This window comes from Devosia sp., from assembly GCF_028290625.1.
In the GTDB taxonomy this organism is placed as follows: domain Bacteria; phylum Pseudomonadota; class Alphaproteobacteria; order Rhizobiales; family Devosiaceae; genus Devosia.
On the sequence record NZ_JAQGJM010000030.1, the window covers coordinates 1 to 57,671 of the forward strand.

Sequence of the window (57,671 nt, forward strand, 5' to 3'; positions counted from 1 at the left end):
TGAGTGGCAGAGCCCCGTAGTGGGCCCGGACGGTGATCCCCGGCCTCCCGAGTGCAGGGCTGCGAACCCCGCCCGCAGGCGCCGCATCCTGCTCCGCTACCAGAACGCCTCATGACAGCGCCCCCTCGCGAACAAGACGGAGTGGCTTATAGTCCTATGTAGGATTTAAGTCAATAGCGAAAATTGGAATTTGCAGGATGGGTTTCGCGAAGGGCTCAACCCATCCTGCGATGGTCCGATGCGATATGATGCCGCGTATCGATGACCGTTGCGTCACCGGCGGCGAATTGACTTTGAACTTCAATCCATGGTGCCATGCAATATCAAATGGGCCACGGGGGATTTGTCATGAAGTTGATCGGAATTTCGGCTGCCGCGATGATCGCGGCGCTGACCGCGACGCCGGTGCTTGCAGCCGACACCAAGGTGACCATCGCCATCTCCGGCTGGACCGGCTTCGCGCCGCTGACGCTGGCCAAGGAGGCCGGCATTTTTGCCAAGAACGGTCTCGACGTCACCATCAAGAAGGTGCCGCAGGCCAGCCGCCATCTCGCTATCGCCTCGGGCGACGTGCAGTGTGCTGCGACGACCGTGGAAACCTGGGTGGTGTGGAACGCCAACGGCGTCACCACGACGCAGTTGTTCCAACTCGACAAGTCCTACGGCGCCGACGGCATGGTGGTGCGCTCCGGCACTGCTGGTATCAAGGACATCAAGGGCAAGACCGTCGCTGCTTCTGCGCCAGGGACCTCGCCGTATTTCGCGCTGGCCTGGATGCTGAAGAAGAACGGCATGTCGGTGAAGGACGTCACTGTGGTCAACATGGAGCCGGGCGCCGCGGCGCAGGCTTTCATCGCGGGCCAGAACGACGCGGCCATGACCTATGAGCCGTATCTCTCCGCGGTGCGCGAGAAGCCGGAATCCGGCAAGATCATCGCCACCACGCTGGACTATCCGATGGTGATGGACACCTTTGGCTGCACGCCGAAATTCATTGCAGAGAATCCGGACGCGGTGAAGGCGCTGACCAAAAGCTATTTTGACGCCGTCGACATGATCAAGGCCGACCAGGCGAAATCCTACGAGATCATGGGCGCGGACGTGAAGCAGACCGGCGAGAAGTTCGGCGCCTCGGCGCAATACCTGCGCTGGCAGGGCAGGGAGGAGAACAAAAAATTCTTCGCCGGCGACTTCCAGGCGTTTTCCAAGGAAGCCGCCGACCTGCTGCTGGAAATCGGCGTGATCAAGGAAATCCCGGATCTCACAAAGATCGTCGATACGCGCTTTATTCAGTGACGCTCCACGATCGCCTTCGTCATTGCGAGGAGCAGTTGCGACGAAGCAATCCAGTCTTCGCTTGTAGCTTTCTGGATTGCTTCGCTTCGCTCGCAATGACGACCATTGGCAACGTCACATGAAACCGCTCGCCCCGATCTCATCTTCCGCGCGGATCACGCTGGGCATCGCGTTCTTCGTGCTGTTCGTGGCGGCGTGGTCCTATGCCACATTCGGCGGCTTCGTCTCGAAAACCTTCCTGGCCAATCCGCTGACCATGCTGAACGACGGCTGGGACCTGCTGACAAAGCAGGGTTTCCTCACCGACATCGGCATGACCATCTGGCGGGTGATCGGCGGCTTCGTGCTGGCGGCGGTGTTCGCGGTGCCGATCGGCATCCTGATGGGCGCTTACAAGCCGGTGGAGGCGTTCCTCGAGCCGTTCGTGTCGTTCGCGCGCTATCTGCCGGCCTCCGCCTTCATTCCGCTGCTGATCCTGTGGGCCGGCATCGGCGAGCTGCAGAAATTGCTGGTGATCTTCATCGGCTCGGTGTTCCAGCTGATCCTGATGGTGGCCGTCACCGTCGGCAGCGTGCGCCGCGACTTGGTGGAGGCGTCATTGACGCTGGGCGCGCGTGATGCCGGCGTGCTCAAGCGGGTGCTGGTGCCGGCGGCAGCGCCGGGTATCGCGGAAATCCTGCGGCTGGTGCTGGGCTGGGCCTGGACTTACGTGATCGTCGCCGAACTGATCGGCTCGTCGTCGGGCATCGGCCACATGATCATCGACAGCCAGGCGCTGCTGGCCACCGGGCAGATCATCTTCGGCATCATCGTCATCGGCGTGATCGGGCTGATCTCCGACTATGCGTTCAAGGCTTTGAACCGGGCGCTGTTCCCGTGGAGCATCCTGTGAGCAAGCTGGTCATCGAGAACGTCTCCCGGGTTTTTCCGGCGGTGCGCGGCGGCGCGCCGACGCGGGCGCTGGAGCCGACCAGCCTGTCGGTCGCCGACAACGACTTCGTCACCATTCTGGGCCCGTCGGGCTGCGGGAAATCCACGCTGCTGCGGATGATCGCCGGGTTGGACACGCCGACCACGGGCACCCTGATGCTCGACGGCAAGCCGATCACCGGGCCGGGCGCCGATCGCGGCATGGTGTTCCAGTCCTACACACTGTTTCCCTGGCTGACGGTGTCGGAAAACATTTCGTTCGGTCTGCGCGAACGTGGCATGGCTCCGCGCGAATGCGCAGCTATTGCCGGTGCGTGGCTGGAGAAGGTTGGCCTGACCAGCTTTGCCAACCATTTTCCCAAGCAGTTGTCCGGCGGCATGCAACAGCGGACCGCCATCGCCCGCGCGCTGGCCAACGATCCAAAAATCCTGCTGCTCGACGAACCCTTTGGCGCGCTGGACAACCAGACCCGCGGGCTGATGCAGGAATTGCTGCTCGGCATCTGGGAGCGCGAGCGCAAGACGGTGATCTTCGTCACGCACGATATCGAGGAGGCGGCGTTTCTGGCCTCCCGCGTCGTGGTGATGACGGCGCGGCCGGGGCGCATCAAGGCCGACATCGCCGTCGACCTGCCGCATCCGCGGCTGTACACGCTGAAAACCAGCCCGGAATTCGCGGTACTGAAAGCGCGGCTGACCGAAGAGATTCGCGCCGAGGCGGTGCTCGCGGCGGAAGCGCATTAGAGTTTGAGTCGTTCCAGGCTCAGGATCGCTCTTGCCGAAGTGCTCTCATAAGTTGTATTTAATTATAAAACAACCTTATCCGCGCGGTCATGGCATCTTTTCAAGATGACATCCGCGAGGCTTCGCGTTTTCAGGGCGGCTCACAGAATGTTGTTTGCGCAGGGGGCGCCGATGATCGACGCAGACCGCACCGATGCCGTTCGACAAAGCGGCGCGGGACATTTCGTGGCGCCATTCCGGCAGGTCTGAGGCAGCATTGCGCGTCTTGCGCCCCTTGTTGCGCTGCGCTAAGCCTCGAACAATTCCAATGTCTTCGAATCTGCGGGGCGACGCCGCAGCGAAAAGGGATCGCCGATGAACGGCATCTTGCAGAATTATCTTCCACTTGTGGTCTTTATCGGCATCGCGACCGTGATCGGCGCGGCGCTACTGATCGCCCCCTTTATCGTCGCCTACCAGAGTCCGGACCCGGAAAAGCTGTCCGCTTATGAATGCGGATTCAACGCTTTCGACGATGCCCGCATGAAGTTCGATGTGCGGTTCTACCTGGTCGCCATCCTGTTCATTATCTTCGATCTCGAAGTCGCCTTCCTGTTCCCGTGGGCGGTCGCATTCGGCAAGCTGGGCGTCACCGGCTTCTGGTCGATGATCGTGTTTCTCGGCGTCCTCACCATCGGCTTCGCCTATGAATGGAAGAAAGGCGCACTCGAATGGGATTGAGCCCCATGACCACCTCCATGCAGCCGTCGCAGCCGCTGGTCGCCAACCCTTTGGTAGCAAAGGCGCCGACCGGCATCATCGATCCGAACACCGGCAAGCCCGTGGGCGCCAACGACCCTTATTTCCTCGAGGTCAATCATGAGCTGTCCGACAAGGGTTTCTTCATCACCGCCACCGACGACCTGATCACCTGGGCGCGGACGGGCTCGCTGATGTGGATGACTTTCGGTCTGGCCTGCTGTGCCGTCGAAATGATGCAGGTGTCGATGCCGCGCTACGATGTGGAGCGCTTCGGTTTCGCGCCGCGCGCCTCGCCGCGGCAGTCCGACGTGATGATCGTGGCGGGAACGCTGACCAACAAGATGGCCCCGGCGCTGCGCAAGGTCTACGATCAGATGCCGGAGCCGCGCTACGTCATCTCCATGGGCTCCTGCGCCAATGGCGGCGGCTATTATCACTATTCCTATTCGGTGGTGCGCGGCTGCGACCGCATCGTGCCCATCGACATTTACGTGCCGGGCTGCCCGCCGACTGCTGAAGCGCTGCTGTACGGTGTGCTGCTGCTGCAGAAGAAGATTCGTCGTACCGGAACGATTGAGCGTTAAACGATGCGCATGACCGGCATCCCGTTTGAGACCACCGACTGGTCGGTCGTCGCGCCGACGCTGCATCCCGGCGACGCCGGGGTTGCGACCTGGCGGACGCGGCAGTTCGGCGACATCCGGGTCCGGATGGTGGATTACTCGCCGGGTTATGTTGCGGACCATTGGTGCGACAAGGGCCATGTGATTTTCTGCGTTGACGGCGAATTGAACACCGACCTCGCCGATGGGCGAAAATTTACGCTAACGCCGGGCATGAGCTACCAGGTTGCCGACGGCAGCGATTCCCATCGTTCGCATACCGCGAAGGGTGCCCGACTTTTTATCGTGGATTGATCGAGATGGACGAGAAGCTGCAAAAGCTCGGAGAGACGATCGTCGCAGCGCTCCCGGGTGCGGCGACCGCACATTCGGTGGCGTTCGGCGATCTCACCGTGATGGTTGAGGCGGCGAAGATCGTCGACGTGGTGCGCTTCCTGCGCGACGATCCCGGCTGCCGCTTCGTCAACTTCATCGACGTCACCGCGGTGGACTATCCCGGTCGTGAAAAGCGTTTCGAGGTGGTCTATCACCTGTTGTCGCCGACCCTGAATGCCCGGATCCGACTGAAGGCCGAAGCGTCCGAGGCCACCCAGGTGCCGTCGATCATCACCGTGTTTCCCGGGGCCGACTGGTTCGAGCGCGAGTGTTACGATCTCTACGGCGTGATTTTCACAGGGCATCCCGATATGCGCCGGCTGTTGACCGATTATGGTTTTGACGGCCATCCGCTGCGCAAGGACTTTCCACTCTCCGGCTTCGTCGAGGTCCGCTACGACGACCAGGAGAAGCGCGTCGTTTACGAGCCTGTCCGGCTCAACCAGGAATTCCGCAAGTTCGACTTTCTGTCACCCTGGGAAGGCGCGGACTATCTGCTGCCGGGCGACGAAAAGGCGGGAAGCTAGACCATGACCGAACAACCCGCCCTCCGCAATTTTACGATCAACTTCGGCCCGCAGCATCCGGCGGCGCACGGCGTGCTGCGGCTGGTGCTGGAGCTTGACGGCGAAGTGGTCGAGCGCGTCGATCCGCATATCGGCCTGCTGCATCGCGGCACCGAGAAGCTGATCGAGCAGAAGACCTATCTGCAGGCGATTCCCTATTTCGACCGGCTCGATTACGTCGCGCCGATGAATCAGGAGCACGCGTTCTGCCTCGCAGCCGAAAAGCTGCTGGGCATCACCGTGCCGCGCCGCGCGCAACTGATCCGCGTGCTGTATTGCGAGATCGGCCGCATCCTGTCGCACATGCTCAACGTCACCACCCAGGCCATGGACGTCGGCGCGCTGACGCCGCCGCTGTGGGGCTTCGAGCAGCGCGAAAAGCTGATGGTGTTCTACGAGCGCGCTTCGGGCGCCCGCATGCATGCCTCGTATTTCCGCCCGGGCGGCGTCCACCAGGACCTGCCGCAGGCACTGGTCGACGATATCGACACTTTCTGCACGACCTTCCCCAAGGCGCTGGCCGACATCGACAGCCTGCTGACCAACAACCGCATCTTCAAGCAGCGCAACGTCGATATCGGCGTGGTCGACCTGGACGATGCGTGGAACTGGGGTTTTTCGGGCGTCATGGTGCGCGGTTCGGGCGCTGCCTGGGACCTGCGCAAGAGCCAGCCCTACGAATGCTATGACGAGATGGAATTCGACATTCCGATCGGCAAGAACGGCGATTGCTATGATCGCTACCTGATCCGCATGGAAGAGATGCGCCAGTCCACGCGCATCATGAAGCAGTGCGTCGACAAGCTGAACGCCCCCGACGGCAAGGGCCCTGTGTCCTCGCTCGACGGCAAGGTCGTGCCGCCCAGTCGCAGCGAGATGAAGCGCTCGATGGAAGGGCTGATCCACCACTTCAAGCTCTATACCGAGGGCTACAAGGTGCCGGCCGGCGAAGTTTACGCCTGCGTCGAAGCCCCTAAGGGCGAGTTCGGCGTCTATCTGGTGTCCGATGGCACCAACAAGCCCTATCGCTGCAAGATTCGTGCGCCGGGCTTTGCGCATCTGCAAGCCATGGATTTCCTGTGCCGCGGCCATATGCTGGCTGACGTCTCGGCCATCCTGGGGTCCCTTGATATCGTGTTCGGAGAGGTTGACCGCTAATGGTTTCGCGTCGCCTTGCAGACGATTCGGTTCAGCCGGCATCGTTCGCGTTTAGCAATGACAACGCCAAGTGGGCGGAATGGAAGATCGGTCTGTACCCAGCCGGTCGGCAGCAGTCCGCCGTTATTCCGCTGTTGATGCGCGCCCAGGATCAGGACGGCTGGATCAGCCGCGCCACCATCGAGACCATCGCCGACATGCTCGGCATGGCCTATATCCGCGTGCTGGAAGTGGCGACGTTCTATACGCAGTTCCAGCTCAAGCCGGTTGGCACGCGCGCCCATATCCAGGTGTGCGGCACGACGCCATGCATGCTGCGCGGGGCAGGTGACCTGATCGAGATTTGCCAGCACAAAATCCACCACGACCCGCATACGACCAATGCCGAAGGCACGATGAGCTGGGAAGAGGTCGAGTGCCTGGGCGCCTGCGTGAACGCGCCCATGGTGGCGATTTTCCACGACACCTATGAAGACCTGACCGCCGAAACGTTCGAGACGCTGGTCGATGCCTTCGCCGCCGGCAAGGGCGACACCATCAAGCCGGGTCCCCAGATCGACCGCGTGACTTCGGCTGCCGCCGGTGGCCGCACCACGCTGCTGGAAGCTCCAACCGCCACACGCGAAAAGTTCATTCCGCCGGTTCCGCCAGAGGCGCCAGCCGCTGCTGCGGTAGCACCAGCCGCTGCTGCCCCGGCTCCCGCCGCTACGCAGGCACCCACGACTGCCGCCAAGCCCAAGGACGTGAGCGAAGAATCCGCTCCGGCCCTCAAGGGACCCGCGCCCCAGGGCAAGGTTTCCCAAGCCAAGGCCGAGGGCGAGCGCAAGGCCGCCAATGCTTCGGCCAAGGCCAATGGCGAGCCCAATGCCGCGATGCGTCCCACCGCAACTGGCGCTGAATCACCGGCCGGCAAGATTGACGGCGGCAAAGCTCCGGGCAAGAAGACCAAGTCGGCTCCCGCCGAGGGCGCGACGCCAGCCGGTACCGCTGCTGCCCCCGCGGTCGTGGCACCTGCCGCGCCCGCAACGCAGGTCAACCCTGTTGCAGAAAAGGGCGGCGAGGCGCCGCTGTTCGTGGCGCCCGCTGGGGCTCCGGATGATCTAAAGCTGATCTCGGGCGTCGGCCCGGTGCTCGAAGGCCGGCTCAATGGTCTTGGCATCACCAAGTGGAGCCAGGTCGCCGCTTTCGGTCCCGACGATATCACCAAGGTTGAGGCAAGCCTGAACTTCAAGGGTCGGGTGACCCGCGATAACTGGCTGGCTCAGGCTGCTGCGCTCGCCAAGGGCGGCGAAGCTGAATATGTCCGCGTCTTCGGCAAGAAGCCGCGGTAGGAGTGAACGATGCTCGCTGATAAAGACCGCATTTTCACCAATCTCTATGGCCAGGGCGACTGGGGCCTTGCTGGCGCGCGTTCGCGCGGCGCCTGGGCCGGCACCAAGGAGTTCATCGACTCCGGGCGCGACTGGATCACCAACGAGGTCAAGGCTTCGGGCCTTCGCGGCCGCGGCGGGGCAGGGTTCCCGACCGCGCTCAAGTGGACCTTCATGCCCAAGGTCAATGATGGCCGCCCGCATTATCTGCTGGTCAATGCCGACGAGTCCGAGCCGGGCACCTGCAAGGACCGCGAAATCCTGCGCCACGATCCGCACCATCTGGTCGAGGGTTGCCTGTTGGCCGCTCGCGCCATGGATGCGCACCTGGCTTTCATCTATGTACGCGGTGAATTCATCCGCGAGCGCCAGCACCTGGAACGCGCCGTCGAGGAGGCCTATGAGGCCAAGCTGATCGGCAAGGACAATATCCACGGCTGGGACCTGGACATCATCGTCCATCACGGCGCCGGCGCTTACATCTGCGGCGAAGAGACCGCGCTGATGGAGAGCCTAGAGGGCAAGAAGGGCCAACCGCGCCTCAAGCCACCATTCCCGGCCGGCATGGGCGTCTATGGCAACCCGACGACCGTCAACAACGTCGAGTCGATTGCCGTCGTCCCGGAAATCCTGCGCCGCTCCGGCGCCTGGTTCGCCAGCTTCGGCCGCCCGAACAATACCGGCACCAAGTTGATGTGCGTGTCGGGCCACGTGAACACGCCCGCCACCTTCGAAGAGGAGATGGGCATCCCGTTCGACGTGATGATCGAAAAGCATTGCGGCGGCATTCGCGGCGGCTGGGATAACCTGCTGGCCGTGATCCCCGGCGGCGCCTCGGTGCCGTGCGTGCCCGGCGAAAAGATTCGCCACGCGCTGATGGATTTTGATGGCCTGCGCGAAGTCGGCTCTTCGCTCGGCACTGCGGCCGTGATCGTCATGGACAAGCAGACCGACATCATCAAGGCAATCTGGCGCCTTTCGGCTTTCTACAAGCATGAGAGCTGCGGGCAGTGCACGCCGTGCCGCGAAGGCACCGGCTGGATGATGCGCGTGATGGAACGCATGGTCGAAGGTCGCGCCCAGAAGCGCGAAATCGACATGCTGTTCGAGGTCACAAAGCAGATCGAAGGCCACACCATCTGTGCGCTGGGCGATGCCGCGGCCTGGCCGATCCAGGGCCTGATCAAGAATTTCCGCCCCGTCATCGAAGCGCGGATCGATCAATATACCTGGTCCTCGACCAGCGACGGCGCCGTGCCGTCGATCGCGGCGGAGTAGCGGTGATGGATATCCTCGATCAGACTGATCGGTTGAACGTCACTGGCAGCGTGCTTGCCCGCTCGGCTTTCGTGGGGACCAATCTGTCGGAGAGCCGCTTCGATGGGTGCAACTTGAGCCACGTTCATATCGAGATGGTCAATATTACCCACGCGTCGGTTCTGAACGTCGACATGAGCGGGATGGCGTTCAAGGATGTGAACGCCTCCGGCGCGACATTTGAAGACGCCAATATGTCCAACGTGAAAATCAAAGACGTCAATCTCAGCAATGTCGAGATTACCGACGCCAATTTGTCGGGCATGCGCATCCAGGGCGTGCTTGTGAGCGATCTTTTCGCTGCCTACGACCGGCAGAAGGGGGCCTGAAGCATGGCCAATATCAAAGTCGACGGCACGCTTGTCGAGGTCCCGGACTACTACACGCTGATGCAGGCGGCTGAGGCTGCGGGCGCAGAGATTCCGCGCTTCTGCTACCACGAGCGCCTGTCGGTCGCCGGCAATTGCCGCATGTGTCTGGTCGAGGTCAAAGGTGGCCCGCCCAAGCCGACGGCGTCCTGCGCCATGTCGGTCAAGGACCTGCGGCCCGGCCCGAATGGCGAGCCACCCGAAATGTTCACCAACTCGCCGATGGTCAAGAAGGCCCGCGAAGGCGTGATGGAATTCTTGCTGATCAACCACCCACTGGATTGCCCGATCTGCGACCAGGGCGGCGAGTGCGACTTGCAGGACCAGGCCATGGCCTATGGCGTGGACAAGAACCGCTTCGCCGAGAACAAGCGCGCCGTCGAGGACAAGTACATTGGCCCGCTGGTCAAGACCTCGATGAACCGCTGCATTCACTGCACACGCTGCGTTCGCTTCACCACCGAAGTTGCCGGCATCGCCGAGATGGGTCTGCTGGGTCGCGGCGAAGATGCCGAGATCACGACCTATCTAGAAAAGGCGCTGACCAGCGAACTGCAGGGCAATGTCATTGATCTGTGCCCGGTTGGCGCGCTGACCTCCAAGCCCTACGCTTTCAATGCCCGCCCGTGGGAGCTGAACAAGACCGAATCCATCGACGTGATGGACGCCGTCGGCTCCAACATCCGCGTCGATAGCCGTGGCAATGAAGTGATGCGCGTGCTGCCGCGCATCAACGAAGCCATCAACGAAGAGTGGATTTCCGACAAGACCCGCTTCATCTGGGACGGCCTCAAGAGCCAGCGCCTGGACCGCCCCTATGTGCGCAAGGCCGGCAAGCTGCAGGCCGCGAGCTGGGACGAGGCACTCGCCGCCGTCGCCGCGCGCATGAAGAAGGCCGGTAACAAGGTCGGCGCCATTGCCGGTGACCTGGCTGCGGTCGAAGAAATGTATGCGCTCAAGGCTTTGCTGGCCTCGGTGGGCTCGGGCATGACCGACGTTCGCCCGGCCATGTCGGGCATCGATCCATCGATGCCGCGCTCGGCCTACCTGTTCAACCCGACCATTGCCGGCATCGAGCAGGCCGACGCCATTCTCATCATCGGCGCCAATCCGCGCAAGGAAGCGGCGCTGATCAATGCCCGTATCCGCAAGACTTGGCGCGCCAAGGGCCTGCCGATTGCTGTCATCGGTGAGCGGGCCGACCTGACCTACAGCTATTCCTATCTCGGCGAAGGCTTCGAAACCCTGGCCGAGCTGGCTGCGGGCAAGGGCGAATTTGCCGAAGTCCTGGCCAAGGCCAAGAACCCGCTGATCATCGTCGGTGAGGGCGCTGTCTCGCATGCCAAGCTGGGCAAGCAGGTTGGCCGCGACACCATCGCACTGGCCGCCAAGCTGGCGACTGGCACGGAAGTGGCCGAAGGTTGGAACGGCTTTGCGCTGCTGCACAATGCGGCCAGCCGCATTGGTGGCATCGATATCGGCTTCGTGCCCCATGATGGCGGCGTCTGCTCGGCCGATCAGATCGCGCTGGCCGGCAAGGGCGAACTCGACGTGCTGTTCCTGCTCGGGGCCGACGAATACGACACCTCTGCCATGGGCAAGGCCTTCGTCGTCTATATCGGCAGCCACGGCGATGCCGGCGCACACCGCGCCGACGTCATCCTGCCGGGCGCGACCTATACCGAAAAGTCCGGCACTTATGTGAATACCGAGGGCCGCGTGCAGATGACCAACCGCGCCGTTTTCCCACCGGGCGACGGCAAGGAAGACTGGGCGATCATCCGGGCGCTGTCCGGCGCCATCGGTAAGCCGCTGCCGTTCAACTCGCTGACGCAGCTTCGCGCCGCGATCTACGCCGAATTCCCGCACCTTGCGCGGATCGATCAGATCGCCCCGGGCGCTGTGGCAGACGTTGCCAAGCTGGCCAAGGCCGGCATCAAGACCAAGTCGGCTCCGTATGGTTCGGCCGTTGCCGAATTTTATCTGAGCAATCCGATCGCGCGTGCCTCGGCCGTCATGGGCGAATGCGCCGCCATGGCTGCCGGCCTGCGGCAAGCGGCGGAGTAGGGGAGCACAATGGACTTCGTACTCTCCGCCCTCGATTACCTGCTCGGCATCCCCTTCCTCGGTTGGGGCATGCAGATCGGTTTCGTCTATAAGGCCCTGGCTCTGCTGGTTGGCCTGCTAATTTTCACCGCCTTCATCCTGCTCGCCGATCGCAAGATCTGGGCGGCCGTGCAGATCCGCCGTGGCCCCAACGTGGTCGGCCCGTTCGGCCTGCTGCAGAGCTTTGCCGACTTGCTCAAGTTCGCGCTCAAGGAAGCCATCATCCCGGCCGGCGCCGACAAGCTGCTGTTCCTGTTCGCTCCGCTGCTGACCGCCACGCTGGCGCTTGCTGGCTGGGCCGTCATCCCCGTCAACGACGGCTGGGCGATGGGCAACCTGAACATCGGCATTCTCTATGTTCTCGGCATCTCCTCGCTGGGCGTCTATGGCGTCATCATCGGCGGCTGGGCCTCGAACTCGAAGTATCCGTTCCTCGGCTCGCTCCGCTCCGCTGCGCAGATGGTGTCCTACGAAGTCTCCATCGGCCTCGTCATCATCACGGTGCTGCTCTGCGTCGGCTCGCTGAACCTCAATGACATCGTGCTGGCGCAGCGCGACATGGGCCTGGCCCATATGATCGGCCTGCCGCAGTTGACGTTCCTCAACTGGTTCTGGTTGCCGCTGTTCCCGATGTTCGTGGTGTTCTACATCTCGGCCCTGGCGGAAACCAACCGCCCGCCATTCGATCTGGCGGAAGGCGAATCCGAGCTCGTCGCCGGCTTCATGACCGAGTATTCCTCGACCCCGTACCTGCTGTTCATGCTGGGCGAGTACATTTCGATCCTGCTGATGTGCGCCATGACCACCATCCTGTTCCTGGGTGGCTGGACCAGCCCGATCGACCTGCCGCCCTTCACCTGGGTGCCCGGCCTGATCTGGTTCTTCCTCAAGGTCAGCGCGGTGTTCTTCATGTTCGCCATGGCCAAGGCCATCGTTCCGCGCTACCGCTATGACCAGTTAATGCGCATCGGCTGGAAGCTGTTCCTGCCGCTGTCGCTGGTGTGCGTCGTGGTTGTCGCTTTCATTCTTCAGCTCACCGGCTGGGGCTGGCACGGAGGGATTGCCTGATGCAATTCGTCAACACGCTGCTGCTGCGCGAGTTCGTCTCGACCTTCTTCATGGCGATGCGGTACTTCTTTGCGCCCAAGCCGACCATCAATTATCCCTTCGAAAAAGGGCATGTGTCTCCGCGTTTCCGCGGTGAGCATGCGCTGCGCCGCTATCCCAATGGGGAAGAGCGTTGCATCGCCTGCAAGTTGTGCGAGGCGATCTGCCCGGCCCAGGCCATCACCATCGAGGCCGGTCCTCGTCAGAACGACGGCACGCGCCGCACGGTGCGCTACGACATCGACATGGTGAAGTGCATCTATTGCGGCTTCTGCCAGGAAGCCTGCCCGGTCGACGCCATCGTCGAGGGCCCGAATTTCGAATTTGCCACCGAGACCCGCGAAGAGCTGTATTTCTCGAAAGAGAAGCTGCTCGAGAACGGCGACCGGTGGGAGCGCGCCATCGCGGCCAATCTCAGCGCCGACGCGCCGTACCGTTGAAAGGAAGAGCATGACCCTTCCACTGTTCTTCTTCTATTTGTTCTCGATCATCGCGGTCGCTTCGGCGTTCATGGTGATCTCGGCGCGCAATCCGGTGCACGCCGTACTGTTCCTCATCCTGGTGTTCGTCAACGCTGCCGGGCTGTTCATGCTGGCGGGTGCCGAATTCCTCGCGCTGATCCTGATCGTGGTTTATGTCGGCGCCGTGGCGGTGCTGTTCCTGTTCGTCGTCATGATGCTCGACGTCGACTTCGCGCAACTGCGCCAGGGCCTGCTGCAATATGCCCCAATCGGCGTCGTGGTTGGGCTGGTACTGTTGCTGGAGCTGCTGCTGGTCGCAGGCAGCTTCGTGGTATCGCCGGATGTGGCGAGCACGGCGGCGCTGCCGATCGATGGCGCCATCGACAATACACGGGCGCTGGGGCAGGTGCTCTATACGCGCTACGTCTTCCTGTTCCAGGGGGCGGCCGCGGTGCTGCTGGTCGCCATGATCGGGGCCATCGTGTTGACGCTGCGGCACAAGCCGAACGTCAAGCGGCAGGACCCCAATGTTCAGGTGGGTCGCAAGGTTTCCGAAACGCTGGAAGTCGTCAAAGTCAAAAGCGGTCAAGGGTTATAGGGGTCGAACATGGGCGCAGGTATCGGGCTCAGTCACTACCTGACTGTAGCGGCAATTCTGTTCACGCTGGGCGTGTTCGGCATTTTCCTCAATCGCAAGAACGTCATCGTCATTCTGATGTCGGTGGAATTGATCCTTCTCGCGGTCAATCTCAATTTCGTGGCGTTCTCCGCCCAGCTCAACGATCTGCAGGGGCAGGTCTTCGCGCTGCTGATCCTCACCGTGGCTGCCGCCGAGGCCGCCATCGGCCTCGCGATCCTGGTTATTTTCTACCGCAACCGCGGCTCGATCGCGGTTGAAGACGTCAACATGATGAAGGGCTAAGAACCACCGCTATGATCCAGGCGATTGTTTTCCTGCCCCTCATAGGCGCCCTTATTGCAGGGCTGCTCGGGCGCACCATCGGGCATCGGCCCAGCGAATACCTGACCACGGGGCTGCTGATCATCGCAGCCGTGCTGAGCTGGATCGTGTTCCTGCCAATCGCCTTCGGCGGCGGCCTCTCAGGCGCTGAAGTGGCCGAAGGCTCCCACGAAGCGGCCGTGCTCAAGGTCGAAGTCATGCGCTGGATCCAGGTCGGCGACATGGACCTGCGCTGGATTTTACGCGTCGATACGCTGACCGCCATCATGTTGGTCGTGGTCAACACTGTCTCGAGCCTCGTGCACGTCTATTCCATCGGCTACATGGCCGACGATCCGCACCGCTCGCGCTTCTTCGCGTACCTGTCGCTGTTCACCTTCGCCATGCTGATGCTGGTGACGGCGGACAATTTCCTGCAGATGTTCTTCGGCTGGGAAGGCGTGGGCCTCGCGTCCTATCTGCTGATCGGCTTCTGGTACACCCGTCCCTCGGCCACTGCAGCGGCAATGAAGGCATTTATTGTCAACCGCGTCGGTGACTTCGGCTTCGCGCTGGGCATTTTCGGCGCCTTCATGGTGCTGGGCCATATCGACTTCGACGGCGCATTCCATGCTGTGGCGGCGCTTGATCCAGCGGCAATGCCGGTCATGCACTTCCTGTCATGGGATTTGGATGCCATGACCGTGGTCTGCCTGCTGCTGTTCATGGGCGCCATGGGCAAGTCGGCGCAGTTTCTGCTGCACACCTGGCTGCCGGACGCCATGGAAGGCCCGACCCCGGTGTCGGCGCTGATCCATGCCGCAACCATGGTGACCGCCGGCGTGTTCATGGTCGCGCGGCTGTCGCCGCTGTTCCAGACCTCGCCGACTGCCATGACCTTCGTGCTGATCATCGGTGCCATCACCGCGTTCTTCGCGGCGACGGTTGGCCTGGTGCAGAACGACATCAAGCGCGTGATCGCCTATTCGACCTGCTCGCAGCTCGGCTACATGTTCGTGGCGCTCGGGGCAGGGGCCTACTCGGCCGGCGTGTTCCACCTGTTCACCCACGCCTTCTTCAAGGCGCTGCTGTTCCTGGGGGCCGGCGCGGTGATCCACGCCATGCACCACGAACAGGACATGCGCAACATGGGCGGCCTGCGCAAGAAGATCCCGATGACCTATTACATGATGGTCATCGGCACGCTGGCGCTGACCGGCGTCGGCATCCCGGGTACGGAAATCGGCTTTGCCGGCTTCTTCTCCAAGGATTCGATCATCGAGTCGGCCTATGCGGTCGGCGGCAATGCGGGCACCTTCGCCTTCTGGTCGCTGGTCATCGGCGCGCTGTTCACCAGCTTCTACTCCTGGCGCCTGATCCACCTGACCTTCCACGGCACGCCGCGCGATGCCCAGCATGGTCATGCCCATGTCGATGCGCACGATGGCTCAAGCCATGACGAGCCGATCGCCGATGACCATGGTCACGACGACCATGCGCATGACGATCACGGCCACGCCCACGGCTCAGCCTATGACAATGCGCACGAAGCGCCCAATGTCATGATGGTGCCCCTATACGTCCTGGCTGCCGGTGCGATCCTGGCAGGCGTGGTGTTCTACGGCATGTTCTTCCACGATGTGGAGCATATCGAACACTTCTTTGCCGGCTCGCTGGTCGTCAACGAAGAGTTCATGGAAGCCGCCCATGCCGTGCCGCTCTGGGTCAAGTGGTCCTCGACCATTGCCATGCTGATCGGCTTCGTCACCGCCTGGTACATGTATATCCGCTCGCCCGACATGCCCAGGCGCCTGGCCGAGACCAATCCGGGCCTCTACCAGTTCCTCTTGAACAAGTGGTACTTCGACGAGCTCTACAACGTCATTTTCGTCAAGCCTGCGCTATGGGTTGGACGGGCGTTCTGGAAGGGCTTCGATGACCAGCTGGTCGACCAGACGCTCACCGAGGGCCTCGCCCGCCGGGTGCAGAATGTCACCTCCTGGGTCACCAAGCTGCAGTCGGGCTACCTCTATCATTATGCCTTCGCCATGCTGATCGGCATCGCGGCTCTCCTGACCTGGGCCATCGCGGCCGGGGGACTGATCTGATGACCTTCGCCAATACCATCCTGACGATCCTGACTTTCCTGCCCATTCTGGGGGCGGCAATCATCCTGATCACGCCCAAGGGCTCGCTTGAGGCTATCCGCTGGACGGCCTTCATCACCACGGTGGTGACCCTGGTGCTGTCGCTGTGGATGTGGAGCCAGTTCAATCCAAGCGACGCGGGCTTCCAGTTCGTCGTCAACTATGCCTGGATCGGCGACACCATCGGCTACCGTGTCGGGGTCGACGGCATTTCGGTGCTGTTCGTGGTGCTCTCGGCCCTGCTGATGCCCTTCGCCATTCTCACCTCGTGGGAGTCGGTCGAAAAGCGCGTCAAGGAATACATGATCGTCTTCCTGATCCTGGAAACCCTGATGATCGGCGTGTTCACCACGCTCGATCTGGCGATGTTCTACGTGTTCTTCGAAGGCACGCTGCTGCCGATGTTCCTGATCATCGGCATCTGGGGCGGCTCGGCTCGCATCCAGGCCAGCTACAAGTTCTTCTTTTATACCTTCACCGGCTCGGTGCTGATGCTGCTGGCCATCATGGCCATGTACTGGGATGCCGGCACCACCGACATCGCCAAGTTGCTGACGCACGATTTCCCCGAAAGCATGCAGCCCTGGCTGTGGTGGGCGTTCTTCGCCTCGCTCGCCGTCAAGATGCCGATGTGGCCATTCCATCGCTGGCTGCCCGAAGCCCACGTGCAGGCGCCGACCGCCGGCTCGGTGATCCTGGCCGCCATCCTGCTCAAGCTCGGCGGCTACGGCTTCCTGCGCTTCAGCCTGCCCATGTTCCCGGACGCTTCGGCGCAGTTCGCTAATGTGATCTTCTTCCTGTCGGTCGCCGCCATCATCATCACCTCGCTGGTGGCGCTGGTGCAGACCGATATGAAGAAGCTGATCGCCTATTCGTCGGTCGCCCATATGGGTTTCGTGACCATGGGCATCTTCGCTGGCAATGCCCTGGGCATCCAGGGCGCCATGTTCCAGATGATCTCGCATGGTATTGTTTCTGGTGCGCTTTTTCTGTGTGTGGGCGTCATCTATGACCGCATGCATACTCGCGATATCGAAGCCTATGGCGGCCTGGTCGAGCGCATGCCGCGTTATGCCTTCGCCTTTATGGTGTTCACCATGGCGAACGTCGGCTTGCCGGGCACGTCCGGGTTTGTCGGCGAATTCCTGACCATGATCGGCGTGTTTCAGGTTAACACCTGGGTAGCATTTGGCGCCGCATTCGGCGTGATTTTCTCGGCCGGCTATGCGCTCTGGCTCTATCGTCGGATCATCTTCGGCGCCCTGACGAAGGACAGCCTCAAAGCCATCCTCGATCTCAATCTGCGCGAGAAGGTCATTCTCTATCCGCTGATCATCATGACGATCGTCTTCGGCTTCTATCCGGCGCCCATTCTTGACACCACGGCCGCGGCCGTGAATGCGCTGGTTGCCCAATATTCTGCTTCGGTTGGCATTGCTGCGCCTGCCGAAGCTGTCGTAGCCCACTAGGAGGGGACAAGTGGTTTCCGACATTACCGATTTCGCCAGCCTGGCCCCCGCCTATCCCGAAATGGTCGTCGCCATCGGCGCCGTCATCCTGCTGCTGCTCGGCGTCGTGCTGAACAAGGAACGCTCGAGCCTGGTCGCGATCCTTTCCATCGTTCTGCTGCTCGGCACGGCCGTTCTGGTCATGGCGCAGCCTGTCGATGGCGTGATCTTCAACGGCACCTTCATTGCCGACGGCTTTGCCCGTTACATGAAGGTACTGGTGCTGGGCGGCTCGGCGTTCTCGCTGATGCTGGCGCTGCCCCATGCCGTCGAGAATGGCACCCATAAATGGGAATATTCCATCCTCGTGCTGCTGGCGACGCTGGGCATGATGGCAATGGTTTCGGCCAACGACCTGATGAGCCTTTATGTCGGGCTCGAATTGCAGTCGCTGGCGCTCTATGTGCTCGCCGCCATCAAGCGCGACGATCCGAAGGCGACCGAAGCCGGCCTCAAGTATTTCGTGCTCGGCGCGCTGTCGTCCGGAATGCTGCTCTATGGCGCATCCTTGATCTATGGCTTTACCGGCCATACCAATCTGCAGGAAATCGTCATCGCCATCGCTAATCAGGGCCGCTCGATCGGGCTGATCTTCGGCGTGGTGTTCCTGCTCGCCGGTGTCGCCTTCAAGATCTCGGCGGTGCCGTTCCACATGTGGACGCCCGACGTGTACGAAGGCGCGCCGACCCCGGTGACTGCGCTGTTCGCCACCGCTCCCAAGGTCGCCGCCATGGCGCTGATGGTGCGGCTGGTGATGGATACGTTCCAGCCGATCGCCCATGACTGGCAGCAGATCGTCATCTTCCTGTCGATCGCCTCGATGGTGCTGGCCGCCTTCGCCGCTATCGGCCAGAAGTCGATCAAGCGACTGATCGCCTATTCGTCGATCGGCCATGTCGGCTTCGCGCTGGTCGGCCTGTCCTCGGGCACCGAAGGCGGCATCGAAGGCGTGGCGATCTACATGGCGATCTATGTGGCCATGACCGTTGGCCTGTTCGCCTGCCTGCTGTCGCTGCGCACCTCCGATGGCTATGTCGAGAATATCTCCGACATGGCTGGCGCCGCCCAGAAGCGCCCCTTCGTCGCCGCGATCATGGCGGTGATGATGTTCTCGCTGATCGGCATGCCGCCGCTGGCCGGGTTCTTCGCCAAATGGCACGTGTTCCTTGCGGCCATCGACTCTCATCTCTACGTGCTGGCGGTGATCGGCGTGCTCGCTTCGGCGGTCAGCGCGTTCTATTACCTGCGCGTGGTCAAGACGATGTATTTCGACGAGCCGGTGCGCGACTTCGTCGCGGTGCCGAACGAGCTCAACATCATCATGGCGATCAGCGGCTTCCTGGTGATCACCTATTACTTCACCGTCGGCAGTCCACTTGCCGGACTGGCTCACATTGCCGCCGGAAGCCTGCTCTAGGTGAGCAGCTTTTCGCTCGGATCCAAGGCGCGCGCGGCCGGATATCGGCTGCGCGCCTTTGACACAATCGGCTCGACCAATACGGAAGCATTGGAAGCGGCAGCCGCTGGCAACGCCGGCGGTATCTGGTTCGTTACCCGGCAACAGACCGCGGGCAGGGGCCGCCGCGGACGGCAATGGACCTCGCCCGTCGGCAATCTGGCGGCCACGCTCTTGATCGTTCCCGATAGCGATCCCACATTGGCTGCAACGCTGGGCTTCGTGGCCGGCGTGTCCATGAACCGCGCGCTCTCCTCGATCCTGCCCGGTGGCGTGGTCAAGCTGGGCATTGATGGTGCGGACGGTCTGTCAGGCGGCAAGCGCGCAAGAATCGCGCTCAAATGGCCCAATGACGTGTTGGCCGATGGCGCCAAGCTCGCGGGAATCCTGCTCGAAGCCCAAAAGCTCAACGATGGTCGTCACGCGATTGCCATCGGTTTTGGCGTCAACGCGGTTGCGGCGCCGCAGGGTTTGCCGTATCCCGCAACCAGCCTTGTCGAACTGGGCACTACGCGCAGCGCCGAAGATATTTTCGAAGCGCTAAGCGATGCCTGGGTCGATACCTTCGCGCTATGGCAGGACGGACGCGGCATCGCCGACGTGTTGACGCAGTGGCGCGGCGCGGCGGCGGGCATCGGAGCGCCTGTCGCGGTCAACCAGAACGGCGCGACCGTGCGCGGGATTTTTGAAACCATCGACGATGCCGGACGTCTGATCGTGCGCGTCGATGACGATAGTCGCATCGCCATCACGGCGGGCGACGTACATTTTGGGGCAACGGCCAGCGCCCGAAGCTGACCACGAACTTATGGCGCGCTCGACCGGCGGAACAAGGATTCCGCCCGGCGTCGCGTCCGACAAAAGGACTGAAGTACCCATGGCTAAAAACCAAAGGGACGAACTCGTCTTCGTGCCGCTCGGCGGCGTTGGCGAGATCGGCATGAATATGGGCGCATACGGGTTTGGCCCGGAGCGCTCGCGTAAATGGATCGTCGTCGATTGCGGCGTTTCGTTCGGTGGGCCAGACCTGCCGGGGATCGAGCTGATCATGGCCAATCCGGAATTCCTCGAAGAGCGCGCCGATGATGTGCTGGCGCTGATCCTCACCCACAGCCACGAAGACCATTACGGTGCCGTGCTGGACCTGTGGCCCGGCTTTGAAAAGCCGGTCTATGCCACCCCGTTCACCGCAGCCATGCTGGCGGCGAAGCGGGCAGGGGACGGGATCGTCGAAAACGTCGACGTCACCATCATGACGCCAGGCAAGCCGTTCACGGTTGGCCCGTTCACCATCGAGGCGATCAACGTCGCCCACTCCATCCCCGAGAGCAATGCGCTGTTGATCACCACCCCGATCGGCCGCGTGCTGCATACCGGCGACTGGAAGCTCGATCCGACGCCAGTCGGCAACAAGCCAACCGATGTCGCGCGGCTGCAGGCCATCGGCGCCGATACCAGCCTGCCGCTGGCGCTGATCTGCGACAGCACCAATGCGATGAAGGACGGCGAAAGCCCGAGCGAAGCCGAAGTTGCCGCCAATCTGGCCGCGATGATTGCCGAATCGCCCAACCGCGTCGCCGTGACGACCTTCGCGTCGAACGTCGGCCGGGTGATCTCCATCGCCAAGGCCGCCGAAAAGGCCGGCCGCCATGTGGTGATGTCCGGCCGTTCGCTGCACCGCATCACCGGCATTGCGCGCGAACTCGGCATGCTCGAAGGCTGCCCGCCGCTGCTGGACCAGGATGCCTACCGCACCATTCCGCGCAACAAGATCGTGCTGCTCTGCACCGGCAGCCAGGGCGAAGCTCGCGCCGCCATCGCCCGCATCGCACGCGGCGAGCATCCCGTGATCGACCTCACTGCCGGCGACCGGATGATCTTTTCGTCCTGGGCCATTCCGGGCAATGAGCGTGAAGTCAACGACATCCAGAACATGCTGATCGACAAGGGCGTCGAGGTCATCACGCAGAAGGATGGTCTAGTCCACGTCACCGGCCATCCGCGTCGCGAAGAACTCAAGCGCCTCTATGGCTGGCTGAAGCCAGAGGTGCTGGTGCCGGTGCATGGCGAAGCGATGCATCTGATGGCCCATGCCAAGCTGGGCCGCGAAGAGGGCATTCCCAACGTGATCGACGCCCGCAATGGCGACATGGTCCGCCTGTTCCCCGAGCCAATGGCCTATCCGGCCGAAGTGCGCACCGGCGAGCTTTATCTCGATGGGCTGGTACTCTGCACCCCCGACGAAAGCGGCGTCAAAGGCCGGCGTCGCCTGTCGTTTGGCGGCCACATCGTGGTCAGCCTCTGCGTCAATGGCAGTGGCCAGGTGGTCTCGGGTCCCGATCTGGTGATCGAAGGCCTGCCCGAAACCGAAGACGAGTCACTGACTGAACTGGTGGAAAACACCATCGCGGGCGTGCTCAAGAGCGTGCCGCCCAAGCGCCGCAGCGATACTGAAGTGCTGAACTCCGCCTTGTTCAAGGCTGTGCGCAACGAGGTCAACGCCTATTGGGGCCGCAAGCCGAACGTCTCGGTGTTCGTGCACCGCGTCTAAGCTTTGGCGCGCCGCGCATCCAAAAACGCAGAGTCATTCCCGCGCAGGCGGGAACCTCTGTTTGCTTGCTGCGGCAAAGAGCAACAGAGGTCCCCGCTTTCGCGGGGATGACCCGGGCGATAGATTGAACTGGGTGCCTTCCGCGCCATCGGACATAACAAATGCAGATCGGTTCGCTCCTCGCCGTCTATTTCGTCATCTGGTGGCTGTGCTTCATCCTGGTGCTGCCTATCGGCTCGCGCAGCCAGGCGGAGGCCGGGGAGATCGTCCGCGGCTCAGACCCCGGGGCGCCGGCAGTCCTGCGCATGTGGCCCAAGCTGCTGGCCACCACGCTGCTTGCCGCGGCAATGACCGCGCTGCTGTTCTGGGGCCTCAGCAATCCGACGCTCAAGGAATATTGGAACTAGGGGCTCGCTTCTGTTCTCTACGCTTCCCCACCCACCGTTCTTCCCGCGGGCTTGACCCGCGGGCCACTTTCAGTCCGGCACGTGTGATGAGAGGCCCGCGGATCAAGTCCGCGGGAAGACTGCGTGGGTGGAGGGCGAGTGCCACAGCCGTGCAAATCACTTTGTGAGGCCGAGACCATAGCGGCAGCGTTCACCGCGCCCGCTTGCGCGCCACCACTTTTGGCTCGGCATGGCGCCAGGCCATTTCCAGCACGGCGCTGAGATCGGCTTCGGTCGCGGCGGGCAGGTAGATGGTGGTCCAGCCCTGCCGGCCCCAGGCATTGTCGAGCGGCTTGAATATCTCTTCAGCGACGGTGCATTTGAGTTCCTGCTCATCCGGCGTCAGCTTGAGATTGGCGGTCTGGCCATCGCCGGCTAGCGTCACGTAGATTCGTGCAACCTTGAACGCGGCGCGGTCGAAATGCGGCGCCTCGGTCGTGCCGGGCAGGGCCAGGGCTAGTCGTCGCAGATCGGCAGCATTGGCCATTTGGCCTCCAGGGATAGTGATCAGATGGGCAAGCAGGGCGAGGCTATAGCCATGCGTGCGGCGCGCAGCGTCGGAACTGCGAAAAGTGTAGTTTTGCACACCCGGTGGGGAATGCCCAAGCCAGAACGTGTAATCGATTGCACAAACAAAAAAGCAGGGCCCAAAGGCCCTGCTGAATTGAGTTTGTTCGACAATACGCTGGTCTTAGGCACGCTACGAAAGCGGCAGCCAACGCTCCTCCCTTGACGTTGTCGACGTCCGGCGGTTTGGAACCACCTTTGCTTTATTGAGGCAGACCCTAACAACAAGAATCGGCCCTGTCACGCAGATTCTGCATGGCTTGCATGCTTGCCACGGATGGACTTGTAGGATTTCAGTGGGCACTAACAAAAGCCTTGAGTCGCCGTCTGTTTTGGAGTCGCCATGCGCCTGTCCCGCTACTTCCTCCCTGTACTGCGCGACGTTCCAAAAGAGGCCGAAATCGTCTCGCATCGCCTGATGCTGCGCGCCGGCATGATCCGCCAGCAGGCCTCCGGCCTCTATTCCTGGCTGCCGCTCGGCTACAAGGTGCTGATGAAGGTGCAGAAGATCATCGAGGAGGAGCAGAACCGCTCCGGCGCGATCGAACTGCTGATGCCCACCATCCAGTCGGCCGACCTGTGGCGCGAAAGCGGGCGCTACGACGCCTATGGCAAAGAAATGCTGCGCATCGAGGACCGGCACGAACGCGAATTCCTCTATGGCCCGACCAATGAGGAGATGATCACCGACATCTTCCGCACTTATGTGAAGTCCTACAAGGACTTGCCGCTGAACCTGTACCATGTCCAATGGAAGTTCCGCGACGAGGTGCGTCCCCGTTTCGGCACCATGCGCTCGCGCGAATTTTTGATGAAGGACGCCTATTCCTTCGACCTGACCAAGGAAGACGCGGTCAAGGCCTATGAGCGCATGTTCGTGGCGTACTTGCGCACCTATTCGCGCATGGGCCTGACGGCCATCCCGATGCGCGCCGATACCGGCCCCATCGGCGGTGATCTGAGCCATGAGTGGATCGTTCTGGCGGACACCGGTGAAAGCGCCGTGTTCTGCGATCGCCGCCTGCTCGACAAGCCCATTCCGCCCCAGGACATCGACTTCCGCGGCGACCTCAAGCCGGTCTTCGACGACTGGACCTCGCTCTATGCCGCGACCGAAGACATGGTCGATATGGCCGAGTTCGAGGCGGCGGTTCCAGAGGAACATCGCGTTTCTGCACGCGGTATCGAAGTCGGCCATATTTTCTACTTCGGCACCAAGTATTCCGAGCCCATGAAGGCGACCGTGACCGGTCCCGACGGCAAGGAAATCATCGTGCATATGGGCTCTTACGGCGTCGGCCCGACCCGCCTCGTCCCTGCGATCATCGAAGCGTTCCACGACGAGGCTGGCATTGTGTGGCCGGTCAGCGTTGCGCCGTTCGAGGCCGTGCTGATCAATCTCAAGGCCGGCGACGCCGAATGCGACGCGGCCTGCACCAAGCTCTACGAAGAGCTGAACGCGGCCGGCATCGACATGCTCTATGACGACCGCGACCAGGGGGCGGGAGCCAAGTTCACCACGGCCGACCTGATCGGCATTCCCTATCAGTTGATCCTGGGGCCACGCGGCCTGAAATCGGGCGAAGCCGAAATCAAACATCGCAAGAGCGGCGAGCGCGAAACCCTGCCGATCGCCGATGCGGTTGCCCGCATCGTAAGCCTGATCGAGCCGCAAAGGCGGAATGACATTTGAGCGACGCGGCGGCGCCTGCACTCAATAAGGGGACGCGCGCGTTTTCGCGTTTCGAATGGATCATCGCCGGCCGCTATCTGCGCGCCCGGCGCAAGGAGGCGTTCATCTCGGTGATCGCCAGCCTGACCATGGTGGGCCTCGCCATCGGCGTGGCCACGCTGATCGTCGTCATGTCGGTGATGAACGGCTTTCGCGCCGAGCTGCTGACCAAGATCCTGGGCCTGAACGGGCACTTCACCGCGTTTCCGATCGAGCGCGAATTCACCGACTACAAGGAAACCATCGCCAATCTGCAAAAGATTCCGGGCGTGGATTTCGCCGTCTATTATGTCGAAGGTCAGGCGCTGGCTTCGGGCAAGGGCAGTTCCACCGCCCCTGTCTCCGTGCGTGGCATGGATGAGGAAAACCTCAAGAAACTCAAATTGCTTTACAACGCCGCCGATCAGGGCGGCTGGGACAACTGGGATACCAGCAAGGGCATCGCCATCGGCTATCGGCTGGCCCAGGCACTGGGTGTGTCGCTCGGCGACAGCGTCACCATCATCAATCCCGACGGGGCAATGACGCCGTTCGGCACGACGCCGCAAATCCGCTCCTACCCAGTCAACGTGATCTTCGATCTCGGCATGGTCGAGTTCGACAGCTTCTACATGTATATGCCGCTGGCGCCGGCGCAGGACTATTTCAAGCTTTACAAGGACGAGCTCAAGCCCGGCCAGAAGCCGCTTGATCCGATGGCAACCGACGAGGAAATCGACGCCGCCTACACTCGCGTCGGCCAGGCTTCGGCCGCCGAAATCTTCATCCACGATGCCGACGACATCACCAATATGCGCGCCCGGCTGCAGGCTGATCCGACGACGCGGCCACTGGTGCTGACCGACTGGCAGCAGCGCAACGAGACCTTCTTCTCGGCGCTGCAGGTGGAGCGGGTGGTGATGTTCACCATCCTCTCGATGATTATCCTGGTGGCGGCGTTCAACATCATTTCCAGCCTGATCATGCTGGTGAAGGACAAAAGCTCCGATATCGCCGTGCTGCGCACCATGGGCGCCACGCGTGGCTCGATCATGCGCATCTTCTCCATCACCGGCACCACGATCGGCTTTGTGGGCACGTTGATCGGCGCGGGACTGGGCCTGCTTATCGCCTCCTACGCCGAGCCGCTGCGCGCATTCCTGTCCAATACGCTGGGTGTGGCGATCTTCCCGCCGGAAATATTCTTCCTGGCGGAACTGCCCTCCAAGACCGATCCGGTTGAGGTCACCATCGTGATCTGCCTGGCGCTGGGCCTGAGCTTCCTCGCGACGCTGTATCCGGCCTGGCGCGCCGCCCAATACGACCCCGTCGAGGCCCTGCGTTATGAGTAAACCGCATCTGGTGCTGACCGACGTACATCGCCATTACGGGCAGGGGGACAAGATGGTCCGCGTGCTTGAGGCCGCCAATCTGACGGTCGAGAGCGGCGAAATGGTCGCGCTGGTGGCGCCCTCGGGTGCCGGCAAATCGACGCTGCTGCATCTGAGCGGGCTGCTGGAAAGCCCGCAGGGCGGCGAGATCGAGATCATCGGCATCAAGACCAGCAAGCTTGGCGATCGCGGCCGCACCCAGCTGCGCCGCTCGACAGTGGGCTACGTCTACCAGTTCCATCACCTGTTGCCCGAATTCACGGCGCTGGAGAACGTTTCCATTCCGCAATTGATCGCCGGCCAGTCGCAGGCAGCGGCCGACAAGCGCTCGATGGAACTGCTCGACCTGCTCGGTGTCGCGCCGCGAGCCAGCCATCGCCCGGCCGAACTCTCGGGCGGCGAACAGCAGCGCATCGCCATCGCCCGCGCTGCCGCCAACCACCCCAAGGTGATTTTGGCCGACGAGCCGACCGGCAATCTCGATCCGGAAACCAGCGACCTGGTGTTCGAGGCACTCGGCAATCTGATCAAGAACGAAGGCGCGGCGGCCCTGATCGCCACGCACAATCATGATCTCGCTCGGCGCGCCGACCGGATCGTGACGCTCCGCAGCGGGCTGGTCATCTCCCACACGCTGTAGACGCTATTCGTCCTGCATGCTGGCCTTGCGAGCCTGTTCGGCGATCACCGCCAATCGTCGCCGGGCGGTCTTCAATTCAGCCGTCAGCTTCTGGTTTTCCGCCTTGAGCTGGCGCATCCGGGCCTCGGCAGCCTCGTGATGCTCTATGCCGTATTCGTGGATGCGCTTGACCACGACCTTGCTCGCGCTGGCTTGCGGATGCTCCAGCAATTCACGCCAGGTGACATCCAGCGTTCCGACCAGCTTGTGCGCGGCCAGTGCCGCCGAGGCCCGTTCGCCGGCATGCTCCGATCCCAGCATGCCCAGGATCCGGGTGAGCTTGGTCAATGTCGTGGCTTTCACAGCGTCCCTCCTGATGCGTGAGCGGTGGAACCTGATCGCACCACACCACAAAAACCAGCGAAATTTCAACAAGGCTGCTGCGTGCCTGGCTCTCTTGCTCACAACGGCGGCTTTGATACTGTAGGGCTATTCCAACACAGCTTTGGCCTGTCCGTGCTGGCGCGCCTTGTCGCCGCAACGGCACCCGCGAGCCATCTCCTAACGAATTCCTAACCAAACGTCGGCAATCCCCGCTGTGCACGCAGTTCTCCATAGACAGGAACAAATAGCGAACTTATAAGAACGTATCGGAAACACAGGAGACGGAAATGCTGACTTTCTTCAAGGATTTCGCTGCGTTCGTTACTCTCGGCGCCTTCACCGTGGGCTCGCTGACCTGGATGGATGTGCTGACCCGACTCGTGTGACCCTGTGGATTGCGCGTCGATTTGATTTCGCATCGGCGCTGAGGCTGTCACAAGGAGAGCTTCGGTAAAGGACGATCATGAGCGGTCCCGGCTTCATCCATCTGCATGTGCATTCGGCGTATTCCCTGCTCGAGGGAGCGCTGCAGCTCGAAACGATCTTGAAGCTCGCCAAGGACGACCACCAACCGGCCCTGGGCATTGCCGATACCGGCAATCTGTTCGGGGCACTTGAATTCTCGGAAAAGGCCGCCAAAAAGGGCATCCAGCCGCTGATCGGGGTGGAGCTGGCCGTCGATTTCGCCGCCACCGAAGAGCGCACCAATGAGCGCGGCAACCATACCCATTCGGCCAAATCCAGCGTTGTGCTGCTGGCCAGCAGCGAAACCGGCTTCGGCAATCTCTCGCGTCTCGTGTCCAAGGCCTATCTGCTTGGCGACGGCGGCGCTCCGCGCGCGCAGGTCGACTGGCTGGACCGCGATGGGCTCGATGGCATCATCTGCCTGACCGGCGGACCGGAAGGCGCGATCGACGCATGCCTCGCAGCGGGGCAGGATGTCCATGCCTATCAACGGCTGGAGCGGCTGGAAAACCTGTTCGGCGATCGGCTCTATATCGAATTACAGCGCCACGGGCGGGTGCAGGAGGCCTCGGTCGAGCCGCGCCTGGTCGATTATGCCTACCGGCGCGGCATACCGCTGGTGGCCACCAATGAGCCGTTCTTCAAATCCGCCAAGGAATTCGAGGCCCACGATGCGCTGCTGGCGATTGCGGGCGGCACCGTGCTGGCGCAGACCGCGCGGCGTAAGCTGAACGACCAGTATTACTTCAAGACCCGCGCCGAAATGGTCGAGCTGTTCACCGACCTGCCGGAGGCGCTCGATTCGACCATCGAGATCGCCCAGCGCATTGCCTACCGGCCCAAGACCCGCGCGCCGATTCTGCCCAAATTCGCTGCTGCGCCGGACCTGACCGACGACGAGGCCGTCGCCGTGGAGGCCGCCGCCCTGCGCAAGATGGCGGAGGAGGGGCTCGACATGCGCATCGCCACCGTGGGCACCTCGCCGGGCAAGACCGAACAGGAATACCGCGACCGGCTGGAATTCGAGCTGGGCATCATCCAGTCGATGAAATTCCCCGGCTATTTCCTGATCGTGGCTGACTTCATCCGCTGGGCCAAGGCGCATGGCATTCCAGTTGGTCCCGGTCGTGGTTCGGGCGCCGGCTCGCTGGTGGCCTATGCGACGACGATTACCGATCTCGACCCGCTAGCCTACAATCTGTTGTTCGAGCGCTTCCTCAATCCGGAACGCGTGTCGATGCCGGATTTCGACATCGACTTCTGCCAGGATCGCCGCGAAGAGGTGATCCAGTACGTCCAGACCAAGTACGGCACCGAGCAGGTCGCCCAGATCATCACTTTCGGAACGCTGCAGGCCCGCGCTGTGCTGCGCGACGTCGGGCGCGTGCTGCAAATGCCCTATGGGCAGGTCGATCGGCTGTGCAAGCTGGTGCCGGCCAATCCAGCCGATCCCTATTCGATCGAGCGCACCATGGCGGAGGTGCCGCAGTTCAAGCAGATGGCCGAGGAGGACGAGACCGTCCGCGAACTGGTCGCCATCGCCAAGAACCTCGAGGGCCTGTTCCGCCACGCCTCGACCCATGCCGCCGGTATCATCATTGGCGATCGGCCGCTGCAGGATCTGGCGCCGCTCTATCGCGATCCGCGTTCGGACATGCCGGTCTGCCAATACAATATGAAGTGGAGCGAGGCGGCGGGCCTGGTGAAGTTCGACTTCCTCGGCCTCAAGACGCTGACCACCATCGATTACGCCGTCAAGATGATCAATCAGGACGGCGGCGACTTCCGTATCGAAGATATCCCGATCGACGACAAGCCCACCTACGACCTCTACGCGCGCGGCGACAGCTTTGGCGTGTTCCAGGTCGAGGGCGCCGGCATGCGGCGCGCCCTGGTGGACATGAAGCCCGACCGCTTCGAGGACATCATCGCTATCGTGGCGCTCTATCGCCCCGGTCCGATGGACAATATTCCCTTGTTCTGTGACCGCAAGCACGGGCGCGAGGAGGTGGAATATCCACATCCCGACCTCTCCAAGGTGCTCGACGAGACCTATGGCGTCATCGTCTACCAGGAACAGGTGATGCAGATCGCCCAGCTCCTGTCGGGCTATTCGCTCGGCGAAGCCGATATGCTGCGCCGCGCCATGGGCAAGAAGATCAAGGCGGAGATGGACGCGCAACGCGAGCGTTTCCGGGAAGGCTGCATCCGCTATGGCCTGAAACTGGGGCAGGCCGACACGATTTTCGACCTGCTGGCCAAGTTCGCCAATTACGGCTTCAACAAGAGCCATGCCGCAACTTATGCGCTGGTCTCCTATCAGACGGCCTATCTCAAGGCCCATTACCCCAACGAATTCCTGGCGGCGTCGATGACGCTGGATATGGGCAATACCGACAAGCTGGCCGAATTCCGCAGCGAGTCCAAGCGCAACAAAATTGAACTGGTGGCACCCAGCGTGAACCGCTCGGAAGCCGTTTTTTCGGTCAAGAACAAGGCCATCCATTATGGCCTCTGCGCGGTGAAAGGTGTTGGCCGGCAGGTGGCCGAGCATATCGTCGAGGCTCGCAGCAATACGCCGTTCAAGGACCTGGGCGATTTCGCCCGCAGGGTCGATCCGCGCATTCTCTCCAAGCGTACGCTGGAGACGCTGGCCAATGCTGGCGCTTTCGACGATATCGTGCCGCGCCGCGAAGTGGCCTTCGGCGCCATCGAGGCCGTCATGGGCATGGCCCAGTCGCTGACCACCGAACGCACCGCCGGACAGTGGAACATGTTCGATTCGGGGGAACCTGAGCCCATCAAGCTGCCAGCCGGCGTTGCGGCCTGGAGCACGACCGAGCGCGCCGATCGCGAACTCTCGGCCATTGGCTTCCACCTCTCCGCCCATCCGCTCGATGCCTATGCCGATCTGTTCGATCGCATGCGAGTGCAGAAATGGACCGATTTCGAACGGGCGGTGAAGGACGGTGCCTCAGCGGGGCGGCTGGCCGGCACCATTTCCGGCCGCCAGGACCGCCGCACCCGCAAGGGCACGCCGATGATGATCCTGACGCTCAGCGACCAGAGCGGCAGTTTCGAGGTCATCGCCTTTTCCGAGCAGATCAACGAGTTCGGCGGCATTCTGTCGTCGGGCAAATCGGTGATCCTGCAGGTCGGTGCCGATGAACGCGCCGAGGGCATCAGCCTGCGCCTGCTCTCGGCTGAGTTGATCGAGGGGGTGGCCGAAAAGGTCGATCGCCGGCTGACGGTGTTCGCCTCCGACTCCAAGGCTCTCGGCTCGATCAGCGCCCAGCTCAAGCGGGGCGGGGAGGGGTCCGTGAACTTCGTCGTCATCCGCGACGGCGGCGCCCGCGAATACGAAATCGAACTCCCCGGCAGCTACCGCCTGACCGCCGAAGTCGCCGGCGGCATCAAGGCTTTGGAAGGTGTCATGGACGTACGGTTCCACTGAGACGGCTTGAGACTTTCGCGTCTGCCTGCATGTCCGTTCTCTCTCTAGCGCCCTTCCCGGACTTGATCCGGGGGCCTTCTGCCGTTTGCGCCGAATTGAAAGTGGCCCGCGGATCAAGTCCGCGGGAAGGGCGCTTGGGGATAGGGCTCTGGTCATATCCCGAATCTGAGGACTGGGTGGATCGCAGCCCCCAAAAGCAGCGCGGGAGAGGTGAGCCGTGGCCCGTCCTCTCCCGCTAGGGGGTTTTCACCCTTGTCCCCACGCTGAAACGCGGGTCGATTGCTGATAGAGGCAGCCTGACCGGTTTGGTTCGGCTTGCCAAGATGTCGCCGACATTGAGCTTAACCAGGTCTGAATGCTGCCGGCCTTGCGCTTGGGCGCCATTTCCCCTATATGCGCGTTTGCGTTCGACTGCGTGTCGTCGCGATTTCACACACGAGGCAGGCGATCTGTTCAATCAGATTGCCATCCGGTGGCAGGCAACTGTCGCAAGGCTTCGTGGAGGCATCAACCGGTAAACAGGAGCAGCCATCATGGCACTGCCCGAATTTTCTATGCGTCAATTGCTTGAAGCTGGCGTTCACTTTGGTCACCAGAAGCACCGCTGGAACCCCAAGATGGAACGCTACATTTTTGGCGTTCGCAACGACATCCACATTCTCGACCTGAGCCAGACCGTGCCGGCCCTGAGCCGCGCACTGCAGCTCATCTCCGACACCGTTGCTGATGGCGGCCGCGTGCTGTTCGTCGGCACCAAGCGCCAGGCCGCTCCGCTGGTCGCCGAAGCTGCCAAGTCGTCGGCGCAGTACTTCGTCAACTCGCGCTGGCTCGGCGGTACGCTGACCAACTGGCAGACCATTTCGAAGTCGATTTCGCGCCTGCGCGAACTCGAAGCGATGGGTCCAGATGAGCTCGAAGGCCGCACCAAGAAGGAGCGCCTGATGATGAGCCGCGAGCAGGAGCGTCTTGAGCGCGACCTGGGCGGCATCAAGGACATGGGCAACCTGCCGTCCTTGCTGTTCATCATCGACACCAACAAGGAAGCCAATGCGATCAAGGAGGCCCGTCGCCTGGGCATCCCGGTGATCGCCATCGTCGACACCAATTGCGATCCCGACACCGTCGATTTCGCGATCCCCGGCAATGACGACGCCAGCCGTGCGCTGGAACTCTATGTGTCGCTGGTCTCGCGCGCTGCGATCGATGGCATTGGCCGCTCGTCGAGCGCCATGGGCACCGATCTGGGCGCCTCCGAACGCGCTCCCGTCGAGGAAGCGCTGCCGGAAGCCGATGCCGCTGCCGAGCCCGCACCAACCGTCAACTAAGACGGCTATACGAGCCCCGTTTTATTGAACCATGCGGCCCCGTTGCGGGGCCGCCAAGAGGTGAACCTATGGAAATCACTGCTGGAATGGTCAAGCAGCTTCGCGACGCCACTGGTGTCGGGATGATGGACTGCAAGAAGGCCCTGGCTGAAACCGCTGGCGACATGGAAGCCGCGGTCGACTGGCTGCGCACCCGTGGCTTGGCCAAGGCCGCCAAGAAGGCCGACCGCATCGCCGCTGAAGGTCTGGTTGGGGTTGCCACCAATGGCACCACGGCTGCCGTGGTCGAAGTCAACTCCGAGACCGATTTCGTGGCGCGGAACGAGCAGTTCCAGGCCATCGTCGGCAATGTTGCCAAGCTGGCGCTCGACGCCGATGGCGACGTCGTCAAGCTCGGCGAAATGCCCTTCCCTGCATCGGGTCATTCGGTTTCGGCCGAAATCACCGAAGCCATCGCCAAGATCGGCGAGAACATGAACCTGCGCCGCACGGCGACCGTTTCGGTCACCGACGGCGTCGTGGAAAGCTATGTCCACTCGGCCGTCAAGCCGGGCCTGGGCAAGATGGGCATCCTCGTCGGTCTGGAATCGACCGGCGACAAGGCGGCTCTGTCGGCTCTCGGCAAGCAGTTGGCCATGCACATCGCAGCGACCAACCCGCTGTCGATCGATCCTGCTGATCTGGACCCGACTGTTGTCGCTCGTGAGCGCGCCATCATCCTGGAACAAGTCAAGGAATCGGGCAAGTCGGCTGAAATCGCCGAGAAGATGGTCGATGGCCGCATGCGCAAGTACTTCGAAGAAGTCACGCTTTTGGCGCAGACCTTCGTGATCGACGGCGAGACCAAGGTCGGCGTCGCGATCAAGAATGCCGAAAAGGACGTTGGCGCCCCCATCAAGCTGACCAAGTTCGTGCGCTTCGCGCTCGGCGAGGGCATCGAGAAGGCCGTCACCGACTTTGCCGCCGAAGTGGCCGCCACTTCGGGCGTCAAGCAGAACTGATTGGTGAAGGCGGGCCGCGGGCCCGCCTTTTGCTCTCTGCCGAGGGCGGTGCCTAAACCGGTATCGATCGAGCACAATGTCTTAAACCTGATGGCAATTCGTACTCGCCGGTGCTTCCCACTGGACGGGCATATGCACTAGGGTCTGCCGGTCGCCGGATTCGGCGCCCCATCATCAATTTCCAGAGGGGTTTGCCAATGGCGCCGGTTTTCAAGCGTATTTTGCTCAAGGTCTCGGGCGAAGCGCTGGCCGGTGATCAGTCATTTGGCATCGAGCCCGAATTTCTGCATTCCGTGGCCGAACAGATCGCCGATGCTTCCAAGGCCGGCGTGCAGATCGCCATCGTCATCGGCGCTGGTAACATTTTCCGCGGCATGGCCGTGGCTGCCGGCGGCACTGATCGGGTCACCGCCGACCTGATGGGCATGCTCGGCACGGTGATTAACTCGCTGGCGCTGTCGAATGCCATTTCCCGCCAGGGTGTCAAATCCAAGGTCTTTTCAGCGCTGACCATGCCGTCGGTCGCCGACAGTTTTACCGCGCGCGCCGCCAAGGCCGCGCTGGATGAAGGCTATGTGGTGGTGTGTGCCGGGGGCACTGGCAACCCGTTCTTCACCACCGACACGGCGGCGGCGCTGAAGGCGATCGAGCTCGAATGCGACGTGCTGCTCAAGGGCACCAAGGTCGATGGCGTCTATTCGGACGATCCCAACAAGAACCCCGACGCCGTACGCTATGACACCGTGAGCTATGACGAAGTCATCGGAAAGAACCTCAAGGTCATGGATACGGCCGCATTTGCCCTTGCTCGCGACAATTTGTTGCCCATAATTGTCTATGCACTGGGAGATAAAGCAGGCTTGGCCGGCGTATTGGCCGGCGAGACGCGCAGTACGCGCGTCGGCCTGCCGCTATAAGATATAAGGAAGACGATAATGGCCGGCTATTCACTGAACGATCTCAAAACCCGCATGCAGAAATCGATCGCCTCGCTGCGCGACGAATTGATAGGCCTGCGCACGGGCCGCGCCAGCGCCAGCTTGCTGGAGCCGGTGTCGGTGGAAGCCTATGGCTCGCGCACCCCGCTGAGCCAGTTGGCCACCATCACCGTGCCGGAGCCGCGCATGCTCAGCGTTCAGGTCTGGGATCGCCAACTCGCCAATGCTGTTGAAAAAGCCATCCGCGACAGCGGCCTGGGGCTCAACCCGATGGGGGAGGGGCAGGTGATCCGCGTGCCGCTGCCCGAACTGAACGAAGAGCGCCGCCGCGACTTAACCAAGGTCGCCCACAACTATGCCGAGGCGGCCCGCGTCGCCATCCGCCACATCCGCCGCGACGGCATGGATGCGCTCAAGAAGGCGGAGAAAGATGGCGATATGAGCCAGGACGATGCGCGTGTACAAACTGACGTGGTCCAGAAGACCACCGACGCACATGTGGCCGAGGTCGATGCGCTGGTAGCGGCCAAAGAAGCAGAAATCATGCAGGTCTAGGACCTCATGACCAGCTGCGCCGGGAGGGCGTAGATGTCCAGCGACTCCGCCATCAACGCCGAACCCGCGCAGCGTCCGCGCCTGCGCATTCCCGCACATATCGGCATGATCATGGACGGCAATGGCCGCTGGGCCAAGGCCCGCGGCAAGCTGCGCACCGAAGGCCATATCGAGGGCGTCAAGGCGCTGCGCAATCTGGTCGAACTGTGTATCAATTACGGCGTCGCCAACCTGACGGTGTTCAGTTTCTCGTCCGAGAACTGGACCCGTCCGCGCGATGAAATCGCTTTCATCTTCAATCTGCTGCGCCGGTTTGTTGCATCTGATTTGCAAAAGCTGATTCGCAACAATGTAAAGGTGCGCATCATCGGCTCGCGCGCCGGCCTTGAGCCCTCGCTGATCCGCCTGATCGACGATGTGGAGGCCAAGACGGCCGCCAATACAGGGCTGACCTTGATCGTTGCCTTCAACTATGGCGGCAAGGCCGAGATCACCGACGCGACGCGACTGATTGCCCGTGAAGTGGCTGCCGGCCGGCTCAGTCCCGACGATATTACCGAAGCCACCGTCGAGCGCGCGCTCTATACCTACGGCATTCCCGACCCCGACCTGATCATCCGCACCAGCGGCGAACAGCGGATCTCCAACTTCCTGCTCTGGCAGGCCGCCTATTCGGAATTCGTCTTCGTGGACGAATATTGGCCCGATTTCGACGAGGCCAGCTTCCTTCGCGTACTCGAAACCTTCTCCCTGCGCGACCGGCGCTATGGTGGCATCGAGGCGAAATCGCCTTGACCAATCCCGGCGATCCCGCTGCCGACCCAACTCCCAATCGTCGCCGTAACTGGGCCGATCTTGGCCCCCGCGTCGGTTCGGCACTGGTCCTGATCGCCATCACCGCCACGACCCTCTATCTGGGGGGATATCTGTTTGCCCTGGTCGTCGGCATCGTCTTTGCCGGCGTGTATCGCGAGTGGGAGACCATGGTCACCCGCAAGCCGCTGACGCCGACCGGCATGGTGTTGATCGCCCTGGTGGCGATTTCGGCGCCCCTCTATCCGCTTTGGGGCATGGCCGGCACTGCCTGGGTCATCGCCTTGGCCTGCCTCATCGCGCTGGCGGTTCGAGGGGAAGGCGTCCTCTGGCGCGTTGGCGGCCTGGTGCTTATGGGCGCGATCGTGGTCGCAGTCCTGGCCATGCGCGGCACCAATCTCAATGGGGTGTGGGCCGGCGTCTATCTCGGCACCGTGGTGTGGGGCACCGATTCGGCGGCGTTCTTCGCCGGACGCCAGATCGGCGGCGAAAAGCTGGCGCCCGATATCTCGCCCTCCAAGACCTGGTCCGGTGCATTGGGCGGGCTGTCGCTGGGCACCACTGCTGGCCTGATCGTCTGGATTATCGCCACCGATTCGCCGTGGTGGATCGGCCTGATCATATCCGCCATCATCAGTATTCTCGGCCAGTTGGGCGACCTCAGCGAGAGCGCGGCAAAGCGCCACTTCCGGATCAAGGACAGCGGCGATATCATTCCCGGACATGGCGGCCTGATGGATCGGCTCGACAGCCTCACATTTGGCGTGTTGTTCGTGCTGCTGCTGGGCACGCTGCATGCCGGTTTTGGCGCCGTGGCAGAGGGCCTGCTGTTCTGGTGATACCGCATCCCGCGCGGTGATCACCGCCGATAAGGAAGACCATGTTCGCTTCAGTGCTCGCCTTCGTTCCCTGGCTCCTGTCCTATGTGCTGCCGTTCCTGGTCGTGCTGACGGTAATCGTCTTCGTCCATGAAATGGGCCACTACCTGGTGGCACGCTGGAATGGCATCGCCATTGCGACCTTCTCGATCGGCTTCGGCCCCGAACTGGTCGGCTGGGACGACAAGCACGGCACCCGCTGGAAAATTTCGGCGATTCCCTTGGGCGGCTATGTCCGCTTCGTCGGTGACATGAATGCCGCCAGCGTGCCGGACCCAGACGCTGTGGAAAACGCCGATCCGGAATTGGCCCCGCATCTGTTCGTCAACAAGAACGTCTGGCAGCGCATCGCCGTGGTCGTCGCCGGCCCGCTTGCCAATGTGATCCTGACTTTCGTCATCCTCTACGCGCTGCTGCTTGGCTATGGCCGCTACACTATTCCGCCGGTGATCACCGCGGTGACCGCTGGCTCTGTGGCGGAGCAGGCTGGGCTCGAGGCTGGCGACACCATCATCGCCGTCGATGGCTATGTGGTCCGCGGTTTCGAGGATTTTCAACGGTTTGTCGCCACCAGCCCGGCGCGCCAGGTAAGCCTCGCCATCGAGCGCAACGGCGCCCCCCAAACGCTGACTTTGACGCCCGAGGCGGTCGAAGTGCAGGACCGTTTCGGCAATAACCAGCGAATCGGGCGCATCGGCGTCAGCCGCGATGTCGCCGATAACGATGTCACCCTCTACCGGCCCGGCCCGGTCGAGGCCATGGGCATGACCGTCGAGGAAATCCGCTTCATCGTGCAGCGCACGGGCGCCTTCCTGGGCGATTTCTTTGTCGGCCGCGGCGATGTCGAGCAGCTCGGGGGACCGGTCAAGGTAGCCAAGGTTTCCGGCGAGGTTGCGACCCTGGGCGTGGTGGCGCTGATCAATCTGACAGCGCTCTTGTCGCTGAATATCGGAATTTTCAACCTTTTACCCGTACCCATGCTCGACGGCGGGCACTTGCTGTACTACCTGATCGAAGCTGCGCGGCGGAAGCCGCTGAGCATGAAGGTTCAGGAGATCGGATTCCGCTTTGGCTTCGCGCTGGTGCTGGCGTTGACGGTGTTTACGCTGTTCAACGACACATTGTTCGCGTACCTCAGAACCCTCAGTTAAGTCATTGTTAACCTTGGTTGGCAAGGTGTTGCACGAATACAAGGCCGCCAATCATTTACTAACCGCGACGAGGCATGCTCCTTGTCTGTGGTTAAAAAAACAGTAAAACAGTTCAATGGAGTTAGCTTGGGGGAGCGCTGTGCATGGCGATTCCCCGGGCAGGTCGCAGAAGGCAATAAAAACGATGATCCACCCTACCAAGCTGATGCGCGGCGTGTTCTTTGCGCTGGCAATCCTGGGCGCTGCGCCATTGGCCGGCACCAGTATTCCAGTCCTCGGCACCGCCATGGCGCAAGCGCAGGAGCAGTTGGTCGGCTCGGTGCTGTTCGACGGCAACAAGCGCTTCTCGGACGCACAGCTCCTGACCATGGTGGATGTCTCTGCATCCGGCATCTTCACCCAGGCGCGTCTGGCCTCCGACATCGAGAGCATCCGTCAGGCTTATGACAAGGATGGCTATCGCTCCGTTGGCGTCACCGCCAAGACCGAAACCATCCCCGATGGCCGCGTCCGCGTTACCTTCGTCGTCAACGAAGGTGATCGCGCCGGCATCGCTGCAATCAATTTCACTGGTAACAACGCGGTCAATGCCGGCACCCTCAAGGGCACGCTGCTGACCAAGGAAACCGGTTTCCTGAGCTGGCTGTTCAAGGACGACGGCTATGACGAGCAGAAGCTCGCGGTCGATCGCGAACGCGTTCGCCTCTACTACGCCACCCATGGCTATCCTGACGCGCAGGTGACCTCGGTCGGCGAGTACGACGCGGCCCGCAACGACTACTTCATCAATTTCACCGTCAACGAAGGCGAGAAATACGCTTTCGGCAATGTTGGCATCGAGACCAGCATCAACGGCTTGAACACCAACGTGCTGACCGGCACCGTCCAGACCGGGCAGGGCAGCCGCTATTCGATTGCCGACCTGCAGAAGACCATCGAGGACATGTCCTACGAGGCCACTTCGCAGGGCTATTCCTTCGCCGACGTCCGGGCTCGCCTCGATCGCGACGTGACCAATCGCAAGTTCAACGTCACCTACCTGGTTGACGAGGGCCCGCGCGTCTATGTTGAGCGCATCAACATCACCGGCAATACCAAGACCCGCGATTTCGTGATCCGCCGTGAGCTGGAGTTTGCCGAAGGCGACCCCTTCAACCGTTCGATGGTCGTTCGTGGTCGTACCTCGATCCAGGACCTCGGCTTCTTCTCCGCTGTCGACATCACCACCCAGGCTGGCTCTTCGCCCGACAAGGTCGTGATCAACATCGCGGTGACCGAGCAGTCGACCGGCGATTACGGCGCAACCGCCGGCTATTCGACCTCTGACGGCGTCCTGGGCGAACTGTCGCTGACCGAGCGTAACTTCCTTGGCCGTGGCCAGTATCTGCGTGCCGCTGTCGGTGCCTCGCAGAATGGTCGCACCTTCGACTTCTCGTTCACCGATCCTCGCTTCATGGGCCTGAAAGTGTCTGCCGGCGTCGATGCCTATCACCGCATCAACGACGAATCCGACACGAACTTCTACGGCTCGCAGTCGACCGGTGGCCAGTTGCGCTTCGGCGTACCGCTTACCCGTGATCTGTCCGCAACCGTCTTTGCCGGTGGCGAACGCAAGGTCATCGTCGACGAGGAAGGTCCTGCGTCTACCCTGGTTGTGGATGGCCACGAATATTACAAAGCCTTCGTGGGCTACACTTTGACCTGGAATGGCGTCGATAACGTCAAGAAGCCGACCGAAGGCCTTTATGCGACGTTCACGCAGCAGTATATCGGTTGGGATCACAGCCTGATCAAAACCGAAGCCAAGGGCCGATATTTCATCCCACTGATGGATGACAGCGGCATCGTGGCGAGCATCCGGGGCCAGGCCGGTGTGATCAACGACCTGAGCGACAATGGCGTCAGCCCAGTGGAAGCCTTCAATCCGGGCGGCTCGCTGATCCGTGGGTTCCAGGGTCGTGGCCTCGGGCCGCGCCTGACGACCGGCGAATATCTCGGCGCCACCATGTATGCTGGCGTTTCGGCCGAAATCCAGTTCCCGCTCCCGATCCTGCCGGAAAGCTACGGCCTGAGCGGCGCAATCTGGGCGGATGCCGCCTGGGTGGATGGTCTGCCGGACTTCGGTGCCAACACCGTCGAGGCGGGCAGCGTGGATACGCCATGGCGGACTTCGATCGGTGCCTCGCTGCTCTGGGACTCGCCATTCGGCCCACTGCGTGGCGACTTCGCCCACGTGCTTGGCAAGTCGAGCACCGATCGTACCCAGGTGTTCCAGTTGACCCTGTCGACCTTGCTGTAGACGCCATTGCGTAAGTAGATTTATCGAGCCGCGGGGCGGTAGCGCCGCGGCTCGATTGTTTTTGAGTGACACCATGGTCGATACCCGTTTTCACCGCTTTGCCGGCCCAGCCAAGCTGAGCATCATTCTGGCCGCGGCCGGCTGGAGCGAAGCCCTGGCCAGCCTCGGTGGTGAGGATTTCGAAATCCAGGGTGTCGCCGAACTGGACCTCGCCGCGCCCGGCGATCTGGCACTGGCCGCCCACCTCAACTATGTCGAAGAGCTGCGCGGCACCTCCGCCGGGCTCGTCATCATAGCGGCGGGCCTCGCCGATGCGGTGCCCGCGCAGAGCCGGGCGCTGGTCGTCGATCGTCCGCACCAGCTGTTTGTCGATATTCTCGACGTTCTCTATCCGGACAGCACCCGCTCGGTGATTGCCGCACAGAGCACCGATCTGGAGCCACCGCTGCTGGAGCGCGACGTGGTGCTGGGCGCCAATGTGGTGATCGGCGCAGGCGTCGAAATCGGCCGCCAGACCATTATCGGCGCCAATACCGTCATCGGCGCCGGCGTCACCATCGGCCGCAACTGCATCATCGCCGCCAATACCACGATCGATTGCGCCCATATCGGCAACGGCGTGACGATCCACTCCGGCGTGCGGATCGGCACCGAGGGCTTTGGCTGGCTCGACCATGGCCAGTCCAACCGCAAGATTCCCCAGCTCGGCCGCGTCATCGTGCAGGACCGCGTCGAGATCGGCGCCAATTCGACGATCGACCGTGGCGCGCTGGGCGACACCGTCCTGGGTGAGGGCACCAAGATCGACAACCTGGTCCAGATTGGCCACAATTGCCGCATCGGCCGCAATTGCCTGATCGCTGCGATGACTGGCCTCTCAGGCTCAACCATTATCGGCGATGGCGTGCTCATGGGCGGCGGCACCGGCACTTCCGGGCACCTGACCATCGGCGCCGGCTCGGTGGTGCATGGCCGCGCTGCCGTGACCAAGAACTGGCCGCCCGGCTCCAAGCTTGCCGGGGCTCCGGCGCAGGATATAAGAGACTTCTGGCGCGAAATCGCCGCCATGCGAAAACTATCAAAAGGGGACAAGCGGCAATGACCGATCTATCGACCGCGAGCAAAGAGCTCACAGCGATGAGCATCGCCGAGATCCTCAAAAGCCTGCCCCATCGATATCCAATGCTGATGATCGACAAGATCATCGAGATCGACGGCGACGAAACCGCCATCGGCATCAAGAACGTGACGTTCAACGAGCCTATCTTCCAGGGCCACTTTCCTGAAAACCCGATTTTTCCTGGCGTGCTGATCATCGAAGGCATGGCCCAGACGGCCGGCGCCATCGTCATCGCCCACGATTCAAGCGGCGACCGCAAGAATATCGTGCTCATGCTGGGCGTGGACAAAGCCAAGTTTCGCAAGCCGGCTGGCCCCGGCGACAAGATCGAATTCCACATCGCCAAGATTCAGCGCCGGCGCAATGTCGGCCGCTACCAGGCTAAGGCCATTGTCGACGGCATCATCATCGCCGAAGCCGAGATCACCGCGATGATCGTTGGGGTTCCCCTGTGACGACGGCGACGATTCATCCGACGGCCATCGTCGGATCAGGCGCCAAACTCGGGGCTGGGGTCAAGGTCGGCCCATTCTGCATCATCGGCGACCATGTCGTGCTGCATGACGATGTGGAACTGGTTTCTCACGTCACTATCGACGGCCATACCGAAATCGGCGCCGGCTCGCGCATTTTCCCCTTCGCCTCGGTCGGCCACGAGCCGCAGGATCGGAAATATGCCGGCGAGGCCTCGCGGCTGGAAATCGGCGAGCGCTGCATCATCCGCGAGGCGGTAACCATCAACCCGGGCACGGCCGGTGGCGGCATGCTGACCAAGATCGGCAATGACTGCCTGCTGATGGCCAGTGCCCACGTGGCCCATGACTGCATCATCGGCAACAACGTCATCATGGCCAATTACGTCGGCTTGGCCGGCCACGTCGTGGTCGGTGACAACGTCACTTTTGGCGGCATGGCGGTGGTGCATCAGTTCACCCGGGTTGGCCCCCATGCCTTTATCGGCGCGCAGTCGATGATCGATGGCGATGTAATCCCCTATGGCATGGCGCTGGGCAATCGGGCGTCGCTGGCCGGACTCAACCTGGTCGGCCTCAAGCGCCGCAAGTTCGACCGCGAGGCCATTCACCGGCTGCGCGCGGCTTACCGGATGATCTTCGCCAGCGAGGGCACGTTACGTGAACGGGTCGAGGACGCCGCCGAGCTATTCAAGAACGACGCGCTGGTGCAGGACGTGGTGAAATTCATCGTTGCCGCATCCGACCGGCCGATCCTGATTCCGCGCAACGGCCACGCGCCCGAATAAATGGCCAAGGCGACGGGACGGCTTTCGATCTTCGCGGGCACCGGAATGCTGGCGCCTTATGCGGTCGATGCGGCCCTGGCCGCCGGCTACAAGGTGCAGGTGCTGACGCTGGAGCCGCGCAATGACGTGACCAAGGTCAAGGTCATCGGGGTCGATGTCGGCAATCCGCTCGCCATCATCTGGTCACTCAAGATTTTCCGTACCACCCACATCATCATGGCCGGCGGCGTCCACCTCTCCGACAAGACCCGCGAGGGCCTCATCCGCTTCGCCAACAAGGATGCCCCCGCCGGACCGGCCCATGCCGCTCCCGTCGGAGATGCAACCTTGGCCGCATTGGGCAGCGTGCTCAAGAAAATGACCGGTGCCGACCTGGTCGGCATCCACGAGATCGCACCCGAATTGCTGGCGCCCGAAGGCGTGATCGCCGGACCGGTCCTGTCCGCCGACGAGATCGGTTTCGCGCAATTCGCGCTGCGGACCGCCCGCGCCATCGGCGCGCTCGACATCGGCCAGGCGGCCATCGTATCCGGCCACCGCGTGCTAGCCGTCGAGGACATCGGCGGCACCGATGCGCTGATTGCCCGGGCCGGCGAATTGAAACGGCAGGGCCTGGCCGGCGATGGCGACGCGCGGCTGATTCTGGCCAAGGCCGTCAAACCGCAACAACCTAGCTTCGCCGACATGCCGGCCATCGGCCCGCAGACCGTCGTCAATTGCGCCGAAGCCGGCATTGCGGCGATCTCCGTCGAGGCAGGCAATAGCCTGTTGCTGCAGCGCACCGACCTCATCGAAGCCGCCCATCGCCTTGGCATCAGCGTTGTCGGCCTGAGGCTCATCGATGGCTGAACCGCTCAAGCTGTTCATCCTGGCCGGCGAGCCGTCCGGCGACCGCATCGCCGCCGATCTGGTGATGCGCCTGCGTGCCAAAGTCGATGTGACACTGTCCGGTGTCGGTAGTGATGAATTAATCGGGCAGGGACTGCGCCCGCTATTCCCCATGAGCGACCTGGCCGTCATGGGTCTGACGGACGTGCTGCTGCGCCTGCCGCTATTGCTGTGGCGCATCGAACAGACGGCGCGCGCAATCGTCGCCAGCAATCCCGATATCGTCGTGCTGGTCGATGCGCAGGATTTCTCGAAGCGCCTAGCCAAGCGCGCTAAAGCCCTCGGCTTCACCCACCCGATCCTGCTCTATGTCGCCCCGAGCGTCTGGGCCCGTGCCCCGCATCGGGCCAAGGCGCTAGCGCCGCTGTTCGACGAAGTGCTCGCGGTCCTGCCCTTCGAGCCAGCGGTGATGACGCGGCTCGAAGGCCCGTCGACACACTATGTCGGCCACCCCTCGCTCGCCGAAGGTATCCCCACATCGGCCGGCACCGACCGGGGTTTGGTCGCTCTCCTGCCAGGCAGTCGCAATGGCGAACTGCGTCGCCATCTGCCCTTGCTGGGTCAGGTCGCCGCGCAACTGGCCGGCCATCCCGCCGTCAGTGGCTTCTTCATTCCCACCCTAAGATCGCTGGAGGCACGACTACGCGCGGAGACCGCCAATTTGCCGGTGCCGGTGACCATCGTCGCCAACCGCGCGGAGCGGCGCGCGCTCTACCAGCAAAGCGTGCTGGCGCTGTCGGTCTCGGGCACCGCGACGTTGGAGCTAGCGCTGGCGCGGGTCCCCATGGTCGTCGTCTATGTTCTGGACACCCCGCAGGCGCGCGAGTTCGACCGCATCGGCCGCCCGCAGGTCGGCCTGCCCAATATCGTGCTGGGCCGTATCGTCACCGATGAGTTGATCACCACAGCGCCGGAGCCGGACACGCTCAAGGCCGCGGCGCTGCGCCTGCTCGACAACAAAAAAGCCCGCCAAGACCAGATTGCGGCCTTTGGCGAGCTTGCGGACTTGATGGAGCGCGGCACTGAAGATGCGCCCCGGCAGGACCCGGCGGACCGGGTCCTCGGTCATTGGCAGATCAGCGGGCGCTGATCGCTTCGTAGTCGCGGGCCGGCGAGCCATTATAGAGCTGGCGCGGGCGGCCGATCTTCTTCTGCGGATCGGCGATCATTTCCTTCCACTGCGCGATCCAGCCGACCGTACGGGCGACCGAGAACAGCACGGTGAACATCGATGTGGGGAAGCCGATAGCCTCAAGGATAATGCCCGAATAGAAATCGACATTTGGGTAAAGCTTGCGATCGATGAAGTACTGATCCTCGAGCGCGATCTTTTCCAGTTCCTGCGCCACCTGCAGGATTGGATTATTCTCGACCCCAAGCAGAGCCAGCACTTCCTTGGCCGTCGCCTGCATGACCGTGGCGCGCGGATCGAAGTTCTTGTAGACGCGATGACCGAAGCCCATCAGCTTGAAGCCGGAATTCTTGTCCTTGGCGCGGGCGATGAATTCAGGAATGCGATCGACGGTGCCGATTTCCTTGAGCATGTTGAGCGCCGCCTCGTTGGCGCCGCCATGAGCAGGGCCCCAGAGGCACGCCACGCCAGCCGCGATACAGGCAAACGGATTGGCGTCGGACGAACCGGCCAGCCGAACCGTCGAGGTCGAAGCGTTCTGCTCGTGATCGGCATGCAGGGTGAAGATCAGGTCCATCGCCTTGGCGATGACCGGGTTCACCTTGTACTGCTCGGCCGGCACCGAAAAGCACATGTGCAGGAAATTGGACGCGTAATCCAGGTCGTTGCGCGGGTAGACGAAGGGCTGGCCCACCGAATACTTGTACGCCATCGCGGCGATCGTCGGCATCTTGGCGATCATGCGGATCGAGGCGATTTCGCGCTGCTGCGGATCGTTGATGTCCGTGGAGTCATGATAGAACGCCGCCATGGCGCCGACCACGCCGGTCATGACTGCCATCGGATGGGCGTCGCGACGGAAGCCGCGATAGAAGTAGTGCATCTGCTCGTGCACCATGGTGTGGTGCGTCACGACTTCTTCGAAGTCCTTGAGCTGCGTCTTGCTCGGCAGTTCGCCGTACAGCAGCAGGTAGCACACTTCGAGGTAATTGCTCTTGGCGGCCAACTGGTCGATCGGATAGCCGCGATACAGCAGTTCGCCCTTGTCGCCATCGATATAGGTGATGGAGCTGTCGCAAGCGGCCGTGGAGGTAAATCCGGGGTCGTAGGTGAACATGCCGGTCTTGGCGTAAAGCGATCGGATGTCGATGACATCCGGCCCGACGGACCCGGACAGAACCGGAAATTCGTAGGACTGATCCCCGATGACGAGTTTGGCGACTTTGTCGGTCATTCAGCTCTCCTCGATGGCCCGCAACCCAATAGGAAAGGAGTTTCGTTGAGTTGGGCCGGCAAACATGGCTTAGGCATGGGCTGCTCCTGAGGTATCAGCTTTTGCCCATTCGAAGCAATTGATGGGTAAGCATTCCTTACCCACCTAACTGTCATTATTTCGTGTCGATCTGGTCCCCCAGGCGGGCCAGGCTTTCGTCCCGGCCAATCAAAACCATCACCTCGAAAATCCCTGGCGACACTGTGCGTCCGGTCAGCGCCGCGCGCAACGGCTGGGCCAGCTTGCCCAGCTTCAGCCCCTTGGCCTCGGCCAGGGTGCGCATCGCCGCGTCGATCGCTTCCACGCTCCAATCGTTCAACCCAATCAGCAGGTCCCGCACATCGCCGAGCACGGACCGAGCGTCCGGCGTCAGCAATGCCGAGGCCGCGCTATCGATAGGCAACGGACGTGACGCATAGATGAATTGTGCCAGGTCGATCAGCTCGAGAATGGTCTTGGCACGCGGCTGCAGCTCGGGCAGGGCGGCCAGTACCGTCGCCTTGTTGGCGGTCAGCCCCTCCAGGTCCGCCAGCCGGCCAACTTCCTCGGCCAGCGCGATCATCACGCCATAGAGGTAGTCCGGCTTTGCCTCGCGGATGTAGTGGCCGTTGATGCTCTCGAGCTTGACGAAGTCGAACCGCGCGGCACCCTTATTGAGGCCGTCGAGGCTGAACCACTCGATCATCTGGTCACTGGAGAAAATCTCGTCGTCGTCATGCGACCAGCCCAGCCGTGCCAAATAATTGCGCAGGGCCTCGGGCAGGTAGCCCATCTGGCGATAGGCCTCGACACCCAGTGCACCGTGGCGCTTGGAGAGCTTGGCGCCATCCGGCCCGTGGATCAGCGGAATATGGGCCATCTCGGGGATGTCCCAACCCATGGCGTTGTAGACCACGATCTGCCGGGCGGCATTGGTCAGGTGATCGTCGCCGCGAATGATGTGGGTGACGCCCATGTCATGGTCGTCCACGACCACGGCATGCATATAGGTCGGCGTCCCGTCAGAACGCAGGATAATGAAATCGTCGAGATTTTCGGCCTTGAACACCACCTCGCCCTGCACGTGGTCATGCACAACGATATCGCCGCTCAATGGCGATTTGATGCGGATGACTGGGGCGACGCCGGCGGGTGCCTCGGACTGGTCGCGGTCGCGCCAATAGCCGTTGTAGCGCGGCGGTTTGCCGGCAGCGCGGGCCTCTTCGCGCATCTGGTCCAGCTCGGCGGGCGAGCAATAGCACTTGTAGGCATGGCCGCGTGCGATCAGCTCATGGGCAATTTCGGCATGGCGCGAGGCGCGGCCGAACTGGCTGATCGCGTCGCCATCCCAATGCAGGCCGAGCCAGCTCAGGCCGTCCTTGATCGCCTCGACGGCGGCTTCGGTGGAGCGTTCGCGGTCGGTGTCCTCAATGCGCAGCAGCATCTTGCCGCCCATCTTGCGGGCATAGGCCCAGCTGAACAGCGCCGTGCGGGCACCGCCGATGTGCAGATAGCCGGTGGGCGAGGGGGCGAAGCGAGTGACGACCTGAGACATAAAAGACCGGAACGGTTGGACGAGTTTCGGTGCCGTGTGTAGCATAGGGGTGCATGAGCGCAAGGGCGGGGGGCAGGCCGGTGCTGAGCGCGGAAACGCTGGAGACCACCGAGCTGCCGGCACCAGTCAGGCCGCCGGGTGCGCTTGTCGTGCGTCCGGGGCGATTGCCGGCGGCGACAGTTCCGTTATGGCGTCGCATTGTGCTTTCAGCGCGCGGTGCCGTGGTCGAGGCCGTCGAGACGCGGCGGCTGTTTGTGCTGCTGCCGTTCTGCGTTATCGGCGGGATGGTGGCCTACAGCCAGGTGGCATTCGAGCCGAATTCATGGGCCTTGCTCGGCGTGGCAATCCTGCTTGCTGGATTTCTTGTTGGCTCCCTGCCGCAAATAGCGCGGTTTCGCGTCCTGCTGTTGGTTTCGGCGATCTGGGCCGGCGTGTGCATGCTGCCGATCCACGGCATGCTGTTCGGCACACCGATGCTGAAATTTCCGGTCTATGGACAATACCAGGCGACCGTGGACGAAATCCTGTCGCAGACGGAAACCCAGCGTCGTATCGTGGTTTCCCATCTGGTCCCGGTCGGCGATACCAAGCCGGCCGGCGTGACGCGGGCACGGCTGCTGATCGGCGCCGATCCGCCGTTAGCGCCCGGCGACGTCATTGAGGGTAAGCTGCGGCTCGCGCCTATTCCCGGCCCGGTATTGCCCGGCGCCTTCGATAGTCAGTTCCACGGCTATTTCGCCGGCATCGGCGCTTACGGAAATGTCACCAGCGGCTTGGCTTTAGTCTCCAGCGGTTCCAGCTTCGATCCCACCCGCGCAATCGAGGGGCTGCGCCGATCCATCGCCGCTCGTATCGGCCACGTGCTGACCGGCTCATCGGCGGCAATCGGCGACGCCATGGTGATGGGCGATCAAAGCCTGATTTCCGACGAGACCCGCGATGTCATGGCGACGTCGGGGCTGGCCCATATCTATTCGATTTCGGGCCTGCACCTTTCGCTGGTTGCAGGTGGCGTATTCTTTCTGCTGCGCTGGGTTTTGGCCGCGATGTCCGGTTGGACACAGCGCCTGCCGATCAAGAAGATCGCTGCTGTCGGCGGTATTCTGGCGGCGTGCTTCTATCTCTTGCTGGCTGGCGGCCTCGCCAATGTCCCCGCCCTCCGCTCGACCCTGATGCTAGGGCTAATCTTCGGCGCGATCCTGGCCGGACGCCGGGCGCTGACTATGCGCAATGTCGCGATTGCGGCCCTGGCGATTATCATTATCGATCCCGCCAGCGTCTTCCGCGCCAGCTTCCAACTGTCGTTCGCGGCCGTGGTGGCGCTGATCGGGGTGTACGAATTGCCGCGCAAGCCGCCGGTGGAGGGCAGGGGCTGGATCGGCCGGTCGATCAACCATGTCTGGGTCGCTGCACTGACCAGCCTGATCGCCGGCACCGCCACGCTGCTGTTCTCAGCCTATCACTTCCAGCAGACCGCGCCGCTCGGTGTGCTGAGCAATGTGCTGGTGCTGCCGGTGGTCAGCTTCATCATCATGCCGACTGCCATTGCCTCGGTGCTGGCCATGCCGTTTGGAGTCGAACAGCCTTTCCTCATCGCCATGGGCTGGGGGATCGACCGCATGATGGACGTGGCGACGCTGGTCGCCAACTGGAGCCACGGGCTGGAATCCAACCCGCTACTCACGCCGATCGCGCTGTTTATCGGCCTCCTGGCGATGGCCTGGTTCGCCTTCATCAAGAACTACTGGCGCTTCGCCGGCCCGGTTCTGGCGATTCCCGCTATTTTGCTGTTCGCGCTCGATACCAGACCGGATGTGCTGATCGCCGACACGACCCAAGCCGTGGCGGTGCGCGATGGCGGCGGCATGCGTCTGCTCACCGGCAAGGATGGCACTTTCGCCGTCGATGTGTGGAGCGAGTATTATCAGGAGGACTTCGCGCCGAACCTTGCCGGCGCGCACTGCGACAGTGTCGCCTGCGTTTACGCCAATGACCGCTTTTCGATATCGGTGATCAAAAGCGTCGAAGCCTTCGCCGAGGACTGCGAGCGCAACGATCTCGTCATCGCCCGCATTCCCGCGCCCGACTATTGTGGGGCGCAGGTAATCGACTCAAAGACCCTGCGCGACAGCGGCGTGCAATGGCTGCGCTGGGACGCGGCCGCGGGGGAATTCGCCGTCCGCCCCGCGGTGCCCAATCTCACCCGGCCGTGGCGAGCCGCGCTACAGTGACGCCCGCTCCGGGAATGCTCGCTTCGCCAACCACATAGCCGGCTTCATCAGCCGCCTTGTTGAGCGTTGCGCCGCCTGCACCGTAGTTGACATAGATGCGGAACCCGCCGCGCACCCGGCAGCGCACGCCGGCCGGCAGGTTCAGTACCGGCAGGTCAGCCTCGGCGATCAGATAATCGACGACGCGCTGCACCAGCGCCTTGTTACCGCTGGCGGTGAGGTAAAACAGCTTGCCCTGCGATACCAGCACCGGCAGGTCGTCCTCGTCGGCGATAATGACTTCACCGCCGGTCTCGACGCGCTCGCGCCAGTGGTGCACGGCGCCGCCACCCTTGACCGGGGTCTGATGCACCGGATCGGTCGACGACACGCGGGTGACGCGCAAATCGAGCATATTGCGCGGCAGGTCGGGTGCCAGCGTCGACGGAATGGCAAAATCCTGCGTCTTCGAACCGCTGCGCGGCCCAATCAACAACTGTCCTTCAAAGGTCTCGATGGCGGTGCGCAGCGCATCGTTCCAGGCGAATAGCGCCGGAATGGCGACGATATCGTAGCCAGCAAAACTCGTCGTATCGGGCGACAGGATATCAATATCCACGCCATGCTTGCGGAAAGCCGAATACACCGCACGCACATGCGCGCCATGAGAGAAGCCCTTGGCCTGTGGCTGGATCTCCCATGCCCATTCGCTCTGATAATCATAGACGACGGCAACGCGCGCCTTGCCGGCAACCCCGTCAATACCCGTAGCCTTCAGCTCCTGCGCCACCTGCATGGCCTCGCCATGGGCCGGCGCCGGCTCGCTATCGGGGCGCAGCAGGCCGGCATGCATCTGCTCCTGCGCGAACGGCGCCTGCCGCCAGCGGAAATAGGACACGACTTCCGCACCATGGGCGAACGCTTCCCAGGCCCAGAGCCGGGCCATGCCGGGCAGGGGATCGGGATTGAAATCGGCCCAGTTCACCGGGCCCGGCTGCTGCTCCATGATCCACCAGCGGCCATGGCCGACGGTGCGGTAGAGATCATGGTGGAAGGCGGCATTATCGGGGTCGCCCTGGCGCATATACTGATGCTTGAGCTCTTCGGGCTCATCGCTGACCGCCAGGTGGCCGAGCGGGTAGCTGTCCCAACTGGCGATATCGAGGGTCTTGGCCACCTCATAATGATCGAAGTCGCTGGTGCGGCTCATGAAATTATGGATCACCGGCAGATCGGCCCGCCGCGCCTTGAGGATATCGAACTGCACTTTGTTGAAGGCCGCGACCTGAGCTGACGCATAGCGGCGGAAGTCCAGCGAATGGGCCGGCGCGGCTTCGGTCACCAGCAGGTTGGGCAATTCGACCTGGTCGAAGCGGTTGTATTCCATCGACCAGAAGATATTGCCCCAGGCCGCGTTGAGCGCGTCGACCGTGCCGTATTTCTCGGCCAGCCATGCCTGGAAACCGGCCTTGGCGGCCGGCGAATAAGAATACGTCGTGTCGTGGCAGCCATATTCATTGTCGGTCTGCCAGCCAGCCAAAGCCGGGTGGTCGCCCACGGCATCCGCCAGGAGGCGGGTAATCCTGCCGGCTTCCTCGCGATAACCGAGGTGGGAAAAATCATAGTGGCGGCGCGAGCCGAAACCGCGCTGCCGGCCCTCTTTGTCCACCGACAGCATGTCGGGGTGCTTGTCGATCATCCAGCGTGGCGGCGTCGCTGTCGGCGTGCCGACGATCACCTGCAGACCATGCCGGCCCAGCACATCCATGGCGCGGATGATCCAGCCGAATTGCAGGTCACCCGGCGTGGGTTCGAACTTTGACCAGGCGAACTCCCCGATCCGCACGAACTTGATGCCGACTTCGGCCATGCGCGCAGCATCGCTCTCCCACCACGCCTCGGGCCAATGTTCGGGATAGTAGCAAACGCCGAGGGCAAGGGTCATTGCGAGGACTCTTAGAGGGTGATGAGGGGTTCAGGCTGGCCGGCGATATCGAGTTCGATGGCGAACACGCCGCCCGCCACTTTCTCGGCGGCGAGCTGGTCGGCGCTGAGGGTCTTGGCTGCGGTGGTCAGGAACAGCGTCTTGAGGCCGGGGCCGCCAAAGGCCGGGCAACTCACCTGGCTGACCGGCACCTCGATCACGCGATCAATCGAGCCATTCGGCGCGTGGCGGACCACGCATTTGCCACCCCATTTGGCGTTCCACAGATAGCCTTGGCTGTCGACGACCGCGCCGTCGGGATAGCCACGGCCATCCGACACATCGGCAAATAGCGACCATTCGCCAATCGGCAGCCCGGTGGCAGGATCGGTGGCGCATTTGAGGATCTGCTTGGTCGGCGTATCGCTCCAATAGGCGGTGCGTCCGTCCGGCGAAAAGCAGGTCGCATTGGGGATTTTGGCCTGTGTGCGGATGGTGGTCAGCTTGCCGGCGCGATAGTGATAAACGGCGCCGCCCGGCTCGTCTTCTTCCTTGCGCATGGTGCCGATCCAGAACCCGCCGGAGGGATGTACCCGGCTGTCATTGGTGCGCGTGCCGGCGTCATCGGCCTCGATCGGCACGATCAGGCTGGTCTCGCCGGTGATCAGATCATAGCGCTTGAGCCCGGTTTCGGTGGCAAGTGCCAGCGCGTCATGGTCAATCACCGCCGCAGCGGCGACGATCTCATCGAACGACCAGATATTGGCGACCGCGCCGTCCGCCTCGGCGGCGAACAGCTTGTGGTTGTTGATATCGAAGAAGAACAATTGCTGGCGCAGCGGATGCCAGAACGGACCCTCGCCCAGCGCGCACTGGCTATCGATCAGCAGGTGGGCCGTTTGGCTCATTGGGCTTGGCCCCGGTCATAGGCGGCAACGGCCAACGCCGCGTGTTCGGCGGTCTGCGATAGCTCCATGCCCGGCTTGTAGAGATAGGTGCCCAGCCCGAAGCCTACGCAGCCGGCGGCGAAGAATTCGGCGAAATTGCCCGGGTTGGCACCACCCACGGCATAAAGCGGAAGCTCGGGCGGGAGCACCGCCTTGATCGCCTTGATGCCCTTGGGGCCCAGCACTTCGGCGGGGAAAAACTTGAGCCCCGTGGCACCCGCCCGGATGGCGCGGAACGCGTCAGTCGGCGTGAACACGCCGGGATAGGACGCGAGCTGGAGGCGCGCCGTCTCCTCGATCACCGCCTTATTGGTGTCGGGCGATACGATGAACGTGCCGCCGGCATCGGCGACCGCCAGGACCTGCTTCTTGGTCAGCACCGTGCCGGCACCGATCATGGCGGTGTCACCAAACGTGTTGGAGGCGAGCGAGATGCTGGTCAGCGCGTCGGGCGAATTGAGCGGCACTTCGATCATGGTGATGCCGGCATCGATCAGCGCCTTGCAGACGTCGATGATCTCGGCCGGCGTGATGCCGCGCAGAATGGCGATGATGTGGCGAGGGGTATCCATGAGGTCCGTCCGCTAAGAGGAAAATTGGCGCGCGGCCTTGAGGCCGGCCAGCACCGCTTCGGTAGCATCCACCAGCCGCGAACGCACGCCGATCCGCGTCAAAGCCTGGCCATAAAGCGCACAAAGCGCCGCCGAGCCAATCAGCGGCACCTCGGCATCGCCGATCCACTCGCGATTGGCGCCGATTTCGCTGCCGATCAACAGGCCCGACAGATAGCCCGCACACCAGCCCGGCTGGCGGCCAGATAGGAGCGAACCGGCCCGCACTTCGAACAATTGGCCCAGGAGCCGCTCTGGATGATCGAGACCGGCCTCGACGCCGGCGGCGAAACCCTCGTCGCGTCCCGGCCCCTCAAGGTCCCCGCCCAGCGAATGTCGCAATACCGAATGGGTTCGCAGGACTTCGAACATTTCGCCGGTCATCGCCGTGGCGAAGCGCTCGATGCGGGTGCCCGACAATTGCGCCCATTTCGAATGCGTGCCCGGCATGCAGACGACGCCGGAAAACCCCGGATTGAGCGCCGCGAGGCCCAGCAACTGGGTTTCCTCCCCGCGCATGACGTTGTCCGAACCGGGAATTTTCTGACACACGCCGGGGAGGATCGATGGCGCCAGCCGTGCGTTGGGCATATCAGGGCGCACAGCGCCGTCGAGCAGGCCGCGCAGGTCGGTCGGCGCCTGCAGGTAAGGGGCTTCGAGCCAGCCCTGCCGCGCGCCGGCCATTCCGCAGATCAGCACTTGGATAGCTTGGCCGGATTGGCCTTCGATACCACCCAGCAACTCGGTCAACGCGCCGGGAAATTGTTCGCGCGTCAGCTTGCCCATGCCATTGGGTGAAGTGCGCGAAACCGCGACGGCCCCGGCGCCATCGATGCCCCAGGCGCGCAGGTTGGAGGTGCCCCAATCGACGGCAACCCAGTCCACTGTATCAGTCACGGCAAAACTCACCCCTCATGCGCGACCATCGGGCCGCAATCGGGCCGAACGCTACCGCCTGCATTGGATTCCAGCTAGCCTCAATCGACGTCGCCGCATTGCTGCTTCTATCGGCGCAGACGTTGGCTCCGTCCCGTCATTTGGTAAGGCGTTTCAGGCGTCTGGAAATATGTCACCAGCAGATTTTGCGACCGCTCAAGCTGGCGAAATTTCGACAGAATCCCGTTCCCTCTTGCCCCTGTCGTGGTACAGATGGCAAAATGTTGAGGCACGTAACCGCGGCGTCATATCGCGGACATGAGGAACAGAAAATGACGGCAGATACCAGCGGCGGTCCGGGCAACGGGCAGGGCGCAGCCAAGAAGTTGCGCTCGCGCGCCTGGTTCGACAATCCGGATAATCCAGACATGACAGCGCTTTATCTCGAGCGCTACATGAATTTCGGCGTCTCGCGCGAAGAGCTGCAGTCCGACAAGCCGATCATCGGCATCGCCCAGACCGGCTCCGACCTGTCGCCGTGCAACCGGCACCATATCGTGCTGGCCGAACGCGTTCGCGAAGGCATCCGCGAAGCTGGCGGCATCGCCATTGAATTCCCCGTGCATCCGATCCAGGAAACCGGCAAGCGCCCGACCGCCGGCCTCGACCGGAACCTGGCCTATCTCGGCCTCGTCGAAGTGCTCTACGGCTACCCGCTCGACGGCGTAGTGCTGACCATCGGCTGCGACAAGACCACACCCGCCATGCTGATGGGCGCCGCTACCGTCAATATTCCGGCCATCGCGCTGTCGGTCGGCCCGATGCTGAATGGCTGGCACAAGGGCGAGCGCACCGGCTCGGGCACCATCGTGTGGAAGGCCCGCCAGATGATGGCGGCCGGCGAAATCGACTATGCGCAGTTCATCGAACTAGTCGCGTCCTCGGCGCCGTCGACAGGCTATTGCAACACCATGGGCACGGCTTCGACCATGAATTCATTGGCTGAATCGCTGGGCATGCAATTGCCGGGTTCGGCCGCCATTCCGGCGCCGTATCGCGATCGCCAGGAAATGGCCTACCGCACCGGCAAGCGCATCGTCGACATGGTGCGCGAGGACCTCAAGCCCTCGGACATCCTGACCAAGGACAATTTCATCAACACCATCGTGGTCAATTCGGCCATCGGCGGTTCGACCAATGCGCCGATCCACATCCAGGCCATCGCCAAGCATATCGGCGTCGAGCTGGAACTGCAGGATTTCCAGACCTATGGCCACAAGGTGCCGCTGCTGGTCAATCTGCAGCCGGCCGGCGAATATCTGGGCGAGGACTTCTACCATGCCGGCGGCGTGCCGGCGGTGGTCAATGAGTTGATGAGCCAGGGCCTCATTCGCGAGAACGCGCCGACCGTCAACGGCAAGTCCATCGGCGACAACTGCCGCGCCACGACGATCCAGGACGACAAGGTCATCCGGCGCTTCGACAATCCGCTCAAGACCGAGGCCGGTTTCCTCGTGCTGCGTGGCAACCTGTTCGACAACGCCATCATGAAGACCAGCGTGATCTCCACCGAGTTCCGCGATCGTTACCTGAACAACCCGGAACATCCCGGCATGTTCGAGGGCAAGGCCGTGGTATTCGATGGACCGGAAGACTATCACCACCGCATCGATGATCCCTCGCTCGAGATCGACGAGCACACGCTGCTATTCATGCGCGGCGCTGGCCCCATCGGCTATCCGGGCGCAGCCGAAGTCGTCAACATGCGGCCGCCGAACTACCTGATCAAGAAGGGCATTACTGCCCTGGCCTGTATCGGCGACGGACGCCAATCCGGTACGTCGGGTTCGCCCTCGATTCTCAATGCCTCTCCTGAAGCGGCGGCTGGCGGTAATCTCGCCATCCTGCGCACCGGCGACCGCGTGCGGATCGATCTGAACAAGGGCAGCGCCAACATCCTGATTGCCGACGAGGAAATCGCCAAGCGTCGCGCCGATCTGGAGTCCATGGGTGGCTACAAGTACCCCAAGCACCAGACCCCGTGGCAGGAAATCCAGCGCGGCATCGTCGGCCAGCTCGGCGACGGCGCCATTCTCAAGCCCGCCGAAAAGTACCAGCGCATCGCCCAGAGCGAAGGTATCCCGCGCGACAATCACTAAGCCAATAACGAAATGCAAAAGGCCCGCCAATCTGGCGGGCCTTTTCTTTAGCGGTAGCCTCGCGAGCCAGACCGTTACCCGACCAAGAGAGGTCCGGCCCAAACCTCATTCCTTGGCAGCCGTCTCGATCGTTACCCAGCGGCCGGTGACGTCGCACTGCAGCAGCATGGTGTCGTTGTTGCGGATACCCACGATTGCCCCAGCAGACGACAATTTGCCCTCGAGCAGGCAGCCAGCGACTGGCGTATCGGCTTTCGCCTCGGCCCAGCCGGTTCCCGCATTGCAGACGGCAGTGCCATTGCCCGCATTGATGCCCACGCCTGCCGAAAACGTCACGTTACCGACCCAGCAGCGGGTCTCCTTGATGCTTGCTTCCTGAGCGAATGCCGGGATGCCGCCGACCGACAAAAGGCCAAGCGCGACAAGCAGGGTGAACCGCATCAATATTTCCTCAGCAGGCCCACCAGACGGCCCTGCACCTTGACGCGATCGGGTCCGAAGATGCGGGTTTCATAGGCGGGGTTGGCGGCTTCCAGCGCGATGGTATTACCCTTGCGACGCAACCGCTTGAGGGTGGCTTCCTCGTCATCGACCAGAGCCACGATGATCTCGCCGGTTCCCGCCGAGTCCTGCTTACGGATCAAGACGGTATCCCCATCGAAAATGCCGGCCTCGATCATCGAATCGCCGCGCACTTCGAGAGCGTAATGCTCGCCGGCACCCAGCATTTCCGGTGGCACCGAGATGGTGTGTGAATGGGTCTGGATCGCCTCGATCGGCGTACCGGCCGCGATGCGCCCCATGACCGGCACCGAAATGGGCCGCGCATAATCCTCGACCGAACCGCGCATCGGCGGTGAGGCCACCTTGCCCAGATTGCCCTCGATCACACTCGGCTCGAAGCGCGACTTGCGTCCGCCCAGCGATGGGTTCATCGAATCGGGCAGCTTGACCACTTCCAGCGCGCGCGCCCGGTTCGGCAGGCGGCGGATAAAGCCGCGCTCCTCCAGCGCCGTGATCAACCGATGGATGCCCGACTTGGATGCGAGGTCGAGCGCATCCTTCATCTCGTCGAACGACGGCGGAATGCCGCTTTCCTTCATCCGCTCATGGATGAACATAAGCAGCTCGTGTTGTTTGCGCGTTAGCATGGGGCCCCTCGGTCGGGAATCGGAACAAAGACTGAACGATGATACGTGTTCCAGTTATGTTCCGCAATATGCCAATGCATTGCTCGCGCAATTTCCGCCCTTGCAAGCAAACCAGGCTTCGTCGCGCGAATTTTGAGAGTTTATTTCAGCCTAGAAGGCGTCGATACTGATGGCACCGACCACCGTACCGGCTGGCTGGCCCGGATCATGTTCGGGCTGCACGATGAGCATGTCGGCCTGTGCCAGCGACGAGGTATGGCCGCTGTCGACCTCGGAAATCGGCATCACGGCCATCCCGCTGATGCCATGCACCACATGCGCCCGCATGAAATGGCGCCGCGCGGTATTGGGCGGGGTCGGTCCGGCCAGCGGCAGATGCCAGAGCTGGCCTGCAGGGTCGGCATGGCCTTGCCACAGCCGTAGCGCCGGCTTGATGAATATAGTGGCCGTGACCAGCGCCGAAACGGGATTTCCGGGTAATCCGAAAATCAGGGTCTTGCCGCGCGTGCCGAACATCAGCGGCTTGCCGGGGCGCATATTGATGCGCCAGAAATCCAGCGTCACGCCGAGCGACAAGAGGATTTCCTGGACAATGTCGTGGTCGCCGACGCTGGCGCCGCCGGTGGTGACGACGATATCGGGTTCGCTGGCGAAGATGGCTTCCAGCGTCGCCGTCAGCGCTGCCCGGTCGTCGCCGACAATACCGTGGTCGGCGACGGTTTCGGCGTAGGGCGCCAACAGCGGACCGAGGCCGTAGCTGTTTGAGGAAACGATCTGGTCGGGCCCGAGCGGTGTGCCCGGCACGACCAGCTCGTCGCCAGTCG

The 57,671-nt window shown here is 62.5% G+C and carries 52 protein-coding genes (1 of these 52 running past the window's edge); 41 read left to right on the forward strand and 11 right to left on the reverse strand.

Annotation, left to right across the window (positions count from 1 at the left end; genetic code table 11):
- Positions 1–348 precede the first annotated feature (348 nt).
- The 22 genes from JWR51_RS16230 (at position 349) to JWR51_RS16335 (ending at position 22,171) form a co-directional block, all read left to right on the forward strand.
- Positions 349–1,296, forward strand: coding sequence for an ABC transporter substrate-binding protein (locus tag JWR51_RS16230; protein ID WP_299749711.1), 948 nt, complete (start codon positions 349–351; stop codon positions 1,294–1,296).
- A gap of 118 nt (positions 1,297–1,414) precedes the next feature.
- Positions 1,415–2,188 (forward strand): ABC transporter permease, encoded by a 774-nt coding sequence (locus JWR51_RS16235; RefSeq protein WP_299749714.1) that lies wholly within the window; start codon positions 1,415–1,417, stop codon positions 2,186–2,188.
- Positions 2,185–2,970 (forward strand): ABC transporter ATP-binding protein, encoded by a 786-nt coding sequence (locus JWR51_RS16240; RefSeq protein ID WP_299749717.1) that lies wholly within the window; start codon positions 2,185–2,187, stop codon positions 2,968–2,970. The genes JWR51_RS16235 and JWR51_RS16240 overlap by 4 nt, the downstream gene beginning before the upstream one ends.
- 354 nt (positions 2,971–3,324) lie before the next feature.
- Positions 3,325–3,690 carry an NADH-quinone oxidoreductase subunit A gene (locus tag JWR51_RS16245; protein WP_299749720.1) on the forward strand — a complete coding sequence of 122 codons (366 nt, stop codon included), beginning with the start codon at positions 3,325–3,327 and terminating at the stop codon, positions 3,688–3,690.
- Positions 3,681–4,295: an NADH-quinone oxidoreductase subunit B gene (locus JWR51_RS16250; protein WP_299749723.1), complete on the forward strand. Its 615-nt coding sequence runs from the start codon at positions 3,681–3,683 to the stop codon at positions 4,293–4,295. Before JWR51_RS16245 ends, JWR51_RS16250 begins: the two co-directional genes overlap by 10 nt.
- A gap of 3 nt (positions 4,296–4,298) precedes the next feature.
- Entirely contained in the window at positions 4,299–4,628 is a 330-nt protein-coding gene (locus JWR51_RS16255; protein ID WP_299749726.1) for a DHCW motif cupin fold protein, read from the forward strand.
- Between the two features lie 5 nt (positions 4,629–4,633).
- Positions 4,634–5,236: an NADH-quinone oxidoreductase subunit C gene (locus tag JWR51_RS16260; protein WP_299749728.1), complete on the forward strand. Its 603-nt coding sequence runs from the start codon at positions 4,634–4,636 to the stop codon at positions 5,234–5,236.
- Positions 5,237–5,239: 3 nt separating this feature from the next.
- The gene (locus JWR51_RS16265; protein WP_299749730.1) at positions 5,240–6,433 is read left to right on the forward strand and encodes an NADH-quinone oxidoreductase subunit D; all 1,194 of its coding nucleotides are present in this window, start codon (positions 5,240–5,242) and stop codon (positions 6,431–6,433) included.
- Entirely contained in the window at positions 6,433–7,764 is a 1,332-nt protein-coding gene (gene nuoE, locus JWR51_RS16270; RefSeq protein ID WP_299749731.1) for an NADH-quinone oxidoreductase subunit NuoE, read from the forward strand. Before JWR51_RS16265 ends, nuoE begins: the two co-directional genes overlap by 1 nt.
- A gap of 9 nt (positions 7,765–7,773) precedes the next feature.
- A complete protein-coding gene (gene nuoF / locus JWR51_RS16275) occupies positions 7,774–9,081 on the forward strand; it encodes an NADH-quinone oxidoreductase subunit NuoF (protein ID WP_299749734.1) in 1,308 nt (435 codons plus the stop codon).
- A gap of 5 nt (positions 9,082–9,086) precedes the next feature.
- On the forward strand, positions 9,087–9,449 hold the full coding sequence (locus JWR51_RS16280; RefSeq protein WP_299749737.1) for a pentapeptide repeat-containing protein: 363 nt from the start codon (positions 9,087–9,089) through the stop codon (positions 9,447–9,449).
- Between the two features lie 3 nt (positions 9,450–9,452).
- Positions 9,453–11,555, forward strand: coding sequence for an NADH-quinone oxidoreductase subunit NuoG (nuoG, locus tag JWR51_RS16285; protein WP_299749739.1), 2,103 nt, complete (start codon positions 9,453–9,455; stop codon positions 11,553–11,555).
- A gap of 69 nt (positions 11,556–11,624) precedes the next feature.
- Positions 11,625–12,662: an NADH-quinone oxidoreductase subunit NuoH gene (gene nuoH, locus JWR51_RS16290; protein WP_299750098.1), complete on the forward strand. Its 1,038-nt coding sequence runs from the start codon at positions 11,625–11,627 to the stop codon at positions 12,660–12,662.
- Entirely contained in the window at positions 12,662–13,141 is a 480-nt protein-coding gene (nuoI, locus tag JWR51_RS16295) for an NADH-quinone oxidoreductase subunit NuoI (protein WP_299749742.1), read from the forward strand. The genes nuoH and nuoI overlap by 1 nt, the downstream gene beginning before the upstream one ends.
- 10 nt (positions 13,142–13,151) lie before the next feature.
- Positions 13,152–13,760, forward strand: a complete 609-nt coding sequence (locus JWR51_RS16300) for an NADH-quinone oxidoreductase subunit J (protein ID WP_299749744.1) — start codon at positions 13,152–13,154, stop codon at positions 13,758–13,760.
- Between the two features lie 9 nt (positions 13,761–13,769).
- Positions 13,770–14,084, forward strand: a complete 315-nt coding sequence (gene nuoK, locus JWR51_RS16305) for an NADH-quinone oxidoreductase subunit NuoK (protein WP_299730861.1) — start codon at positions 13,770–13,772, stop codon at positions 14,082–14,084.
- An 11-nt stretch (positions 14,085–14,095) separates the two neighbouring features.
- Complete coding sequence (gene nuoL, locus JWR51_RS16310; RefSeq protein ID WP_299749746.1) at positions 14,096–16,210, forward strand: NADH-quinone oxidoreductase subunit L; 2,115 nt, start codon at positions 14,096–14,098, stop codon at positions 16,208–16,210.
- Complete coding sequence (locus JWR51_RS16315; protein ID WP_299749748.1) at positions 16,210–17,718, forward strand: NADH-quinone oxidoreductase subunit M; 1,509 nt, start codon at positions 16,210–16,212, stop codon at positions 17,716–17,718. Before nuoL ends, JWR51_RS16315 begins: the two co-directional genes overlap by 1 nt.
- A gap of 10 nt (positions 17,719–17,728) precedes the next feature.
- Positions 17,729–19,174 (forward strand): NADH-quinone oxidoreductase subunit NuoN, encoded by a 1,446-nt coding sequence (gene nuoN, locus JWR51_RS16320; RefSeq protein WP_299749751.1) that lies wholly within the window; start codon positions 17,729–17,731, stop codon positions 19,172–19,174.
- Complete coding sequence (locus JWR51_RS16325) at positions 19,175–20,011, forward strand: biotin--[acetyl-CoA-carboxylase] ligase (protein ID WP_299749754.1); 837 nt, start codon at positions 19,175–19,177, stop codon at positions 20,009–20,011.
- 79 nt (positions 20,012–20,090) lie between these two features.
- A complete protein-coding gene (locus tag JWR51_RS16330) occupies positions 20,091–21,764 on the forward strand; it encodes a ribonuclease J (RefSeq protein ID WP_299749757.1) in 1,674 nt (557 codons plus the stop codon).
- A 161-nt stretch (positions 21,765–21,925) separates the two neighbouring features.
- Positions 21,926–22,171 (forward strand): DUF1467 family protein, encoded by a 246-nt coding sequence (locus tag JWR51_RS16335; protein ID WP_299749760.1) that lies wholly within the window; start codon positions 21,926–21,928, stop codon positions 22,169–22,171.
- A 190-nt stretch (positions 22,172–22,361) separates the two neighbouring features.
- Here the strand turns inward: JWR51_RS16335 and JWR51_RS16340 are convergent, their stop codons facing one another.
- Entirely contained in the window at positions 22,362–22,697 is a 336-nt protein-coding gene (locus JWR51_RS16340) for an MmcQ/YjbR family DNA-binding protein (RefSeq protein ID WP_299749763.1), read from the reverse strand.
- 423 nt (positions 22,698–23,120) lie between these two features.
- Between JWR51_RS16340 and proS the strand changes: the two genes are divergently transcribed.
- The 3 genes from proS to JWR51_RS16355 are packed head-to-tail and all read left to right on the forward strand — an operon-like array spanning position 23,121 to position 26,519.
- On the forward strand, positions 23,121–24,470 hold the full coding sequence (gene proS, locus JWR51_RS16345; RefSeq protein ID WP_299749766.1) for a proline--tRNA ligase: 1,350 nt from the start codon (positions 23,121–23,123) through the stop codon (positions 24,468–24,470).
- On the forward strand, positions 24,467–25,840 hold the full coding sequence (locus JWR51_RS16350; protein WP_299749769.1) for an ABC transporter permease: 1,374 nt from the start codon (positions 24,467–24,469) through the stop codon (positions 25,838–25,840). Before proS ends, JWR51_RS16350 begins: the two co-directional genes overlap by 4 nt.
- Positions 25,833–26,519 (forward strand): ABC transporter ATP-binding protein, encoded by a 687-nt coding sequence (locus JWR51_RS16355; RefSeq protein ID WP_299749772.1) that lies wholly within the window; start codon positions 25,833–25,835, stop codon positions 26,517–26,519. Before JWR51_RS16350 ends, JWR51_RS16355 begins: the two co-directional genes overlap by 8 nt.
- A 3-nt stretch (positions 26,520–26,522) precedes the next feature.
- Here JWR51_RS16355 and JWR51_RS16360 read toward each other — a convergent pair whose 3' ends face one another.
- Positions 26,523–26,861 (reverse strand): hypothetical protein, encoded by a 339-nt coding sequence (locus JWR51_RS16360; protein ID WP_299749774.1) that lies wholly within the window; start codon positions 26,859–26,861, stop codon positions 26,523–26,525.
- A 484-nt stretch (positions 26,862–27,345) separates the two neighbouring features.
- Between JWR51_RS16360 and dnaE the strand changes: the two genes are divergently transcribed.
- The 14 genes from dnaE (at position 27,346) to JWR51_RS16430 (ending at position 44,120) form a co-directional block, all read left to right on the forward strand.
- On the forward strand, positions 27,346–30,801 hold the full coding sequence (dnaE, locus tag JWR51_RS16365; RefSeq protein WP_299749777.1) for a DNA polymerase III subunit alpha: 3,456 nt from the start codon (positions 27,346–27,348) through the stop codon (positions 30,799–30,801).
- Positions 30,802–31,334: 533 nt separating this feature from the next.
- Positions 31,335–32,126 carry a 30S ribosomal protein S2 gene (rpsB, locus tag JWR51_RS16370; protein ID WP_299749780.1) on the forward strand — a complete coding sequence of 264 codons (792 nt, stop codon included), beginning with the start codon at positions 31,335–31,337 and terminating at the stop codon, positions 32,124–32,126.
- Between the two features lie 68 nt (positions 32,127–32,194).
- Positions 32,195–33,127: a translation elongation factor Ts gene (gene tsf / locus JWR51_RS16375; RefSeq protein ID WP_299749783.1), complete on the forward strand. Its 933-nt coding sequence runs from the start codon at positions 32,195–32,197 to the stop codon at positions 33,125–33,127.
- Between the two features lie 197 nt (positions 33,128–33,324).
- Complete coding sequence (pyrH, locus tag JWR51_RS16380; RefSeq protein ID WP_299749786.1) at positions 33,325–34,044, forward strand: UMP kinase; 720 nt, start codon at positions 33,325–33,327, stop codon at positions 34,042–34,044.
- A gap of 18 nt (positions 34,045–34,062) precedes the next feature.
- Positions 34,063–34,620, forward strand: coding sequence for a ribosome recycling factor (frr, locus tag JWR51_RS16385; protein WP_299749788.1), 558 nt, complete (start codon positions 34,063–34,065; stop codon positions 34,618–34,620).
- A 33-nt stretch (positions 34,621–34,653) separates the two neighbouring features.
- Positions 34,654–35,415: an isoprenyl transferase gene (locus tag JWR51_RS16390; RefSeq protein ID WP_299749791.1), complete on the forward strand. Its 762-nt coding sequence runs from the start codon at positions 34,654–34,656 to the stop codon at positions 35,413–35,415.
- Entirely contained in the window at positions 35,412–36,272 is an 861-nt protein-coding gene (locus tag JWR51_RS16395; protein WP_299749794.1) for a phosphatidate cytidylyltransferase, read from the forward strand. The genes JWR51_RS16390 and JWR51_RS16395 overlap by 4 nt, the downstream gene beginning before the upstream one ends.
- 41 nt (positions 36,273–36,313) lie before the next feature.
- The gene (gene rseP, locus JWR51_RS16400; protein ID WP_299749797.1) at positions 36,314–37,462 is read left to right on the forward strand and encodes an RIP metalloprotease RseP; all 1,149 of its coding nucleotides are present in this window, start codon (positions 36,314–36,316) and stop codon (positions 37,460–37,462) included.
- Positions 37,463–37,646: 184 nt separating this feature from the next.
- Entirely contained in the window at positions 37,647–39,761 is a 2,115-nt protein-coding gene (gene bamA / locus JWR51_RS16405; protein ID WP_299749800.1) for an outer membrane protein assembly factor BamA, read from the forward strand.
- A gap of 73 nt (positions 39,762–39,834) precedes the next feature.
- Complete coding sequence (gene lpxD, locus JWR51_RS16410; protein ID WP_299749803.1) at positions 39,835–40,863, forward strand: UDP-3-O-(3-hydroxymyristoyl)glucosamine N-acyltransferase; 1,029 nt, start codon at positions 39,835–39,837, stop codon at positions 40,861–40,863.
- Positions 40,860–41,336, forward strand: coding sequence for a 3-hydroxyacyl-ACP dehydratase FabZ (gene fabZ, locus JWR51_RS16415; RefSeq protein WP_299749806.1), 477 nt, complete (start codon positions 40,860–40,862; stop codon positions 41,334–41,336). The genes lpxD and fabZ overlap by 4 nt, the downstream gene beginning before the upstream one ends.
- The gene (gene lpxA, locus JWR51_RS16420) at positions 41,333–42,142 is read left to right on the forward strand and encodes an acyl-ACP--UDP-N-acetylglucosamine O-acyltransferase (RefSeq protein WP_299749809.1); all 810 of its coding nucleotides are present in this window, start codon (positions 41,333–41,335) and stop codon (positions 42,140–42,142) included. The genes fabZ and lpxA overlap by 4 nt, the downstream gene beginning before the upstream one ends.
- Positions 42,143–42,991: a UDP-2,3-diacylglucosamine diphosphatase LpxI gene (lpxI, locus tag JWR51_RS16425; RefSeq protein WP_299749813.1), complete on the forward strand. Its 849-nt coding sequence runs from the start codon at positions 42,143–42,145 to the stop codon at positions 42,989–42,991.
- Entirely contained in the window at positions 42,984–44,120 is a 1,137-nt protein-coding gene (locus JWR51_RS16430; RefSeq protein WP_299749816.1) for a lipid-A-disaccharide synthase, read from the forward strand. The genes lpxI and JWR51_RS16430 overlap by 8 nt, the downstream gene beginning before the upstream one ends.
- Here JWR51_RS16430 and gltA read toward each other — a convergent pair.
- Positions 44,107–45,396 carry a citrate synthase gene (gltA, locus tag JWR51_RS16435; RefSeq protein ID WP_299749819.1) on the reverse strand — a complete coding sequence of 430 codons (1,290 nt, stop codon included), beginning with the start codon at positions 45,394–45,396 and terminating at the stop codon, positions 44,107–44,109. The genes JWR51_RS16430 and gltA overlap by 14 nt on opposite strands.
- A gap of 154 nt (positions 45,397–45,550) precedes the next feature.
- The gene (gltX, locus tag JWR51_RS16440; RefSeq protein WP_299749822.1) at positions 45,551–46,969 is read right to left on the reverse strand and encodes a glutamate--tRNA ligase; all 1,419 of its coding nucleotides are present in this window, start codon (positions 46,967–46,969) and stop codon (positions 45,551–45,553) included.
- Positions 46,970–47,169: 200 nt separating this feature from the next.
- Here gltX and JWR51_RS16445 point away from each other — a divergent pair, with 200 nt between their 5' ends.
- The gene (locus JWR51_RS16445) at positions 47,170–49,200 is read left to right on the forward strand and encodes a ComEC/Rec2 family competence protein (protein ID WP_299749825.1); all 2,031 of its coding nucleotides are present in this window, start codon (positions 47,170–47,172) and stop codon (positions 49,198–49,200) included.
- Here JWR51_RS16445 and JWR51_RS16450 read toward each other — a convergent pair.
- From JWR51_RS16450 to JWR51_RS16465, 4 genes are read right to left on the reverse strand one after another with little or no spacing between them, the layout of a single operon-like run.
- Entirely contained in the window at positions 49,169–51,124 is a 1,956-nt protein-coding gene (locus JWR51_RS16450) for a beta-galactosidase (protein ID WP_299749828.1), read from the reverse strand. The two genes, JWR51_RS16445 and JWR51_RS16450, sit on opposite strands and share 32 nt — an antisense overlap.
- A gap of 11 nt (positions 51,125–51,135) precedes the next feature.
- On the reverse strand, positions 51,136–52,011 hold the full coding sequence (locus JWR51_RS16455; RefSeq protein WP_299749831.1) for an SMP-30/gluconolactonase/LRE family protein: 876 nt from the start codon (positions 52,009–52,011) through the stop codon (positions 51,136–51,138).
- On the reverse strand, positions 52,008–52,622 hold the full coding sequence (locus JWR51_RS16460; RefSeq protein ID WP_299749834.1) for a 2-dehydro-3-deoxy-6-phosphogalactonate aldolase: 615 nt from the start codon (positions 52,620–52,622) through the stop codon (positions 52,008–52,010). Before JWR51_RS16460 ends, JWR51_RS16455 begins: the two co-directional genes overlap by 4 nt.
- Before the next feature lie 12 nt (positions 52,623–52,634).
- Entirely contained in the window at positions 52,635–53,558 is a 924-nt protein-coding gene (locus JWR51_RS16465; RefSeq protein ID WP_299749837.1) for a 2-dehydro-3-deoxygalactonokinase, read from the reverse strand.
- A 311-nt stretch (positions 53,559–53,869) separates the two neighbouring features.
- Between JWR51_RS16465 and JWR51_RS16470 the strand changes: the two genes are divergently transcribed.
- Positions 53,870–55,696, forward strand: a complete 1,827-nt coding sequence (locus JWR51_RS16470) for an IlvD/Edd family dehydratase (protein WP_299749840.1) — start codon at positions 53,870–53,872, stop codon at positions 55,694–55,696.
- A gap of 105 nt (positions 55,697–55,801) precedes the next feature.
- On the opposite strand, the gene JWR51_RS16475 is transcribed toward JWR51_RS16470, so the two are convergent.
- From JWR51_RS16475 to glp, 3 genes are all read right to left on the reverse strand, one after another.
- Positions 55,802–56,137 (reverse strand): hypothetical protein, encoded by a 336-nt coding sequence (locus tag JWR51_RS16475; RefSeq protein ID WP_299749843.1) that lies wholly within the window; start codon positions 56,135–56,137, stop codon positions 55,802–55,804.
- Positions 56,137–56,847 carry a transcriptional repressor LexA gene (gene lexA, locus JWR51_RS16480; RefSeq protein WP_299749846.1) on the reverse strand — a complete coding sequence of 237 codons (711 nt, stop codon included), beginning with the start codon at positions 56,845–56,847 and terminating at the stop codon, positions 56,137–56,139. The genes JWR51_RS16475 and lexA overlap by 1 nt, the downstream gene beginning before the upstream one ends.
- A gap of 150 nt (positions 56,848–56,997) precedes the next feature.
- Positions 56,998–57,671, reverse strand: the 3' portion of a protein-coding gene (glp, locus tag JWR51_RS16485) for a gephyrin-like molybdotransferase Glp (protein WP_299749849.1). It continues 535 nt past the right edge of the window; only the last 674 of its 1,209 coding nucleotides appear in the window; its start codon lies off the right edge, out of view; it ends in the stop codon at positions 56,998–57,000.

Bases quoted from the DNA above. Each gene is read 5' to 3' on its own strand.
- lpxI (WP_299749813.1), top strand. From the start codon at position 42,143: ATGGCCAAGGCGACGGGACGGCTTTCGATCTTCGCGGGCACCGGAATG.
- fabZ (WP_299749806.1), top strand. From the start codon at position 40,860: ATGACCGATCTATCGACCGCGAGCAAAGAGCTCACAGCGATGAGCATC.
- JWR51_RS16265 (WP_299749730.1), top strand. From the start codon at position 5,240: ATGACCGAACAACCCGCCCTCCGCAATTTTACGATCAACTTCGGCCCG.
- JWR51_RS16330 (WP_299749757.1), top strand. From the start codon at position 20,091: ATGGCTAAAAACCAAAGGGACGAACTCGTCTTCGTGCCGCTCGGCGGC.
- JWR51_RS16255 (WP_299749726.1), top strand. From the start codon at position 4,299: ATGCGCATGACCGGCATCCCGTTTGAGACCACCGACTGGTCGGTCGTC.
- JWR51_RS16460 (WP_299749834.1), bottom strand. From the start codon at position 52,622: ATGGATACCCCTCGCCACATCATCGCCATTCTGCGCGGCATCACGCCG.
- JWR51_RS16250 (WP_299749723.1), top strand. From the start codon at position 3,681: ATGGGATTGAGCCCCATGACCACCTCCATGCAGCCGTCGCAGCCGCTG.
- JWR51_RS16450 (WP_299749828.1), bottom strand. From the start codon at position 51,124: ATGACCCTTGCCCTCGGCGTTTGCTACTATCCCGAACATTGGCCCGAG.
- JWR51_RS16355 (WP_299749772.1), top strand. From the start codon at position 25,833: ATGAGTAAACCGCATCTGGTGCTGACCGACGTACATCGCCATTACGGG.
- proS (WP_299749766.1), top strand. From the start codon at position 23,121: ATGCGCCTGTCCCGCTACTTCCTCCCTGTACTGCGCGACGTTCCAAAA.
- bamA (WP_299749800.1), top strand. From the start codon at position 37,647: ATGATCCACCCTACCAAGCTGATGCGCGGCGTGTTCTTTGCGCTGGCA.
- gltA (WP_299749819.1), bottom strand. From the start codon at position 45,396: ATGACCGACAAAGTCGCCAAACTCGTCATCGGGGATCAGTCCTACGAA.
- nuoK (WP_299730861.1), top strand. From the start codon at position 13,770: ATGGGCGCAGGTATCGGGCTCAGTCACTACCTGACTGTAGCGGCAATT.
- JWR51_RS16300 (WP_299749744.1), top strand. From the start codon at position 13,152: ATGACCCTTCCACTGTTCTTCTTCTATTTGTTCTCGATCATCGCGGTC.
- JWR51_RS16390 (WP_299749791.1), top strand. From the start codon at position 34,654: ATGTCCAGCGACTCCGCCATCAACGCCGAACCCGCGCAGCGTCCGCGC.
- nuoH (WP_299750098.1), top strand. From the start codon at position 11,625: ATGCAGATCGGTTTCGTCTATAAGGCCCTGGCTCTGCTGGTTGGCCTG.
- tsf (WP_299749783.1), top strand. From the start codon at position 32,195: ATGGAAATCACTGCTGGAATGGTCAAGCAGCTTCGCGACGCCACTGGT.
- nuoF (WP_299749734.1), top strand. From the start codon at position 7,774: ATGCTCGCTGATAAAGACCGCATTTTCACCAATCTCTATGGCCAGGGC.
- JWR51_RS16340 (WP_299749763.1), bottom strand. From the start codon at position 22,697: ATGGCCAATGCTGCCGATCTGCGACGACTAGCCCTGGCCCTGCCCGGC.
- JWR51_RS16475 (WP_299749843.1), bottom strand. From the start codon at position 56,137: ATGCGGTTCACCCTGCTTGTCGCGCTTGGCCTTTTGTCGGTCGGCGGC.
- JWR51_RS16470 (WP_299749840.1), top strand. From the start codon at position 53,870: ATGACGGCAGATACCAGCGGCGGTCCGGGCAACGGGCAGGGCGCAGCC.
- nuoE (WP_299749731.1), top strand. From the start codon at position 6,433: ATGGTTTCGCGTCGCCTTGCAGACGATTCGGTTCAGCCGGCATCGTTC.
- JWR51_RS16245 (WP_299749720.1), top strand. From the start codon at position 3,325: ATGAACGGCATCTTGCAGAATTATCTTCCACTTGTGGTCTTTATCGGC.
- pyrH (WP_299749786.1), top strand. From the start codon at position 33,325: ATGGCGCCGGTTTTCAAGCGTATTTTGCTCAAGGTCTCGGGCGAAGCG.
- gltX (WP_299749822.1), bottom strand. From the start codon at position 46,969: ATGTCTCAGGTCGTCACTCGCTTCGCCCCCTCGCCCACCGGCTATCTG.
- JWR51_RS16230 (WP_299749711.1), top strand. From the start codon at position 349: ATGAAGTTGATCGGAATTTCGGCTGCCGCGATGATCGCGGCGCTGACC.
- JWR51_RS16235 (WP_299749714.1), top strand. From the start codon at position 1,415: ATGAAACCGCTCGCCCCGATCTCATCTTCCGCGCGGATCACGCTGGGC.
- rpsB (WP_299749780.1), top strand. From the start codon at position 31,335: ATGGCACTGCCCGAATTTTCTATGCGTCAATTGCTTGAAGCTGGCGTT.
- lexA (WP_299749846.1), bottom strand. From the start codon at position 56,847: ATGCTAACGCGCAAACAACACGAGCTGCTTATGTTCATCCATGAGCGG.
- nuoI (WP_299749742.1), top strand. From the start codon at position 12,662: ATGCAATTCGTCAACACGCTGCTGCTGCGCGAGTTCGTCTCGACCTTC.
- JWR51_RS16260 (WP_299749728.1), top strand. From the start codon at position 4,634: ATGGACGAGAAGCTGCAAAAGCTCGGAGAGACGATCGTCGCAGCGCTC.
- JWR51_RS16430 (WP_299749816.1), top strand. From the start codon at position 42,984: ATGGCTGAACCGCTCAAGCTGTTCATCCTGGCCGGCGAGCCGTCCGGC.
- dnaE (WP_299749777.1), top strand. From the start codon at position 27,346: ATGAGCGGTCCCGGCTTCATCCATCTGCATGTGCATTCGGCGTATTCC.
- JWR51_RS16455 (WP_299749831.1), bottom strand. From the start codon at position 52,011: ATGAGCCAAACGGCCCACCTGCTGATCGATAGCCAGTGCGCGCTGGGC.
- JWR51_RS16315 (WP_299749748.1), top strand. From the start codon at position 16,210: ATGACCTTCGCCAATACCATCCTGACGATCCTGACTTTCCTGCCCATT.
- rseP (WP_299749797.1), top strand. From the start codon at position 36,314: ATGTTCGCTTCAGTGCTCGCCTTCGTTCCCTGGCTCCTGTCCTATGTG.
- frr (WP_299749788.1), top strand. From the start codon at position 34,063: ATGGCCGGCTATTCACTGAACGATCTCAAAACCCGCATGCAGAAATCG.
- nuoG (WP_299749739.1), top strand. From the start codon at position 9,453: ATGGCCAATATCAAAGTCGACGGCACGCTTGTCGAGGTCCCGGACTAC.
- nuoL (WP_299749746.1), top strand. From the start codon at position 14,096: ATGATCCAGGCGATTGTTTTCCTGCCCCTCATAGGCGCCCTTATTGCA.
- JWR51_RS16280 (WP_299749737.1), top strand. From the start codon at position 9,087: ATGGATATCCTCGATCAGACTGATCGGTTGAACGTCACTGGCAGCGTG.
- lpxD (WP_299749803.1), top strand. From the start codon at position 39,835: ATGGTCGATACCCGTTTTCACCGCTTTGCCGGCCCAGCCAAGCTGAGC.
- JWR51_RS16335 (WP_299749760.1), top strand. From the start codon at position 21,926: ATGCAGATCGGTTCGCTCCTCGCCGTCTATTTCGTCATCTGGTGGCTG.